51 protein-coding genes (1 of these 51 running past the window's edge) are annotated in these 57671 nt (G+C 70.4%); 14 read left to right on the plus strand and 37 right to left on the minus strand.

Annotated features, from left to right (window positions below; all coding sequences use genetic code 11):
* Positions 1–99: 99 nt before the first annotated feature.
* From NDW01_RS34705 to NDW01_RS34740, 8 genes are all read right to left on the minus strand, one after another.
* Complete coding sequence (locus NDW01_RS34705) at positions 100–675, minus strand: SDR family NAD(P)-dependent oxidoreductase (RefSeq protein ID WP_252828588.1); 576 nt, start codon at positions 673–675, stop codon at positions 100–102.
* Between the two features lie 86 nt (positions 676–761).
* A complete protein-coding gene (locus NDW01_RS34710; RefSeq protein WP_308211844.1) occupies positions 762–1757 on the minus strand; it encodes an RNA polymerase subunit sigma-70 in 996 nt (331 codons plus the stop codon).
* Positions 1758–1771: 14 nt separating this feature from the next.
* Complete coding sequence (locus NDW01_RS34715; protein WP_252828592.1) at positions 1772–2512, minus strand: SDR family oxidoreductase; 741 nt, start codon at positions 2510–2512, stop codon at positions 1772–1774.
* A gap of 272 nt (positions 2513–2784) precedes the next feature.
* A complete protein-coding gene (locus tag NDW01_RS34720) occupies positions 2785–2970 on the minus strand; it encodes a hypothetical protein (RefSeq protein WP_252828594.1) in 186 nt (61 codons plus the stop codon).
* 46 nt (positions 2971–3016) lie between these two features.
* Entirely contained in the window at positions 3017–3265 is a 249-nt protein-coding gene (locus NDW01_RS34725; RefSeq protein ID WP_252828595.1) for a hypothetical protein, read from the minus strand.
* Between the two features lie 109 nt (positions 3266–3374).
* The gene (locus NDW01_RS34730) at positions 3375–3647 is read right to left on the minus strand and encodes a mycothiol transferase (protein WP_308211845.1); all 273 of its coding nucleotides are present in this window, start codon (positions 3645–3647) and stop codon (positions 3375–3377) included.
* A gap of 7 nt (positions 3648–3654) precedes the next feature.
* The gene (locus NDW01_RS34735; RefSeq protein ID WP_252828596.1) at positions 3655–4392 is read right to left on the minus strand and encodes a VOC family protein; all 738 of its coding nucleotides are present in this window, start codon (positions 4390–4392) and stop codon (positions 3655–3657) included.
* 187 nt (positions 4393–4579) lie between these two features.
* Complete coding sequence (locus tag NDW01_RS34740; protein ID WP_252828597.1) at positions 4580–5263, minus strand: LysR substrate-binding domain-containing protein; 684 nt, start codon at positions 5261–5263, stop codon at positions 4580–4582.
* A gap of 55 nt (positions 5264–5318) precedes the next feature.
* Between NDW01_RS34740 and NDW01_RS34745 the strand changes: the two genes are divergently transcribed.
* Entirely contained in the window at positions 5319–5702 is a 384-nt protein-coding gene (locus NDW01_RS34745) for a DUF5997 family protein (protein WP_252828598.1), read from the plus strand.
* 78 nt (positions 5703–5780) lie between these two features.
* On the opposite strand, the gene NDW01_RS34750 is transcribed toward NDW01_RS34745, so the two are convergent.
* From NDW01_RS34750 to NDW01_RS34760, 3 genes are read right to left on the minus strand one after another with little or no spacing between them, the layout of a single operon-like run.
* A complete protein-coding gene (locus tag NDW01_RS34750) occupies positions 5781–6926 on the minus strand; it encodes an RNA polymerase sigma factor (protein ID WP_252828599.1) in 1146 nt (381 codons plus the stop codon).
* A 5-nt stretch (positions 6927–6931) separates the two neighbouring features.
* Positions 6932–7339, minus strand: coding sequence for a YciI family protein (locus tag NDW01_RS34755; RefSeq protein ID WP_252828666.1), 408 nt, complete (start codon positions 7337–7339; stop codon positions 6932–6934).
* 31 nt (positions 7340–7370) lie between these two features.
* Positions 7371–7868 (minus strand): pyridoxamine 5'-phosphate oxidase family protein, encoded by a 498-nt coding sequence (locus tag NDW01_RS34760; RefSeq protein ID WP_252828600.1) that lies wholly within the window; start codon positions 7866–7868, stop codon positions 7371–7373.
* A gap of 207 nt (positions 7869–8075) precedes the next feature.
* Here NDW01_RS34760 and NDW01_RS34765 point away from each other — a divergent pair, with 207 nt between their 5' ends.
* The 4 genes from NDW01_RS34765 to NDW01_RS34780 all read left to right on the plus strand — a co-directional run bounded on the left by NDW01_RS34765 (position 8076) and on the right by NDW01_RS34780 (position 11295).
* Positions 8076–8414, plus strand: coding sequence for an MmcQ/YjbR family DNA-binding protein (locus tag NDW01_RS34765; RefSeq protein WP_252828601.1), 339 nt, complete (start codon positions 8076–8078; stop codon positions 8412–8414).
* A gap of 137 nt (positions 8415–8551) precedes the next feature.
* Complete coding sequence (locus tag NDW01_RS34770; RefSeq protein ID WP_252828602.1) at positions 8552–9535, plus strand: aldo/keto reductase; 984 nt, start codon at positions 8552–8554, stop codon at positions 9533–9535.
* Positions 9536–9613: 78 nt separating this feature from the next.
* Positions 9614–10078 carry a MarR family winged helix-turn-helix transcriptional regulator gene (locus tag NDW01_RS34775; RefSeq protein ID WP_252828603.1) on the plus strand — a complete coding sequence of 155 codons (465 nt, stop codon included), beginning with the start codon at positions 9614–9616 and terminating at the stop codon, positions 10076–10078.
* Complete coding sequence (locus NDW01_RS34780) at positions 10075–11295, plus strand: epoxide hydrolase family protein (RefSeq protein WP_252828604.1); 1221 nt, start codon at positions 10075–10077, stop codon at positions 11293–11295. Before NDW01_RS34775 ends, NDW01_RS34780 begins: the two co-directional genes overlap by 4 nt.
* A gap of 293 nt (positions 11296–11588) precedes the next feature.
* Here NDW01_RS34780 and NDW01_RS34785 read toward each other — a convergent pair whose 3' ends face one another.
* The 4 genes from NDW01_RS34785 to NDW01_RS34800 form a co-directional block, all read right to left on the minus strand.
* Positions 11589–12461, minus strand: a complete 873-nt coding sequence (locus tag NDW01_RS34785; RefSeq protein ID WP_252828605.1) for a dioxygenase family protein — start codon at positions 12459–12461, stop codon at positions 11589–11591.
* Positions 12462–12523: 62 nt separating this feature from the next.
* A complete protein-coding gene (locus NDW01_RS34790; RefSeq protein WP_252828606.1) occupies positions 12524–13399 on the minus strand; it encodes a dioxygenase family protein in 876 nt (291 codons plus the stop codon).
* A 97-nt stretch (positions 13400–13496) separates the two neighbouring features.
* On the minus strand, positions 13497–14486 hold the full coding sequence (locus NDW01_RS34795; protein ID WP_252828607.1) for an amidohydrolase family protein: 990 nt from the start codon (positions 14484–14486) through the stop codon (positions 13497–13499).
* Between the two features lies 1 nt (position 14487).
* Entirely contained in the window at positions 14488–15051 is a 564-nt protein-coding gene (locus NDW01_RS34800) for an NADPH-dependent FMN reductase (RefSeq protein WP_252828608.1), read from the minus strand.
* Positions 15052–15166: 115 nt separating this feature from the next.
* Between NDW01_RS34800 and NDW01_RS34805 the strand changes: the two genes are divergently transcribed.
* Positions 15167–15718, plus strand: coding sequence for a MarR family winged helix-turn-helix transcriptional regulator (locus NDW01_RS34805; protein ID WP_252828610.1), 552 nt, complete (start codon positions 15167–15169; stop codon positions 15716–15718).
* Positions 15719–15791: 73 nt separating this feature from the next.
* On the opposite strand, the gene NDW01_RS34810 is transcribed toward NDW01_RS34805, so the two are convergent.
* The gene (locus NDW01_RS34810) at positions 15792–17180 is read right to left on the minus strand and encodes a ricin-type beta-trefoil lectin domain protein (protein ID WP_252828611.1); all 1389 of its coding nucleotides are present in this window, start codon (positions 17178–17180) and stop codon (positions 15792–15794) included.
* 84 nt (positions 17181–17264) lie between these two features.
* Positions 17265–19487, minus strand: a complete 2223-nt coding sequence (locus tag NDW01_RS34815) for an RICIN domain-containing protein (RefSeq protein ID WP_252828612.1) — start codon at positions 19485–19487, stop codon at positions 17265–17267.
* A gap of 613 nt (positions 19488–20100) precedes the next feature.
* On the opposite strand from NDW01_RS34815, the gene NDW01_RS34820 reads away from it, so the two are divergent.
* The gene (locus NDW01_RS34820) at positions 20101–21102 is read left to right on the plus strand and encodes a LacI family DNA-binding transcriptional regulator (protein WP_252828615.1); all 1002 of its coding nucleotides are present in this window, start codon (positions 20101–20103) and stop codon (positions 21100–21102) included.
* A gap of 20 nt (positions 21103–21122) precedes the next feature.
* Here NDW01_RS34820 and mgtA read toward each other — a convergent pair whose 3' ends face one another.
* From mgtA to NDW01_RS34850, 6 genes are all read right to left on the minus strand, one after another.
* Positions 21123–23831 carry a magnesium-translocating P-type ATPase gene (mgtA, locus tag NDW01_RS34825; RefSeq protein WP_308211846.1) on the minus strand — a complete coding sequence of 903 codons (2709 nt, stop codon included), beginning with the start codon at positions 23829–23831 and terminating at the stop codon, positions 21123–21125.
* Positions 23815–24168 (minus strand): ArsR/SmtB family transcription factor, encoded by a 354-nt coding sequence (locus NDW01_RS34830; protein ID WP_252828618.1) that lies wholly within the window; start codon positions 24166–24168, stop codon positions 23815–23817. The genes mgtA and NDW01_RS34830 overlap by 17 nt, the downstream gene beginning before the upstream one ends.
* 143 nt (positions 24169–24311) lie before the next feature.
* Positions 24312–25793 carry an LCP family protein gene (locus NDW01_RS34835; protein ID WP_252828620.1) on the minus strand — a complete coding sequence of 494 codons (1482 nt, stop codon included), beginning with the start codon at positions 25791–25793 and terminating at the stop codon, positions 24312–24314.
* 280 nt (positions 25794–26073) lie between these two features.
* On the minus strand, positions 26074–26400 hold the full coding sequence (locus tag NDW01_RS34840; protein ID WP_252828621.1) for a sec-independent translocase: 327 nt from the start codon (positions 26398–26400) through the stop codon (positions 26074–26076).
* Between the two features lie 53 nt (positions 26401–26453).
* On the minus strand, positions 26454–26750 hold the full coding sequence (gene tatA, locus NDW01_RS34845; protein WP_252828622.1) for a Sec-independent protein translocase subunit TatA: 297 nt from the start codon (positions 26748–26750) through the stop codon (positions 26454–26456).
* 482 nt (positions 26751–27232) lie between these two features.
* Positions 27233–29107 carry a CASTOR/POLLUX-related putative ion channel gene (locus tag NDW01_RS34850; RefSeq protein WP_252828623.1) on the minus strand — a complete coding sequence of 625 codons (1875 nt, stop codon included), beginning with the start codon at positions 29105–29107 and terminating at the stop codon, positions 27233–27235.
* Positions 29108–29596: 489 nt separating this feature from the next.
* On the opposite strand from NDW01_RS34850, the gene NDW01_RS34855 reads away from it, so the two are divergent.
* Positions 29597–31030 (plus strand): glutamate decarboxylase, encoded by a 1434-nt coding sequence (locus NDW01_RS34855; protein WP_252828624.1) that lies wholly within the window; start codon positions 29597–29599, stop codon positions 31028–31030.
* A gap of 239 nt (positions 31031–31269) precedes the next feature.
* Positions 31270–32220, plus strand: coding sequence for a D-2-hydroxyacid dehydrogenase family protein (locus NDW01_RS34860; RefSeq protein ID WP_252828625.1), 951 nt, complete (start codon positions 31270–31272; stop codon positions 32218–32220).
* Between the two features lie 28 nt (positions 32221–32248).
* Here the strand turns inward: NDW01_RS34860 and NDW01_RS34865 are convergent, their stop codons facing one another.
* The 13 genes from NDW01_RS34865 to NDW01_RS43260 all read right to left on the minus strand — a co-directional run bounded on the left by NDW01_RS34865 (position 32249) and on the right by NDW01_RS43260 (position 49738).
* Entirely contained in the window at positions 32249–33943 is a 1695-nt protein-coding gene (locus NDW01_RS34865; RefSeq protein WP_252828667.1) for a PucR family transcriptional regulator, read from the minus strand.
* A 56-nt stretch (positions 33944–33999) separates the two neighbouring features.
* Positions 34000–35106 (minus strand): o-succinylbenzoate synthase, encoded by a 1107-nt coding sequence (gene menC / locus NDW01_RS34870; RefSeq protein ID WP_252828626.1) that lies wholly within the window; start codon positions 35104–35106, stop codon positions 34000–34002.
* Positions 35103–35975, minus strand: a complete 873-nt coding sequence (locus NDW01_RS34875; protein ID WP_252828627.1) for a GNAT family N-acetyltransferase — start codon at positions 35973–35975, stop codon at positions 35103–35105. Before NDW01_RS34875 ends, menC begins: the two co-directional genes overlap by 4 nt.
* A 236-nt stretch (positions 35976–36211) precedes the next feature.
* On the minus strand, positions 36212–37342 hold the full coding sequence (locus NDW01_RS34880) for a M20/M25/M40 family metallo-hydrolase (RefSeq protein ID WP_252828628.1): 1131 nt from the start codon (positions 37340–37342) through the stop codon (positions 36212–36214).
* Entirely contained in the window at positions 37339–40641 is a 3303-nt protein-coding gene (locus tag NDW01_RS34885; RefSeq protein ID WP_252828629.1) for a serine hydrolase, read from the minus strand. The genes NDW01_RS34880 and NDW01_RS34885 overlap by 4 nt, the downstream gene beginning before the upstream one ends.
* A 65-nt stretch (positions 40642–40706) precedes the next feature.
* Positions 40707–41453 (minus strand): ABC transporter ATP-binding protein, encoded by a 747-nt coding sequence (locus NDW01_RS34890; protein ID WP_252828630.1) that lies wholly within the window; start codon positions 41451–41453, stop codon positions 40707–40709.
* Entirely contained in the window at positions 41450–43405 is a 1956-nt protein-coding gene (locus tag NDW01_RS34895; protein ID WP_252828631.1) for a dipeptide/oligopeptide/nickel ABC transporter permease/ATP-binding protein, read from the minus strand. The genes NDW01_RS34890 and NDW01_RS34895 overlap by 4 nt, the downstream gene beginning before the upstream one ends.
* Before the next feature lie 3 nt (positions 43406–43408).
* A complete protein-coding gene (locus NDW01_RS34900) occupies positions 43409–44416 on the minus strand; it encodes an ABC transporter permease (RefSeq protein WP_252828632.1) in 1008 nt (335 codons plus the stop codon).
* Between the two features lie 18 nt (positions 44417–44434).
* On the minus strand, positions 44435–46030 hold the full coding sequence (locus NDW01_RS34905) for an ABC transporter substrate-binding protein (protein ID WP_252828633.1): 1596 nt from the start codon (positions 46028–46030) through the stop codon (positions 44435–44437).
* 41 nt (positions 46031–46071) lie between these two features.
* On the minus strand, positions 46072–47460 hold the full coding sequence (locus NDW01_RS34910) for a serine hydrolase domain-containing protein (RefSeq protein ID WP_252828634.1): 1389 nt from the start codon (positions 47458–47460) through the stop codon (positions 46072–46074).
* A gap of 169 nt (positions 47461–47629) precedes the next feature.
* Complete coding sequence (locus tag NDW01_RS34915; protein ID WP_252828635.1) at positions 47630–48799, minus strand: GDSL-type esterase/lipase family protein; 1170 nt, start codon at positions 48797–48799, stop codon at positions 47630–47632.
* A 55-nt stretch (positions 48800–48854) separates the two neighbouring features.
* The gene (locus NDW01_RS34920; RefSeq protein ID WP_252828636.1) at positions 48855–49424 is read right to left on the minus strand and encodes a TetR/AcrR family transcriptional regulator; all 570 of its coding nucleotides are present in this window, start codon (positions 49422–49424) and stop codon (positions 48855–48857) included.
* Positions 49425–49609: 185 nt separating this feature from the next.
* Positions 49610–49738 (minus strand): hypothetical protein, encoded by a 129-nt coding sequence (locus NDW01_RS43260; RefSeq protein WP_256513857.1) that lies wholly within the window; start codon positions 49736–49738, stop codon positions 49610–49612.
* Between NDW01_RS43260 and NDW01_RS44550 the strand changes: the two genes are divergently transcribed.
* From NDW01_RS44550 to hemF, 4 genes are all read left to right on the plus strand, one after another.
* Positions 49680–49994 (plus strand): hypothetical protein, encoded by a 315-nt coding sequence (locus NDW01_RS44550; RefSeq protein ID WP_406567789.1) that lies wholly within the window; start codon positions 49680–49682, stop codon positions 49992–49994. The genes NDW01_RS43260 and NDW01_RS44550 overlap by 59 nt on opposite strands.
* Positions 49995–50842: 848 nt before the next feature.
* Positions 50843–51346: an NUDIX hydrolase gene (locus tag NDW01_RS34930; protein WP_252828638.1), complete on the plus strand. Its 504-nt coding sequence runs from the start codon at positions 50843–50845 to the stop codon at positions 51344–51346.
* Between the two features lie 151 nt (positions 51347–51497).
* The gene (locus tag NDW01_RS34935) at positions 51498–51875 is read left to right on the plus strand and encodes a nuclear transport factor 2 family protein (RefSeq protein ID WP_252828639.1); all 378 of its coding nucleotides are present in this window, start codon (positions 51498–51500) and stop codon (positions 51873–51875) included.
* Between the two features lie 333 nt (positions 51876–52208).
* The gene (gene hemF, locus NDW01_RS34940; protein ID WP_252828640.1) at positions 52209–53120 is read left to right on the plus strand and encodes an oxygen-dependent coproporphyrinogen oxidase; all 912 of its coding nucleotides are present in this window, start codon (positions 52209–52211) and stop codon (positions 53118–53120) included.
* A gap of 157 nt (positions 53121–53277) precedes the next feature.
* Here the strand turns inward: hemF and NDW01_RS34945 are convergent, their stop codons facing one another.
* The gene (locus tag NDW01_RS34945) at positions 53278–54465 is read right to left on the minus strand and encodes an ROK family transcriptional regulator (protein WP_252828641.1); all 1188 of its coding nucleotides are present in this window, start codon (positions 54463–54465) and stop codon (positions 53278–53280) included.
* Between the two features lie 182 nt (positions 54466–54647).
* Between NDW01_RS34945 and NDW01_RS34950 the strand changes: the two genes are divergently transcribed.
* A protein-coding gene (locus NDW01_RS34950; RefSeq protein ID WP_252828642.1) for an alpha-N-acetylglucosaminidase TIM-barrel domain-containing protein crosses the window boundary here: on the plus strand, positions 54648–57671 show its 5' portion. Its footprint extends 465 nt past the window's final position; 3024 of the gene's 3489 nt are visible here — the first part of the coding sequence; the start codon lies at positions 54648–54650; its stop codon lies beyond the right edge, outside the window.

Raw genomic sequence — 57671 nt, forward strand, 5'->3', positions numbered from 1 at the left:
AACGCTGGATCACCCGCTGGAAAGCAGCCCTGAACGCCTTCGAGATCACCTTCGAAGGCCGCCTGGCCGCCGCCCGCAACTAGACCCCGCAAGATCGAGTTACACCGTTAACTGGACAGACCCTCGGGAGTCGGCGTCCCGGCTCATGTCAGTGTCGACGGGGCCGGTGAGGACGGCGTGAACACTAACGCCGTGCTCGGTCAGAAGTGCGCGTAGCGACTGTGTCAGGTTGAACAGGGCCGCTTTGGAAGCCGAGTACGCCGGAATGACCGGGAAGGGGGCGAAGGCGTTCACCGACAGGTTGTTCACGACCGCCCCTCCGGAACGGATCAGCAAGGGCAAGAACGCCTGAGTCACGTCGTAGGTGCCGAAGAGGTTGACGGCGAGGTGCTGTTCGATCACGCGACGGTCGCTCAGGTCGTCGTAAAGCGCGATGCCGGCGTTGTTGATGAGGACGTCGAGGGACTCGACCGCGTCCACTGCCCGCCGAATCTGTTCCCTGTCCGTCACGCCGAGAGCCAGCGGCGTGACGCGCCCGTCCGGATGTTCCACCGGAGCGCGCGTACCGAGGTACACCCGGCTCGCGTCTCTTCTGAGGGCCTCTTCGACCAGCGCCCGTCCGATACCGCGGTTGCCTCCGGTGATGAGAACTGCCTTGCCAGCGATGACGACCATGATGACGATGCCCTTTCTTCTGGATCGAACGCGCGCACCAGCCTTACGCGGAAGGCTCCCGGCCTACACCCGCGTGGGCGCCCGCTTCAGGTCGTGAGCTCGCGTGTGACCTCGAAGGTCGGTACGAGGTTCGGGTCGATGAATGCGGTGATGCGGCTGACCTGTGCCCCGATCAGGGTCAGGACCTGAATGCCGTACGGCTGATATCGGCCGTCGTCCGTGCGTTCGTGGATGATGACGGCGAGCTGGCCGTTGGCATGGGTGGGGACCATCCGCCACAGCCCGCTGCGCAGGACCCGGCCCCTGAGGAAGCCGACCACCGCCGGTCGACCGGTGAACCAGGTCGGGATCGGCGGCATCTCCAACTCGACGTCGGCACGCAACAGTTTCACCAGCGCATCCGGATCCGCTCGGGTGAAGGCGTCGACATAGGCGTCGAGGAGGCCGCGTCGGGTGTCCTCGTCGGGCTCGGCGAGATCGTCCTGGACCGGTCCGGCCTGGGCGAGACGAGCCCGGGCCCGGCGGAGCGCGCTGTCGACGGCGGCGCTCGTCGTGTCGAGCATCTCGGCGACCTCGTCCGTACGGAACGCCAGCACGTCGCGCAATGTCAGCACGGCGCGCTGCCGAGCGGGGAGGAGCTGGAGCGCGGCGATGAAGGCGAGCCGTACGCCGGCCCTGCCGGCCACGATCACCGCCGGGTCGGCGATACCGAGCAACGTGTCCGGCGCCGGCTGAAGCCACGGCACCGACGGCTCACTCCGGGCCAGGGCCACCCTGTGGTCGTCCGATGGCGGGCCCAGTCCTGACGGGAGCGGGCGGCGGGCGCGCCTCTCGAGGGCCGTCAGGCAGGCCATGGTCGCGATCTTGTAGAGCCACCGCCGTATGGACGAGCGACCCTCGAATCGGCCGAAACCGCGCCACGCGCGCAGATAGGTCTCCTGCACGAGGTCCTCGGCATCGTGGATCGAGCCCAGGATCCGGTAGCAGTGCGCGAGCAGCTCGGGCCGGAAGGTCGCGGTCAGGGTGGTGAATTCGGTATCCGACGACATCGCAGGTTCTTCCCGGGTCGTGGTGTGGTCCACTGTCGGCGGCCGGCTCAGCCGACGGGGCGCAGCCCGGCACCGGTGATCAGGTAAGCCGGACCCGCGGCGGCATCGCCGGCAAGGTCCACGACGGCCACGGCGACCTGCTCCGGGGTGAGAACCGGCTGCAGGCCACGGGTGAATGCGGCCTGGTCGACGCCCTGGCGCACGGCGTAATCCGCGACCGCCTCCGCGCCGAGGCCGGTGGTCGGCGTGAGCTGTGGAAGCAACGCGACGAAGCGGACTCCCAGCCCGGACCTGGTGGACTCTTCGCGCGCGTAATCACTGATGTGACGCACGGCCGCCTTGGCGCCGGCATACCCGCCGCTGAGCGGGGAGCCTGCCACGACCGCGCCGCTGGACATCGTGACGACCGCGCTGCCCGGCGCCAACGGCCCGCGCAGCGCCGCACGGGTCCAGGCGAACGCGTGCCGGGTGTCGGCGTGCCAGTTACGACTGAAGGTCTCCCAGGTGTGCTCGTGCAGGGGGGCCAGGTGCGGCTTGACGCCCGCGTTGAGGACGAGGAGGTCGGGACGGTGATCGCGGATCACTTCCCGGGCGAGCGCCTCGTCGGTGGCGTCGGCGACGACGGGAGTGAAGCCCGCACCGAGTCCCTCGCGTACGGCGTCCAGTTCCCGTCGGTCACGGGCGATGCCGATGACGGGAGTGCCCGCGGTGACGAGCGCGGCGGCGATCGCACGCCCGAAGCCACGGCCGGCACCGGTCACGACGGCCATCTGGAAGGAATCGGACATCAGACGCTCCGAGGGTGGTGAACGAGTCGAGTCGATATCTAGACCAGCCGCCGGAAGGGAATCCGTCGTCGCCGCCCGGGTCCGAGGCGTGACGTGAGTCACAGAAGGTGGGCCGGCTGGGGCGCCGATGACGCCGGGCGGCGGGATCCGTACACGGCCGCTCCACCCGTACCGGCCAGAACTACCGGCCTACCGCCGCCGCATGGACGCCGATGTCCGCGCCGTCGGGGAGGATGACGACTCGACGGATTCGACGCGGATGCCGCGACCCTTCATCCGGCCCTGGGAAGGCTCATCACCGGGAAGCCGGAACTGAGCGAATCATCGGGGACGGCCGTGCCGTTGATTTCCACGGTCGGCGTCCAAGGCGCCCATTCCTGGAAATCGCCCTGACCATCGGCGTCCAGCCGCGGCAGGGTACCGGTTTTGTCGGTGGTGCAAGGAATCATCGGCAGCATGTGCAAGGACGACCGGTCCGCAGTGAAATGCCCGAGCTGTCACACATCACTCGTGCTCGCCGCCGCCGGGAACGGCCCCTCGCCGGTACTGGCCCATCGGGATCCGCCGTACCCTCCGCCGGTGCATGAAGTGCTGGCCCAGTACGCGGGCCGGGCCGTCGATCCGGCAGCCGCCCGCAGCGGTGCCGCCCAGGTTCGCGCCCGCTTGACCGCAGCCCGCAGCGCGGCGGCCGAGCGCCGCGCCCGACAGGCGGAAGCCCGGCGTGCCGGTCCCGAGGTCCGAGGCGTCCCCCATCGCGCGGCGTGACGATGCCGCGCTGAGAGCGGCGCCACCGCTGCCGGGCCCGGCGGCCGCCACAGCCGGTTGAGTCCCCGAGCCGCACGCCGACCCCGAGATGGTGGCGTCAGCGCCCGGTCGCGCCGTCGATCAGTTCGCGGAGGATGTCGGCGTGGCCCGCGTGACGGCCGGTCTCCTCGATCATGTGGGTGAGCGCCCAGCGGATGCTGGGCGCGAGGCGTTCCGACCGCGGTCGAGGAACCGGTGCCTCGAGATCGGCGCACCCGTCGAGCACGTCGTTCGCGCGTTCGACCGTCTCTCGGTAGCGGGCCGACGAAGCGCTCCTTGCCCGCACCAAGGAGAGCCGGACCGGCGACCAGAACGAGGCCGACCCGGCCACCGCGAGATCAGCGGGGGCTGAGGAGGCAGAACTCGTTGCCTTCGGGATCGACGAGGACCGTCCAGTGGAGGTCGGACTGATCGATGCCCGGGTCGGTGGCGCCCAGGGTGCGCAGGCGGGATTCCTCTGCCGCCGGGTCGTCGCCGGGGTAGGGGCAGATGTCGAGGTGGACGCGGTTCCACACGGTCTTGGGGCCGGGGGTGCGGATGAACTCCAGGTAGGGGCCGACGGCCGTGGCGGAGCGCATGACCGCGTGGTCGTCGGTGACCTCGTGCACGGTCCAGTCCATCGCCTCGCCCCAGAAGCGGGCCATGGCGCGCGGGTCGGTGCAGTCGACGACCACGGCGGCGATCGGGCCGGTGTCCTGGTAGAGGGGCCGGGGGTCCAGGACGCAGAACTCGTTGCCCTCCGGGTCGGCCATGACCGTCCAGGGGACATCGCCCTGGCCCACGTCGGCGGTGGTCGCGCCGAGCTCCTTGAGACGTGCGACCAGTTCCACCTGGTGGGCGGCCGAGGTGGTGGCCAGGTCGACATGCACGCGGTTCTTGACCGTCTTGGGCTCCGGGCGGGTGATGAGGTCGATACAGACGGCGGCGGGGTCGGGGTAGGCGAAGCCGACGGGTACGAGGCTGGTGCAGAAGGGGTCCTCGCTGTCGACGGCCCAGCCGAGCGCCTCCGCCCAGAACCGGCCGAGCGCGGAGGCGTCGTGGGCCTTCATATTGATCTGCACCAGTCTGGTCGCCATACCGAAGATCGTAAGGGCTGCCGTCACCCGCGTCAGCGCGGCATTCTCCCGGGGCGTGGACCGTGTCCGACCCCGGAGCGGACGGGCACCCTCACCGGAGGGCGTCACCAGGTCGTGGCCGCCGTAGGCCACCCGAACCCGGCTTCGAGACAGGCCCGGGGCGACGTCGGTGAGCATGCCCCCTTTTTCAGGTTCGGCGGCGCGTCCGGCGGCGAGGCTTGGGAGTGGAGTGCTTCTGCGGGGGCTTCTTACGGGCGGGTTGTTGCTGGGGGGTGCGGCCACGGGTGCTGTTGGGGGTGCGGCCGCGGACGATGCCGATCAGGTCCTCCATGAGGTCGGTCGTCTCGGCCTCGAGCCAGGCCAGGCCGATCTGGGACCGGGGGGCGTCGGTCACGGTGCGGTAGGTGAGGTCTTTGCGGTGGTGGAGGCGGGCCAGAGACTGAGGGAGCAGGAGGACTCCGGCCCCCGACGCCACCAGCTCGATCGCCTCCGCCGTGCTCTCGGGACGGGTGAAGGCGGGCTGCCCGGGGCGGTCGGCCCAGGACAAGACCTCGTCGAGCGGCTCGAACACATCCTCGTCGGCGAGGTCGGCGAGCTCCACCTCCTCGACCGCGGCCACCACGTGATCCTTCGGCACCACCACCACGGTCGTCTCCACGTACAGCGGGATCACGTGGAGGGCCTCGCGGTCGACGGGCAGGCGCACGAACACCGCGTCCACGCCGCCGTCCCGCAGCAGAGGGAGAGCCTCGGCGCCCGCCATCTGGATCAGCCGAAGCGGCACGTCCCGCACTCGCTCGGCCCACAGCCCGGCCCATTTCCCGGGCGTCACCCCCGGCGCGTAGGCCACCCGGAACTCACCCTTGGTCACGCGCTCAGCCTAGCCGCGTCCAGAGGGCTCCCTCCCGCTGGCTACGCTTGATCTCATGAGCACGTCCAAGGCGAAGACCCCGCAGACCATGAAGCCGGCGACCGCGGCCAAGAAGCTGGGGATCCTGCTGTCGGCAGCGCCCGCCGAATTCCAGGAGGGCGTCATCTCCCGGGACGAGCTGAACGCGCTCCAGGCCGACCCGCCCGCTTGGCTCGCCGAGCTGCGCCGCGTGGGCCCCCACCCCCGCCAGGTCGTCGCCGCCAGGCTCCGCGTCTCCGCCTCGGGCCTGGCCCGGGCCGGCATCACGGGCCCCCTCACCACCGCCGAGATCGAAGCCTTGAAGGCCGAAAACCCCGACTGGCTGGAGCGCGAGCAGGCCATCCGAACCAAGGTCCGCCAAGAGGAGCTCCGCCTCAAGCAGCAGCGCGCCAAGGCCTGACCCACAGGGACTCTCGGCTGAACGCCCCGACCAGAGCGAACGACGGGCGAACAGTGGCGCCCCAATGCCTCGCCATGCTCACGTCTGGAGCAGTTGCCGCACCCGGGCGGCCTCGCGGGTGAGGTGGTCGCGCTCTTGAACGCTGGTCGCCGCGCGGGATGCCTCGGCGTACAGCGCGGCGGCCCGCTCAAGGTCACCGGTGCGTTCGAGCAGGTAGGCCCGTACCGCGGCGTAACGGGGCAGGTCGGGACTCACCTCCGCCAGTGCCGCCAGGCCTGCCCGCGGTCCGTCGGCCTCGCCGACCGCCACCGCGCGGTTGAGCCGTACGACCGGGCTGCCGGTGAGGAGCAGCAACTCGTCGTACCACTCCACGATCTGCACCCAGTCGGTCTCGGAGGTGCTCGGGGCGTCCGCGTGCAGGGCGGCGATCGCGGCCTGCGCCTGGTATTCGCCCAGCCGGTCCTGGGCCAGCGCCGCCTGCAGGATGGCCACTCCCTCGGCGATCAGGTGCGTGTCCCAGCGCGATCGGTCCTGCTCGGCGAGCGGTACCAGGCGGCCTCCAGGGCCGGTGCGAGACGCGCGGCGCGCGTGGTGCAGCAGCATGAGCGCGAGCAGCCCTGCGACCTCGGGCTCGCCGGTCAGGGCGAAGAGCCGGCGGCAGAGGCGGATCGCCTCTGCCGCCGGATCGACGTCTCCGCCATGCCCCTCGTTGAACACGAGGTAGAGCACGCGCAGCACGGTCACCACGTTCCCGGGCCGGTTGAACCTCACGGACGAGACCGTCCGCTTGGCCCTGCTGATGCGCTGGGCCATGGTCGCCTCCGGCACGAGGTAGGCCCGCGCGATCTGGCGCGTGGTCAGGCCGCCGACCGCGCGCAGCGTGAGCGCGACGGCCGAGGCCGGTGTCAGGGACGGGTGCGCGCACAGGAAGTACAGCTGGAGCGTGTCATCCACCGCCTCCCCAGGACCTGGCACGGGCTCGGCCTCGACGCGTACCTCGCGGTGCCGTCGGGAGGTGTCGGCGCGCGCGGCGTCGAGGAACTTGCGCCAGGCCACGGTGATCAGCCACCCCTTGGGGTCGCCCGGCAGGTCGTCCGGCCACACGCGTACGGCCTCGACCAGGGCGTCCTGCACGGCGTCCTCAGCCGACGCGAAGTCGGCTCCGCGACGGACGAGGACGCCGATCACCGTGGGGGTGAGGGTCCGCAGGAGGGACTCGTCCACGGGCGTCAGTCCGTGATGGTCGGGAGCTCGCACATGAACGGGCGCACCTCCAGCCACTCGTGGATCGGCTTCCCGCCCGCGCCCGGAGCCGCCGACAGCTCGCCTGCCAGCTCGAGCGCCCGCTCATAGCCGTCGACATCGATCACCAGCCAGCCGGCGATCAGGTCCTTGGTCTCCGCGAAGGGGCCGTCGGTGACCGGCGGCCGCCCCTCGCCGTCGTAGCGGACGAACGTGCCCTCCGGGGAGAGCGACTGGGTGTCGACGAACTCGCCGGTGCTCTCCAGCCGGGCGATGAAGTCCCGCATGTACTGCACGTGGGCCGAGACCTCCTCCGGCGTCCACTGGTCCATCGGCACGTCGGTGACCGGTGCGGGGCCGCCTCGGTAGTGCTTGAGCAGCAGGTACTTGGCCATCATGTTCTCCTCGGTACGGTCGGGACCGTGTTCAGGCGCGCTCACGCTCGGCCCGCTGCCGGACCAGCTCCTCGACCGCGCTCGGCAGGGTCGTCTCGAAGTCGATCAGCTTCGCCCACGTCGGGGTCACCACGATCCGGACCATGCCGTCGTAGAGCGAGCGGACCTCGGCCTCCCACTCGACCCGCTGCTCGGGCGTCATCGCGTACGAGCCGTTGATCTGGAGGTACTCGTCCGGGATGCCGTCGACGACGTCCAGCTCGGCCCGGCCGCGGATCAGCAGGATCTTGGGCGGGTGCACCTCGGTGTCGATCGTCAGGGCGACCATCGGATTCTCGCGCAGAGCCGGGAGCTTGGGGGCATTCTTCGTGGTGCACATGACGATCTGCGAACCGTTCCAGGTGAACGCGATCGGAACGTTACGGGGCGTGCCGTCCTTGGCGACGTACGCCAGCCGGGTCACGTCCCGTGCCAACAGCTCTCGGCTGATCGGCCGGTCCAGAATCTCGGTGATCTCATTCGCTCGCATGGCCGTCCCTCTGAAGTCGTCGTCGTGGTCCGCCCCGGGGACGGAGCCGTCGGAGCGTTCTCGACATCCGCCGGCCCCCGACTTCGCAGATTTCTTCCGGCCGCCACCGCCATGGCGGGCGCCAGGTCCCCCCGACTCGCCCCCGTTCGCGGTACCCGGCCCGATAGCCTGCCCATGTGCAGAAGACGGTGATCGGAAGCGGCCACGATGGCTGACGACGATGACGTCCGCCGGTTGGCGCTCGCGCTGCCTGACGTGGTCGAGATCGACAGCGACGGCTTCGATTTCCGGGTCGCGGGCAAAGGGTTCGTCTGGTCCTACCCCGAGCGCAGACCGGGGAAGCCGCGTGTCATCCGGACCGACATCGCCGTACTGTACGTCGGCGACGAGGCGGAGAAGCAGGCGTTGCTGCTCGGCGAGCCGGAACGCTTCTTCACCACGCCCGCCTACGACGGGATGCCTCTGGTCATGCTGTGGCTGGAAAAGGTGGACCTCGACCGTCTGGAAGAACTCGTCACCGACGCCTGGCGCATGCGGGCCACGTAGGCGGCGAAGCCGGCGGGCGTGCCACCGACATCGCCGGCTCGGCCCCTCGCCAGGCCGAAAACCGGTTGGATACGCGGGTCCGGCGCCGCGACACTCGGTGCGTCGCACGTGGACGCCGTACGGAGGAGACCGACCGGATGAGGACGACACGGCTGGGGCGCAGCACGGTGGAGGTCACGGAGCTGGGCTTCGGCGGCGGCCCCCTGGGCGGCCTGTTCGCACCACTGGACGACGACACCGCCACCAGCACGCTCGAGGCGGCCTGGAGTTGCGGCATCCGCTACTTCGACACCTCGCCGCACTACGGCATCGGACACTCGGAGCGCCGAACCGGTGAGTTCCTCCGGGGCATGCCCCGAGGCGGCTTCACCCTCTCGACCAAGGTCGGACGGCTCCTCGTGGAGCAGGAGCCGGCCGGACGCCGGGACGAGTCGTTCCACGTGCCGGCCACGCACCGCCGGGTGTGGGACTTCTCCCGCGACGGCGTCCTGCGCAGTGTCGAGGACTCCCTGACCCGCATGGGCGTGGACCGCATCGACCTGCTGCTCCTCCATGACGCGGAGGAGCACTTCGAGGACGCGCTGCGCGACGGGTACCCGGCGCTGGCGGAGCTGCGCGCCCAGGGCGTGGTGGGCGCCATCGGGGCGGGCATGTACCACCCCGGCATGCTGACCAGACTGGTCGAGGAGACCGATGTCGATGCGGTGATGCTCTCCGGCCGCTACACGCTGCTGGACCACAGCGCGATCGAGGACCTGCTGCCGGCGTGCACCGCACGCGGCGTGTCGGTGCTGGCCGCCTCGATCTTCAACTCCGGCCTGCTCGCCACACCTCGCCCCGCCGAGGGAGCGTCCTTCGACTATGCCCCTGCCTCGCCGGAGATCCTGCGGCGGGCACGTCGGATCGCGGCCGTGTGCGAGGCGCACGGCGTGCCCCTCCCCCAGGCTGCGATGGCGTTCCCCCTGCTGCATCCGGCGGTCGCCGGCATCGTGGTCGGCATGCGCTCACCGGACGAGGTACGGGACAACGTCGCCGCGTACCGGGCGGAGGTCCCGGATCAGATGTGGGCCGATCTGGTCGCGGCGGGCCTTCTCGACGAGCGGGCGCACGTGCGGGCCTGAACGGCACGTTGGCCCATCGAGCGGGGGCGACTCCGTATCCATTAGAAACTTAAATAAGTTACTGATACGGTTCTCCGCATGCCAGGAGAGCGGACGCCCGAGTTGGATCCGGACGAGATGGCGGCGGTGGTCGAGGAGTTCAACGGCTTCTACATCCGGCTGCCGTCGATCCAGCGGCTCAGCTTCACCACGTTGTCGGTGCTGCACACGCTGGCCCGGCGGAGTCCGCTGCGGCTCGGCGAGCTCACCGCGACCGAGCAGGTCACCCAGTCGGCCATCACGCAGATGGTGACCCGGCTCGAGAACGACGGGCTGGTCGAGCGGCGGCCCGACCCCCGTGACGGCCGGGCCGTGCTCATTCACCTCACTCCCGCGGGTGCCGCGGTCGTCGCGGCTCGCCGCGCCGACCGCGTCGCACGGCTCGCGCCGGTCCTCGATCGGCTCTCGGCCGAAGAACGCTCGGCGATCGCCGCCGCGCTGCCCGCCCTGCGCCGCATCGCCGAGCTCGGCGAGTCCCAGAACGAACAGCGAGGACGAGCATGACCGCCTTTCCCCTGACACCGACGCCGATCCGCGTGCCCGACGACGTCCTCACCGACCTGCGGCGGCGGCTCGCCTTCACCCGCTGGCCGGTCGACGCGGGCAACGACGACTCCTACTACGGCGTGCGCCGCACCTACCTGCAGGAGCTCGTCGAGTACTGGCGCGACGAGTACGACTGGCGCAAGGCCGAGGCGGCGATCAACGCGTACGAGCACTACCGCGTCGAGGTGAACGGCGTGCCGGTGCACTTCATGCGCCGCCCCGGCGTCGGGCCGAACCCGACCCCGCTGATCCTCACGCACGGCTGGCCCTGGACGTTCTGGCACTGGTCCAAGGTCGTCGACCCCCTCGCCGACCCCGGGGCCTACGGGGGCGACCCGGCCGAGGCGTTCGACGTGATCGTGCCCTCGTTCCCCGGGTTCGGGTTCTCCGCACCGCTGCCGGACCACCCGGACATGAACTACTGGAAGGTCGCCGACCTCTGGCACACCCTGATGACCGAGACGCTCGGCCACGAGCGGTACGCCGCCGCCGGCTGCGACGTCGGGGCGCTCGTCACCGGTCAGCTCGGGCACAAGTACGCCGACGAGCTGTACGCCATCCACATCGGCTCCGGCCTGAAGCTCGATCTGTTCAACGGCGACCGGGCCTGGGACTTCAGCGGCGGCCGGCCCATCCCCGACGACATGCCCGCCGACGCGCGCGCCCGGCTGGTGACGATCGAGAAGCGGTTCGCTGTCCACCTCGCCGCGCACATGCTCGACTCGAGCACTCTTTCGTACGGGCTGTCGGACTCCCCCGCCGGGATGCTCGCCTGGATCCTCCAGCGTTGGACGAGCTGGAGCGACGATGGCGGCGACATCGAGACGGTCTTCTCAAAGGACGACCTGCTCACCCATGCCATGATCTTTTGGGCGAACAACGCGATCGGCACCTCGATTCGCACCTACGCCAACAACAACCGCTACCCGTGGACGCCGTCGCACGACCGCCGGCCGGTCGTGGAGGCCCCCACCGGCATCACCTTCGTCGGGTACGAGAACCCGCCGGGCGTGACCACCGAGCAGCGGATCCGCCACTTCCTCGACAGCGACCGGGCCGACTGGTACAACCACGTCAACCTCACCGTCCACGACCGCGGCGGCCACTTCATCCCATGGGAGATCCCCGGAGAGTGGGTCGAGGACCTGCGCCGCACCTTCCGCGGCCGCCGCTGACGGGCGCCCCACCGGGCGGCGAGAGGAGCATGGACGCGGAGATCAAGACGGTGGCGTAGGTCCAGCAGGGCCGCAGCGAGAAGTCATCCACGCCCAGCACCCGCGGCGTCGTCACGGTCGGCAGCGGGATCTCCCCGGCGGCACACCGGCAAGGAGCTGGGCGCTCTCGGTAGCGCCGAGAGCGCCCAGTCTCTGTTTCAGGGCGGTTTGGCGGCGGTGGTCGCTCCGGGTGGTCGACATCGCCGCGTTGCTCGATGAGATCGAGTACAACGACGTGTGGCCGCCGGCTCGGATCAAGCGACTTGGAAGGACCGCTTGGACAGCCCGAACCGGTAGCCCTCGATCGTCGTCCGTACGGGTGCTGCGGCGTCGGTCGCGACCCCGAGGGTGACGAACATCGGCGTGTAATGCTCGACGGTGGGATGCGCATAGTGCACTGCGGGGGCGAGACTGCGGTAGCCGGCCAAGGTGTCGACGTCACCACGGGCGAGGGCGTCGGCCGCCCAGGCGTCGAAGTCGGCGGACCAGGGCGGCACGATGTTGTGCACGAACTGGTCCCGGGTGAGGAAGGGAACCCCGTGCGTCATGTAACCCGACCCGATCACGAGCACGCCTTCCTCGCGCAGGGGCCGCAGCCGACGGCCGATGTTCATCAGCCGTGCGGGGGCGTGGGTGGGCAAGGACATCTGTAGGACTGGTACGTCGCCGTAGGGGTACATGGTCTTCAGCGGGACCCACGCGCCGTGGTCCAGGCCGCGGACGGCGTGTTGGTGGACCGGTTCACTGTCCGGCATTGAGGCCATGACGCGGGCGGCCAGTGCGCCGGCGTCCGGCGTTTCGTAGGTCATCCGGAAGTACCGCTGGGCGAAGCCCCCGAAGTCGTAGACCAACGGCGTGCGCGGACCCGACGCCGACAGGCCGAGCGGCGCCGATTCCCAGTGCGCGCTGACGATCAGGATCGCTGTCGGCTTGGGCAGTGCCTGGGACCAGCCGAACAACTCGCTCATCCACAACGCGTCCTCGAACAGCGCTGGGGAGCCATGGCTGAGGTAGAGCGCGGGCATTGGGCCATCGGCCGGCGTCCAGCGACGCTGACCGCGACTGGCGGGAGCCTGCTCTTCCATGAACCGGTCGTAGACGGCCGCGGGATCGGAAGCAGCTTTCATGTTCGCCTTCTTCATCGCAGGTCCTCGTCTCTCTCCGTCTGCGTGTGCCGACTCTGAACCGTTCACCGCGCAGTGAGCGCGGCGCCTTCGGCGGTGGGGCGCAGGACGAAGTCGTAGGTGAGGGTGCGGTAGGGCCGGTCGAGGCCGCGAGCAAGATGGTCGTCGTGACGGGTGGTCGCCTTGACCGCATCGGCGGGGACGGGGCCTTCGACGGTGCTGTCGACCAGTGGGTCGCCGTCAAAGTAGATCTGGGTGGTCAGTGGCAGGCATCCGTCCGCGGAGACGATGGAGTGGATGTGCAGGGGGCGCAGGCCTTCAAGCCGCAACGCCTGGGTCAGCGCGGCCAGCGGGCTGTCCATGGCCAGGCCGAAGGTTTCGGTGCCGGGCATCACCGTGCGGAACTCGTAGCGGCCGGCGGCGTCGGCGATGATCCTGGCGCGGAGGTTGTCGGCGGGGATGCCGGTGGAGTCGTTGGGGATGTTCAGCGGCTCGAAGTCGCTGCTGTCCATGCCGGAATAGACGTCGTCGGCGTCGATCTGCCAGATCTCGAGGGCCGCTCCGGGCAGCGGGTCGCCTGTGGTGGTGCGCACAGTCCCGGACACGATGAGGGGTTCGCCAGGTTCGTCGGAGCGCATGGGCAGCACAGCGGGGCTGTGCAGGACAGGAGCGCCGGGGCGGTGGGCGGGGCCCTCCATCTCCCAGTGGCTCGCGCCGTCCTTCTCCGGGTGGGCGTAAGTCGCGCCCGCGGTTGCTTTCAGGACGGTCTTGTAGAAGAAGATGCTCGCGGACGGCAGTTCGCCGGCGTCGGCGACCCGCTGCAGCCATTCGATGGCGGCGAGCAGTTCCTCGAGGGTTACCTGGTGCTTCAGAATGACGTCGTCTATGGCACGGCGCAGATCGGCGAACACGACCTGCAGCCGGGTTTGGGCCTGGCTCATGTGCCTTGGCTCCTTTTCGGTGCGAAGAGAGCGCGGCTTGGACGGACGCGGTGACGCGTCAGGGCATGAATTCGACGTGCCCTTTCGGCGCGATCGGTCAGCGTCGGATACCGGCGACGAGCTCTTCCCAGTTCCGGTAGGCGATGCGCTCGCGGTCGGCCTCGCCGATCGGCGCCGTGTCCAGGAAGCGCTTCGCGGATCCGGCATGCTCTCTGTTGAACGGGTAGTCGGAGGCGTACATGATCCGCTCGATCCCCACCGTCTCCAGGCTCCACCGCAGATACTTGTGGCTGGAGATGCCGCCCGGGGTGATGAAGATGTTCGAGCGGAAATACTCCGCGATCGGGCGCCGCAGGCTGGTGAGCTTGTCCATGGCCGCGATGCGGTCCAGATAGAACAGCACGACTTCGCCCCAGTGCCCCAGGATGACCTGCAGTTCGGGGAACCGGTCGAAGACGCCGGCGATGATCATCCGGAGCACGGTCAGCCCGGCGTCGTAGTGCCAGCCGAACGCACCGGTGGCCAGCATGCTGTCCACCGGTGCGCCGAAGCCGCGGTAGTAGGCCTCGGTGACGGCCGGGAACGGAACGCTCGGATGCAGGTAGACGGGCGCGCGCAGGTCCTCGGCAGCCTCGTAGACGTCCCAGAATTCAGGCGCGTCCAGGGCCCGGCCACCGGAGTTGGCGTTGACGAGCGTGCCGTTGAGCCCCAGCTCGGTGACCGCGCGCCGCAGTTCGGCGGCTGCGGCCGATGGAGCGGAGGTGGCGAGCGCCGCGAACCCCTGGAAGCGCCCGGGGTGGCGGCGCACGGCGGCGGCGATCGCGTCGTTCGTGGGTCCTTGCAGGGCGACCGCCTCCGCCGTGTCGAGGTTCTGCAGCCCCGGTGTCGTGAGGGACAGCACCGACACGTCGATCCCGGCGTCGTCCATCGCGGCGATGCGTCCGCCGTCGAGATCCAGCAGCGCCGGCGTGATGTCACTGGCGACGGCCCACTTCATCATCGGTTCGGCGAGCTGGGGGTCGCGCCGCTTCCACGCCGCGACCACGTCGGCGGTGACGAAGTGCTCTTCGAGGCCGGAGAGCTTCATCTCAGCTGCGAACGGACTTGAGCGCGCCGGCCCAGGACTCGAGCTGGTCGAACAGGACGGAAGCAGAGTTGGCGTGCATCGGGGAGGGCTTGAACACCGAGAAGTTCTCGAAGTCGGTGAGCAACGAGAAGGAGAGCTGCTGGCGCACGTGGGCCAGTTGCAGCTCGCTCGAGATCGCCCGCAGGTGCTCGATCGCCCGCGTACCGCCGAGCGAGCCGTACGACACGAAGGCGGCGGCCTTGTTGTTCCACTCCGTGTAGAGGTAGTCGATGGCGTTCTTCAGCACCCCAGAGGTCGAGTGGTTGTACTCCGGGGTGACGAAGACGTACCCGTCGAACTCCTTGATCTTGGTGGACCAGGCCTTCGTGTGCTCGCCGGCGTACACGCCCCGGCTCGCAGGCACGGCCTCGTCCAGATGCGGCAGCGGGTAGTCGAGCAGGTCGATCAGCTCGTAGTCGGCGTTGGCGCGCTCCTTGGCCTTGGTCAGCACCCAGTTCGCCACCGCTTCGCCGTTACGGCCGGGGCGGGTGCTGCCGAGGATGATGGCTATCTTCAGGTTGTTCATGGACGGTCCTTCCGATCCGAGCGGCAAGTTCACTTGAAGATTCAAGTGACAACACCGTACAGCACCCTCACTTGAATCTTCAAGTGAGACCTCGGTTGCGCGGTAGACTGCGCACGTGTCTGTCCAAGAGGAGTCCAAGGTGTCCGAGCCACGCTGGCTCACCACCGACCAGCTGGCGGCGTGGCGCGGGTTCATGAGGCTCCTCCAGCGACTGCCGGCGGCGCTGGAGTCGCAGCTCCAGCAGGACTCGAAGCTCAGCTTCTTCGAGTACTACGTGCTGGCACACCTGTCCGATCAGCCCGAGCGCCGCATGAGAATGAGCGAGCTCGCACTCCTGGCCAACACGGAGCTGTCCCGCCTGTCCCACATGATGGGCCGGCTCGAGAAACGCGGGTTCGTGCGCCGCGAACCCGACCCGCACAACGGGCGGTACACGCAAGCGATCCTGACCGAGGCCGGCTACGCCCACCTGGCGGACGCGGCACCCGGACACGTGGCCCGGGTGCAGGACCTGTTCGTCGACGTCCTGACCCCGGACGACCTGCGGACGCTGCAACGGATCTCCGACAAGGTGCTCGCCCGCATCGAGCACTCACAGGGGCGAACGACGAGCGACCGCCCGGCGGATCGGGCCCCGAAGGGTGCGGCTCGGTTCGGAGGACGGTGACCGCGGTCGATGCCGCGGGATGCGGGCCCCCGGCCCCCGCGGGGGGACGCGGGGGCCGGGGGGGACTACGAGGTCAGCCGAGGGTCCAGCTCTGGTTGGCGGTGCCGGTGCAGGTCCAGATCTGCAACTGGTTGCCGTCGGCGGTGCTCCAGTCGGTGTCGTCGAGGCACTTGCCGGAGTTGGTGTTGACCAGGCCGTTGCCGGCGCCGACGGTCCAGGACTGGGCGCCCGTGCCATTGCAGTCGTACAGCTGCACCTTGGTGCCGTTGGCGGTGCCGGCCGCGGTCACGTCGAGGCACTTGCCGAGCGCCTGGAAGGTGTTGCCGCTGTGGGTCCACAGCTGCGCGCTGGTGCCGTTGCAGGTGTAGAGGTCCACCTTGGTGCCGTTGGCGGTGCCGGCGCCGGCGACGTCGACGCACTTGCCGCCGTAGCCGTGGATGGGGGTGGCGCCCGGCGGCGGGTTGGTCGTGCCGCCGCCGGTGATCGCCTTGAAGATGCCGGTGAACTGGTAGGTGCTCTGCGGGGTGCCGCTGGAGCCCTGGTCGTCCCGGCCGAGCGACCAGAAGGTGAGCTCCTGGATGCCGTTGCTCGCGGCGAAGGATTCCAGGTCCTGGGCGTCCGAGGTGGTGAACACCTCGGTGCTGACGTCGTTGACGCCGATCATCGGGCAGTTGCCCTCCATCGCCCACAGCTGGCTGGAGGTCTTGCTGGTCCAGATCTGACCCAGCTGGGTGTGCAGGCCGTTCGCCGCGCTGATCGCGGCCTGGCCCATGTCCATGGACCCGCCGTAGTCCATGGTCATGATGTTGACGAGGTTGACGTTGAGACTGTGGCTCTTGGCGTTCTGCAGCAGGGCGACGCCGTTGGATTCCAGGCCGGAAGGGCTGACCGGCAGGGTGTAGTCGACGGTCAGGGTCTTGCCCTGCGCCGCGTACTGCTGCTGGAGGTTGGCGAGGGCCTGGTTGCGCCGGTCGTTGGCGGCCGTGTCGTCCAGCGTGGAGCCCTCGATGTCGAGGTCGATGCGGGTGAGATCGAACTGGTCGATGACCTTCTGGTACTGCGCCTGCATCGCCGCCACGGTGCCGCACGAGGTCAGTTCGGTGCCGCCCGCACCGCCGAAGGACACGATCACGTCGCCGCCGGCCGCGCGCAGGTTGTTGACGGCGTTGTTCCAGCCCGCGTCGGTGATCGGCGTGTCACCGTTGATCGTCGCGTTGCAGGTGCCCTGGCTGATGACGAAGGCCAGCGTGTAGTACTTGTTGCCGGTGGCGTTGTAGGCGTTCATGAGCGTGGACGGGTCGTTCCACATCTCCGCGTACGGGGCGGCGTAGTGCGCGGGGAATCCGGGGCCCGGGTTGGCGGCGGCCGACGCCGAGCCGGCCGCGACGCCCATGAGCGCGGCGGCGGCCAACGGCACCGCGGCGAGCGCGGCGATGAGCCGTCTGATGCGGGGGCGGGTCATGCGGGGTCTCCTCCTGTGGTGGGGGTGGGGGCACGGAGGGCGGGTGAGGGCGGGGGCGGAGCCCTCGCTCCCGTGGCTCTCGGATCAGAGGCCGCTGGTCAGGTAGGCGACGGTGCTCCCGGAGCGGACGGCGCCGCCGGAGTTGTTGATGATGTGGCTGATGGTGCCGGTGCCGCCGAGGGAGACGGTGACCATGTCGTGGAAGGCCGAGCCGCTGGAGGGGACCTCGATGGCCCGATCGGCGACCACGCCCGGGTTCGTACTGAAGTAGCAGTAGACGCCGAGCCCCCATGCCTGGTGGGAGGTGACGCCCGCGGCGACCTTGTAGGAGGCGTAGCCGTTGGTGCCGCCGCCCGGCGTCCAGCTCGCGTTGCCGGGGACGTCGTACGGCATCTCGGACTGGTAGAAGTACGTGCGGCCGCCGTTGCCGTTCCACAGCACCTGGTACTGCTGGTAGTGCTCGGTGAAGAGCCCGTACGCCGTGACGTTCGCGCCGTTGACAACGAGACCGTTGGCGGCGGTGTTGGTGTTCCAGCCGACGGTGCCGCCGTTGCCGTGGTCGGCGCGCCAGAGCCACGAATGGTCGATGATCGTGTTGTTGCTGTTGACCACCAGTGACTGGGTGGCCTTCCCGGCGACGTCGCCGCCGACGCGGAAGAACACGTCGTGCAGGGTGATGGGGTCGGCGGAGTGGCCGGCGGAGGAGCCCGCGGGGCCGACCTGCATGAGCGTCTGGCTGTTCGTGGTGCCGGCGCTGATGAGCAAGCCGGAGATGTCGATGCCGTCGACGTCGGCGGTGGTGATGGCCGTGACGCCGTTGTCCGGGACGAACGTGGCCAGGCCGAGGCCGAGCACGACGGTGTCGGGCCGCGTGATGTTCAGAGGCGCGTTCAGGTGGTAGACGCCCGGGGTCACCAGCAGGTTCTTGCCGGACGCGAGGGCGGCGTTGATGGTCGCCGCGGTGTCGCCGGACTTGACCACGTAGAACTGGGTGATGGGAATGGTGGTGCCGGCCGTGCTGCCGGAGGTCCAGTCGGTCCCGACCGAGTTGGTGCGCTGAGCGGGGACGCGCACGTTGTAGAGGCCGGTGGAGTCGACGTAGAGGTACGGCTTCTCACGCAGGGTCGGGGTGGCGGAGACGTTGGTGTACGTCGGGAACGACTGCCCGGGTGCGCCGGTGTCGCCGACGAACACCATGTTCCAGTTCGAGCCGGTCCAGCCGCCCATCGCGGTGTTGCGGGTGAGGAACTGCTGCTGGGTGCCGGAGTTGATCTGACCCGAGACCCGGCTGTCGCCGATGTATCCGCCGGACGACCAGTTGCTCGAGGTGTTGCCCGAGGTGTAGTCGTCCAGCGTCATGTTGCCGTGGACGTCGACGCGCCGGAACGGGTCGGCCTGCGAGACGGCCCATTCCAGGGTGCCGGAGCCGGGCGTGTCCGAGAGGTTCTCGACTCCGCGCCAGAAGTTCTGCGTGGCGTTGCCGCCGGACCAGGCCGCGTCCACGTGCACGCCGCCGCCGGTCAGCGAGACGTCGGTGGGCTGGGCACCGAGCCCGGCCACCTGGGTGTAGAAGCCGACGGGGACGTCGACGTTGTAGCTGCCGGGCCTGAACAGCAGTGCGTACCGGTTCGTCCCGAACTGGTTGCTCTCCTGGGAGCCGTAGACCGAGTTGATCGTGGACTGGATGCTCGACGCCGGCATCGACGGGTCGAAGATCTTGACGTTCGGTCCGAGGTCGGGATTGTTCGGGTTGGTCGGCACGCTCCCGCCCACGGGGGTGAGGGCGAACGACTGGGCGGCCGTACCGTTGCAGGTGTACTGCTGGAGCTGCACGCCGTCGGCCGTCGACGCCCCGGGGACGTCCAGGCATTTCCCGCTGTAGCGGTTGACGAAGTGGTAGTTCGCGCCGGACTCCTGCACCGGCTGCCACTCCTGACTGGCCCAGCCGCCGTTGGTCCACAGATGGATCTTCGCGCCGTCGGCGGTCGAGGGGCCGTCGACGTCGACCGCGGGCTGGGATCCGTTGGAGTTGACGATCACGTAATAGCCGGTGTCTGCGGCGGTCTTCAGCTGCCATTGCTGGGCGGTGGTGGCGTTACAGGTGTACTGCTGCACGGCGGTGCCGTCGGCGGTTCCGGCCGCGGCGGCGTCGACGCACTTGCCGCTGCCGGCGTTGACGAAGGTGTAGGGCGTGTCGACCGCGGGGGCCGCGGACGCGGGCGCTGCGGTGAGGGCGCAGAGGGCGGCGGCCGTGAGCACGGTCGCCCAGCTCAGCGCGAGCGCGCGTCTACCGGACAGATGTCGCATGGGGGTCCTTCGCTTGGCGGGGCGGGATCGCGGTGGATCCCAGCGGAGGCATGGCGGGTCTCGTGGGCCCGGCGCGCGCCGGCGGGCACGTGCCGGGCCCGGTCGGGACGGTCCGATTTCCGGTTCGGTCCGCCCGTTGCCGCCGTCGAGGCACGGCGGGGCTCAGCGGTGGGTCAGGCGAGAAGGCTCCGGCTGCGATGAGGCGTGCGGGGGAACGTGAAGGCGGCGGCGCACGGAGACGGGTGATCTGGTCGAGGCATGCCGGAGCTCCCTGGTCGAGAGTGCCCGTCGCGCCAGGCGGACGCCGGCGTCGGCGGGGACGGTCGGGGCCGGACCCCGTCACTCTGGAGAGCGTGACGGTCCTCGAAGGTCCGATGCGTGCGGTGCCGCCGCCGGACCCGGACGTCGCAACGGTGGCAACTGGAAGGAAACACCGAACACATCAAGGTGTCAATCAGATGACTCAACTTTTTTCTCGCCGTGAAGAAAGTAGTACTCTCCGTTTCGACAGAGCCTTCGCGTCCCCGGATGATGGGCTCGAGGCGTCGGGAGGCCGTCGGTTACCCTCGGGAAAGGAGGCCACATGTAACGGGCGATGAAAGAGGATCAGCCTGTGCGACAGCGAGCAACCGTCCGGCAGGTCGCCGAGGAGACCGGGCTGTCGATCGCCACCGTCTCCCGCGTGCTCAACGGCCAGAACAACGTCGCCCCGCGCACGCGTGAGGTGGTGCTGGAGGCCGCCGGGAGGCTCGGCCGCCGCCCGCCGCACCGGCGCTCCCCCGTCATCTACGTCCGCTGCCCGTACGTCCTGAGCGACTACTTCGGCCTGATCGTCTCCTCGATCGCCGAGGCCGCGGCCACCCAGCGGCTGGAGGTGCTTCTCAACGCCGGCGAGTCCGCCCAGCGCACCGACGCGTTGCGCCGCCTGCCCTCACGGACCGGGATCGGCGGCGCCATCCTCATTCTGCCGCCCGAACCTGCCGACGACCTCGTCCGGCTGCGGGACAGCGGCTTCCCCTTCGTCGTCGTCGACCCTCGCACGACTCCCCCGCGCGACCTCGCGGCGGTCTCGGCCGCCCACTTCACCGGGGCCCGCGCGCTCATGGCCCATCTGGTCGCCCTCGGGCACCGTCGCGTCGGCATCATCGCCGGCCCGCGCGACTGGCTCGTCACCGACGCCCGTACCGCCGGTCATCTCGCCGCGCTCGCCGACGTCGGTGTCCTGCCCACCCCGGACCTCATGCGGCACGTCCCCGAGCCCACCGTCGATCACGGCCACCGGGCCGCCGGCGAACTGCTCGACCAGCCCGACCCGCCCACGGCGCTGGTCGGCTTCAACGACAAGATGGCCGTCGGCGCCCTGCGCGCCGCCGCCGAGCGCGGCCTGCGGGTCCCGGACGACCTCTCGATCGCCGGCTTCGACGACATCGATCTGAGCCGCGCGACCCACCCGCAGTTGACCACCGTCCGGCAGCCGCTGGCCGAGATGGGCCGCATGGCCGTCACGCTCTACACGCGGCTGCTCGACCAGCAGGAGCACGAGGCGCTGCACGTCGAGCTCGCGACCGAGCTCATCGTCCGCTCCTCCACCGGCCCCGTCCCGCTCCAGGCGTGACCGGGCCCGCCGTGCCGCCGCTACGTACGCCGGTCCAGCTTCTGCCACACGGCTTTGGCCGCGCCGATCAGAAGGCAGTAGAGGGCGAGTACGAGGACCAGTGCCAGCAGGCAGACCACGGGTAGGGCCGTCATTCTCAGCGGGACGACCAGGGGCGACCACGGCAGGACCAGGGCGATGGTCACGATCGCCGCCGTACCCAGCAGGACGGGAAACGCGGCGTGGTCGCGCAGCGAGGGCAGCCGGCGGCTGCGCAGTAGGTGGACCGCGGCCGCCTGGGTGAGCAGGTTCTCGACGAACCAGCCGGTGTGAAAGATCGCCTGGGCGGCCGGTCCGGGATGGTGGCCGGTGATGTGCAACAAGATGCCGAACGCGGTCAGATCGGCCAGGGTGTTGACCGGTCCGAGCCACAGGACGAATCGGGTCAGGCGAGCCGAGTCGAACGTCCGCGGCCGGCGCAGCGCACGCTGGTCGACGTGGTCGAAGGCGAGCGGCAGCAGGCACAGGTCGAAGCAGAGGTTCTGGACGAGGATCTGCAACGGCAGCATCGGGAGGAACGGCAGCAGGACGCTGGCCGCCAGCATCGAGAGCACGTTGCCGAAGTTCGAGGAGATGGTGATCTCCAGGTACTTCTTGATGTTCGCGAAGGTGCGCCGCCCTTCGGTGATGGCCTCGGCGACCGACAACAGGTCTCCGCGCAGCAGGACGACGTCGGCGGACTCGCGCGCGATGGCGACCGCGCCGTCCACGGTGATCCCGACATCGGCGTCGCGGAGAGCGGGCGAGTCGTTGACTCCGTCGCCGAGGAACCCCACCGTACGGCCGGCCGCCCGCAGTACACGGACGATCCGCGCCTTTTGCTCCGGGTCGATGCGCGCGAACACGGTGGTCTGGTCGGCGAGGTCACCGAGTTCGGCGTCGCCGTACGCATCGATGTCGTCCCCCAGCACGATCCGCCCCGGATCGATGCCGGCGTCCCGGCAGATACGGGCGGCGACCAGCGGATGGTCTCCGGTGAGAACCTTCACGGCGACGCCGCGCGCCGCGAGGGACTGGACCGCCGCGGCCGCCGACTCGCGCGGACGGTCACGGAAGCCGACGAACCCGATCAGTGTGAGGTCTCGTTCGTCACCGCGTCCGTAACCGCGCGGGCGTACCGGTTTGTCGGCGATGGCGACGGCCAGCAGCCGTACCCCGTCGGCGGCGTACCGGTCGCCGACGTCGCTGAGCCGTTGCCGGTCCGCGGGTGTGAGGGGGACGTCACCGTCCTGGCGGCGCATCCGGGTGCAACATTCCAGGACCTGCTCCACGGCGCCTTTGGTGATCATGATGTCGGTCCCCAGGCGGTCCGCTCGCACGACGACGCTGCTGCGGCGGCGCGTGGAATCGAAGGCGACGACGTCCACGGTGGTGACGTCGTCGACCGGAACGCTCATCTGATCGGCATAGGCCAGCAATGCCTCATCGAGCTCGTTGAACAGGATCATCGCGTCGCCGTGCGCCGCGATGGCGCTGTTGAGCACCGCCCAGCGGACGACCTGTGGGTCGGATCGGCCGTCGAGGTCGATGTGGCAGTCGACGCCCACCTGGTCCTGGGTGAGTGTGCCGGTCTTGTCCGTGCACAGCACGTCCATCGCGCCGAGGTTGTGGATGGCGGGCAGCCGCTTGATGACCGCCTTGTGGCGGACGGCGGCTCGCGCTCCTCGGGCCAGCGCGGTGCTCACCATGACCGGCAGCATCTCCGGTGTCAGGCCGACCGCGACCGATATGGCGAACCACAGGGCGGCGAACCGGACGCCGTGGACGGCGGCGTTGACGATGAACACCAGCGGGGCGCACACGAGCATCAGGCCGATGAGCGCCCGTGACACCCCCTTGACGCCGCGGTCGAAGGCGGTCTCGGCGCGTCGTGGCGCCAGGTGGGCGTGCATGGCGCCGAAATAGGTCGCGGCGCCCGTGGCGAGGACCACTGCCGTACCGGTGCCGGCGGTGACCGTGCTGCCCATGAAGCACAGCCACGGGCAGTCGATCGTCGCCAGATCGCCGGTCGACCGGCCGACGGCCGAGGCGTCCGGGACGGCGTCCTCAGGAGTGGCCTGCTTGGGGACCGGGAGCGCCTCCCCCGTCAGTACGGCCTGATCCACGGCCAGGCTCGCCGACCGCAGCAGCCGTACGTCGGCAGGGATCATGTCGCCGGGGCCCAGGGTCACGATGTCACCGGGGACGAGCTGGTCGACCGGGATCTCCCGGCTGGTGGGGGGCGCCTCGGTGCTCGCGCGGCGTACGACGGTCGTCGTGGTGACCACCATCGCCCGCAAGGTGTCGGCGACCCGATCGAACCGTTGCTCCTGGCGGGCCTGCAGCCAGCAACTGATCAGCACCATCACGCCGATCACGGTGGCCGCGCCGATCGCGCCCAGGGCCGCCGACACCCCACCGAGCACGAGCAGAATGCCGACGAACGGGTTGGTCAGCGCGTGCAGGACGCGGGCACTCCGACGCGATGCCGCGGAAGCGGCGATGACGTTCTCGCCCCAACGCGCCAGCAGCGCCTGTGCCCTGTCCTCCTCCAGCCCCCGCGGTCCACTGTCCAGTCGCCGGAGCGCCTGAAGGACCGGCATGGAGGCGTATTCGGCGAGCCGGCCGCGTACTTCGGGAAGTCGTGGCTCGTCGGCCGCATCGGGCGGCGGTTCGGGGAGGGCGGAGGCGGATTCAGGCGCCCACGCCACGGCGGCGTCCCAAACCGGTGGATCGGTCTCGCATGCGGTCGACCATCTGCCGCACGATCGTCACGATGTGCGGGTCGTCGACCAGGTAGATCTGGTGCCGGCCTTCCCTGCGGGACCGCACCAGCCCTGCCAGCTTGAGCTTGGCCAGGTGATGGCTGACGGTCGGGACGCTCCCGCCGGTGTGCCCGGCGATCGTCCCGACGTCGCAGGCGCCGTGGGCCAGCACCCACATGATGTGCAGGCGCATCGTCGAGGCCAGCAGCCCGAAGGTGCCTGCCATGTCCTGGAGCAGCTCGGGCGACAGATGTTCCGGCTCACCGGCACCGGTATCCGTCATGAAACCTCCACGTCTGCTCGGCGACCGCCTGTTCCCGATGACCAGCCTCTCGGAGAAGACCTTCGGTGCGCAAACGGCCCCGCCACGTTCGGCCTGCTCCGCGAGACCTTCTCGAGTCTCGGCATCCACACCGAGTTCCAGGTTCAGCCGCAGACGTTCTTCAGCGAGACGGCACCGCCGTCGGCGCCCGCCGAGGCCGTAGGGGTGGTCACCGTCGCCGTGTGCTTCTTCTTCGGGATGGAGGCCGGCGTGCTCGATGGCCGCGGGTTCCCACCACCCGCGATCGCGTCGGCGGCCACACGGCGCATCACGGCCACGCTGGGCTGGTAGACGTGGAATCCGGGGATCTTGTACGGGTTGTAGGCCATGTTCTCGATGTCGGCCCCGTGCTTCACCGTGCCGGACAGCTTCACCAATGCGGGCAGCAGCGCCGACGGGATGTTGGTGAAGATGGTGTTCTGCGCCGCTTTGGCGAGTTGTTCGAAATGGGTGACGACCGTCTGCGGATCGGCCTGGTCGGCGATGTCCTTCAGCAGACACTTCTGGCGGTCCATCCGGTGGAAGTCATCATCGGCGTGCCGGCTGCGCCCGTACCACAATGCCTTCTCGCCATCGAGCTTGTGCCAGCCGGGTTCGAGATAGCCGGACGGTGGGATTCCCCGCTCGGGTTCACCGCCGATCGGCAGCCGTTTCTCGATGTGCACCCGCACGCCGCCCATGGCGTCGACGATGTCCTTGAAGCCACTCAGGTTGACAAGGACGTAGTAGTCGATCCTCAGGCCCAGCAGATATCCGATCACGTCTTCGAGCAGATGCGGACCGCGCTGCCCCTTCTTGTAGCCGGGCTCGAGCTCGGGGTGCCGCTCCCCGATGATGTACAGCTCATTCAGCAGCCCTTGGTCGCCGGGGTCGCCCGTGTAGCCGTTCGGCCACCGGGAACGCAGCCGGGGGGGCATCTGGAACTTCTGCAGACTCCTGGGCAGGCCGAAGAGCACCGTGTCGCCGGTCTTGGTATCGATGCTGGCGACCGTCATGCTGTCGGTGCGGATCCCGGTGCGGTCCTTACCTCCATCACCGCCCAGCAGCAGCACGTTGAGCCGGGGCAGGTTCTTCCACGGGTTCGCGGCGTTCACCGGCTGCCCGGAGTGGTCGTCTCCGGGGAAGATGTTGGACAGCGTGTTACGGAGCACGTAGACGCTGTTCGCCGCGTACACCAGAGGTGTGCAGACCAACAGAGTCATCACCACGACCAAAGAGCCCGCCACCGCCCGCATCGCGGGCGGCAGGCCGACCGGCCGGACCACCTGGTAGGAGCGGACGACGACGCCTGCCCAGACCAGGGCGAGGACGAGGAGACCGATCGTGATGGCACCGAGCCACGTGTGCTGTACAGCGATCTGCCGAATTCTCTCCTGAAACGACAGCCCGGCCGTCACAGTGGCCGCCACCAGCGCCACGTACGACCCCATCAGGGCGAAGCCCGCCAGGCGGCGACCGGCCCGCAGATGCGCCAGGCCCCACACGAACGCCGAAGCCGATGTGAGGCCCAGCGCCCGCCACAATCCCGCCACCGGAACCGGTGAGCGGCCCGAGACCACGCGCCGGTCGACCTGACGCAGAGCCATGCAGTCTCCCGATCTGCCGATCGCCGACACGAGGGTCGGGCGTTCTGAGCCCGAAGCCGAGCCCGAAGTCACTCCGTCATACGGGCTTGCGGCATTGATCGGATCCATCGACCCCGATCCGACAGTTGCTGGGTTGTACAAATATCAGATGCGGACAAGCCACTCAACCGATTGCGGACGAATCAGCGACCACGCGCGGGATGCCACCGATCCACCGATCTCGGCCGGTCCGCGAAGATGCCGACGCCGAGCCGGCCTTGGCCGCGGCCGGGTGGCGCGCTCAGGTCGCCTCGGTGTCGTACGGCGCGTGTCCCCCGCCGCGGAGACCCCCGTCGACGTCACGCCGCCCGGCCTCGCGCGACCCATCGAGGTCCTCGATCACGTGCTTCTGGATGAAGCGACGCGGGCTGAGGTCGGCGAGGTCCAGATCGGCGTATTCGGGGCCGAGTCCTTCCTTGAGGTCGTTGGTGGCGTCCGCGGCCAGGCGGCGGAGTTGACGGAGCGTCTGGCCTGTCTGGCGGGCGACCCGGGGCAACTGGTCGGGTCCAAAGATGATCAGTGCCAGGACCAGGAGCAGCGCGAACTTCTCGATTCCGATGTCGAACATCGCCTCTCCCCCTCACCCGGCCGTCGCGGACGCGAACCCGCCCGGCGCCAGGGTCACCGACCGTCCTCGCCCGACCGGGCGGACGCGGTCTCGGCCGACGCGCCGACCACGCCTATCCCCAGGGGCGAGTGCCCGGCCGGGACCGTGGTGACGTCGACGGACCGCTGAGGCGCGGCGGCCATGTCCGGGGGCGAGGTCTCCTCGCCGGCACGCAGGCCGCCGACCTCGGATTTGAAGATCCTCAGCGAGCGTCCGAGCGAACGGGCCGCGTCCGGGAGTCTCTTGGATCCAAAGAGCACGAGCGCGACCGCTGCGACAATCAGCCAATGCCACGCGGACAACTCCCCCATCGTCGCCTCCTTTGACGCACCTACCACCAGGTCGAGTACTGCGTGCTACGGCGGGCTCCGCCGAAGCACCACCATACTTGCAGACTTGCACAAGTGATAGGTATAACAAATGCGTAGGGCAAGGCATCGCCGTAAGCCTTGATGAAGCGGTGCCAGGGAACGCCGTCGGGGCCCTGATGGCAGGGAACGAAGACGGCGTCAACGCCGTCTCACGGCCGGAACACCGCAGAAGAGGGCGGGTGTTCGTGTCCTCGGGCACTCACCTGTGTGATCCGTACGATCGCGATGACGGGCCACAGCCGTCCCCGGCATGGCGATCCGCCATGGCCGGACAACGGAACCGGTGGGCGGCCGTCACCTTCTGGGCGTTCAACACCGTTCTCGTCGTGTCCGACGTTCTCGATAGGACGTGGACCGCAGCGCGTCTGTGATCGTCCCTCATGGTCTGCGGCGCCCCGCGCAGATCGGGCCGTGCGGCGGCCTCACTCTTCGGCCAGGACGATGACGCGGTCGTCGGCGGACAGCGTGAGCGGGGCGGCCTTGTCGGGGTTGAGCACCACGCCGTAGCCGGGCGGCCGGTGGAACCCGTCACGCCGCCGGTATCCCAGCGCCGTCTGCCCGCGCCTGCGCGCGGCTTCGACGACGGTGGCGAAGTTGGCGGACGCGCCGGGCAGCAGGTAGTCGCCGGCCGGCTTGAGGTAGATCTCCGACCCGGTCGGATCCAGGAGGTTGGCGAACACCTCCCGCAGGTGGTGGTTCTCGGTGAGCTGGGTGAGCAGCAGGCTGATGAGCCGGGCGCTGACGACGAAGTCGTCGGCCTTGGTGACCTGGGCGACCTCGCGGTTGCCCTCGTCGTTGATCTCGCTGACGATCGAGTACGGGTCGCCGATGCGCTCTTCCATGTCCCGCAGGTGCAGCAGGGTGACCAGCGTGCGCGCGTCGGCGTGCTGTGGCTCGCAGGTGTCGTCGGACAGCACGATGACGTGCTGGTAGGAGCCCACGTCCAGGGTCTCCAGCGCGGCCCGGTCGGTCGGGTCGCACCGGGTGAAGCCCATCGTGAGGTTCTGGAGGGCGACCGGTTGCTCACGGGGGTCGTCCTGGGGAGCCGCGATGTCGAGGACCGATCCCGGCTGCGCGAACGCGTCCAGCAGGCTGATGATCTTCGGTGCGCGGTGGTTCCAGCCGACCAGCAGCGTCCGGGCGGGCTTCGCGGGCTGGGGCTCCGTGGTGCTGAGCGCTTCGGCGACGACCGGCGGCGGATCGTCGGTGAGCCGGATCAGCAGGTCGTCCTCCGCCAGCACGATGATCTCGTCGTCGGCCTGGATGACGGTGTCCATGGGCGGGTTCACCAGGACGGCCCCGTCCGCCCGCCGGAGCCCGGTCGGGATGCCGAGTTCGTACGCGTCGAGCGCGTCGCCGTACGTCCTGCCCGCCAGAGACGGCTCGGAGCGCAGATAGAACTCGTTGCCGGAGAAGTCCAGCAGGTCGGTGCAGACGGTCGACAGTCCCGACTGGCGGTGTGACTGCACGACGAGCCGGACGCCGATGTCATCGGCGTCGACGACGTGCGCGGCCGGGCCGCCCGCGAGCCGCGCCGCGGGCAGATTGGCCGAATCGGTCACGGCGGCCACGACCGGCGGCCGGTGCGCTCCCCACTCCCGCGCTCCGAGCGAGAGCAGCACCTTGATCACGTGGATGTCGGGATCGTCGGCGAGCGGCGCGAGCACCATGATGGACCGGGCGGTTCCGGGGCTGACCAGTTCCAGGTCGGCGGGTTTGAGGGGATCGCCCCGGCGACAGACCACCCGGGTCTTGCCGGTGTCGCCGAGGCGGTGGCGGATCGCCTCGTCCATGTCGACCTTGTCCTGGTCGGCGAGGATCGCCACGCAGGAGCGGCGCTCGCTCTGGTTCGCCTTGACCAGCTCGGACACCACCGTGAAGACCTGGTCCGACCAGCCCAGCAGCACGATGTGGTTCCGCTCGATGATCTTCGAGTGGCCTTTCCGCAGGTCCGCGATCTTCGTTTCCAGGCCGGTGGTCAGGACACCGATCAGGGCGCTCACGATGAAGATGCCGCCGACCGTGACGGCGAGCATCAGCCCCAGGAACATCGGGGTGCCGGTGTCCCCGGCCACGGTGCCGGGGTCGATGGCGCGCATCAGGGTCCGCCAGAGCATCCCCGGCCAGTGCCCGTTGTGCTCGGCGTCGGCCGGCGCGAGCGCCACCGTCAGGGAGGCGAACACGACGATCAAGATCGCCGAGGCCAGGCCGAGCCACCCGATCAGCGCCGGCGTGCCCCTCGACATCGTGTTGTCGAAGGCGTACCGCGCCCGGCCCCGCCACCGCGCCTGAGCCACCCGTGTCCCCCTGTCCGGCCGTACATCCCGTCTCGCGCCGCACGAAGTTATCAGCCCCGGCGGGCGAGGCTCGGCCGAGCGCCGATACGCGTGCGACGGTGGTCCCCCGCAACCGGCGTCGCGCGGGGTACGCCGGTTCCCTGAACGGAAGCACCGATCGGTGGTGACGCCACCACCGCCCGCTACGTCAGGGCCCTGCCGGCCACGCGGGAGCGGCTGGTTCATCACGGAGCCCCTCGAACGGGCGGGGATTCCCGTGTTCGAGCTTCGCGCCGACAACGTCGACCAGCGCACGTACGATCTGACCGCCGTCCGGGCCGCGATCGACGACTGGCTCCCGATCGGTAGGTCAAAACCCGGAAACGGCCTGCGGGCAGCGGAGTCCGTGACCGCTCATCCGGCATCGGCACAAAGATGTGACCCACTGGGTAGTCGTGCGACTACTTTGAGTATTCCATGCTGGTGGCGCGCCAGGCAGGCGCCATGGACATGCCACGAACACGCCAGGGAGACGTCGACATGGTCAAGCAGGTGCATCGCGAGCGTCGGAACGTGGAGCTGGCCGTGGCGCCGCTGTACAGCGGGCTGGTGCCGACCGGCGGAATCCCTCGCTACCGGCTGGCACCCGGTCCGATGGCGCCGGACTCGGCCGCCGCGCTGGTCCGGGACGAGATCATGCTGGACTCCAACGCCCGCCTCAACCTCGCCACCTACTGCACCACCTGGATGGAACCCCAGGCCAAGGGATTGATCGCCGATTCTCTGGACCGCAACCTGGTGGACCACGACCAGTACGGCCAGACGGCGGAGCTGGAGACACGGTGCGTGAACATCCTGGCCAACCTCTGGAACGACCCGGGCACCAACGGTGTCGGGTGTTCGACCGGCGGCTCCAGCGAGGCGACGATGCTGGCCGGGCTGGCGATGAAGTTCAACTGGCGCGCGCGGCGACGAGCGCGGGGTCTGCCGGCCGACAGGCCCAACCTGGTGATGCCCAGCGTGGTGCACACCTGTTGGCCGAAATTCTGCCGCTACTGGGATGTCGAGCCGCGCTACGTGCCGATCCGGGAGCCGGGCTTCACCGTCGACCCGGCCGAGGTGGCGAGCCTCTGCGACGAGAACACCATCGGCGCGGTGGCCATTCTCGGGTCCAGCGCGCTGGGGATCTACGACCCGGTGGCCGAGATGGCGTCCGCGTTGGATCGGCTCCAGGCCGAACGGGGAGTGGACGTGCCGCTGCACGTCGACGCCGCGGTGGGCGGTTTCATCGCTCCGTTCCTCGAGCCCGACCTGGTGTGGGACTTCCGCGTGCCTCGGGTGCTGTCCATCAACACCTCGGGCCACAAATTCGGACTGGTCTACCCGGGCATCGGGTGGATCATCTGGCGCGACAAGAAGGCGCTGCCGAAGGAGCTGATCTTCGACTGCGAGCTGCTCGGCGGCAGCGTGCCCACCTTCACGCTCAACTTCTCCCGGTCAGGCGCGCCGGTGGTGGCGCAGTACTACACCTTCCTGCGCCTCGGGTTCGAGGGCTATCGCGCGGTGCAGCAAGCCTGCCGTGATGTGGCGTCCTATCTGGCCGACCAGATCGCGAAGATCCCCGCGCTGGAGGTCATCTCCGATGGCACCCATCTGCCGGTCGTGGCCTTGCGGATGCGCCCCGAGACCACCACGACCGTCTTCGACCTCCACGACCGGATGCGTAAACACGGGTGGCAGATACCCGCCTACCACCTGCCCGACGCCCTCGGCGACACGGCCGTGATGCGCATGGTGATCCGCAACGGCTTCAGCCGCGACACCGCGGACATCCTGCTGAACGCGCTGCGCGCCGAGCTGGCCGAGCCGTCGCCCGCGCCCACGGCGCAGGCCGACACGCCCGCCGTGCCGGCACCGCGACGACGTGGTCCCGTGTACCACTGAGCGGAGGCCCGTGGAAGACGACCTCGGCCTCGACGAGACCGAACAGGCGGCGCTGCGCGCGGGCGGCGTCCTGGAGGGATGCCGCCGCCGACGGCGTCCCTCCGGGGCCGGGTCGGGCCACCTGACGCGCCGATTCCGCCGAGGCCCGCCGACCCCGGAGTCGCGTGCCGCGCCGCGACTCCTACGCTCATCTCCCGGGGCCGCAGACCGCCCTCGTTCGCCTTGGCAGAGGAGCACGCGTGAGTGAGGTTCGGGTCGCCGTTCTGGACGACTATCAGCGGGTGGCCGCCTCGATGGCGGACTGGGAGGGACTGCCGGGCGTCTCGACGCGGTTCTTCGCGGAGCACATCGCCGACCCCGACGCCCTCGTGGCCGCGCTGGAACCGTTCGAGGTGATCGTGGCGATGCGCGAGCGCACGCCGCTCCCGCGCGACGTGCTCGCGCGGCTGCCACGGCTGCGGCTGCTGGTCACGACGGGGATGCGCAATGCCTCGATCGACCTGGACGCGGCGCGGGAACTCGGTGTCGTCGTCTCCGGTACCCGCGGCAGCGCCGGAAGCACGGCCGAGCTCACCTGGGCTCTGATCCTCGGTCTCGTACGGACCGTCGCGGCCGACGATGCCCGGATCCGGGCGGGACGCTGGCAGGAGGCCGTCGGCCTCGACCTGGACGGTCGTACGCTCGGCGTCGTGGGGCTCGGCCGGCTGGGCGCGCGGGTGGCCCGCGTCGGCCTGGCCTTCGGCATGAACGTCATCGCATGGAGCCCGAACCTGACGGCGGAGCGGGCCGCCGAGCACCAGGTGACCCTGGCGGACAGGCGCGAGCTGTTCGCCTCGGCGGACATCGTGTCGCTGCACATGGCGCTGAGCGACCGTACCCGAGGCCTCGTCGGGGACGCCGATCTGCGGGCGATGAAGCCCAGCGCGTTCTTCGTCAACACCTCACGCGCCGGGCTGGTGGACCAGGACGCTCTCCGCAGAGCGCTGGAAGAAGGCCGGATCGCCGGCGCCGGGCTCGACGTGTTCGACGTCGAGCCGCTACCGGAAGATCACTGGCTGCGCTCCTCACCGCGCACGCTCCTGTCACCGCACATGGGGTACGTCACCGAACACAGCTACCGGGTCTTCTACTCGGATGCGGTGGAGGACATCGCCGCCTTCCTGAAGGGTGCGCCGGTCCGCACGCTGTAGCCGGCCTCCCGGCCGGACACCACTGCCGTCAAGGGTCGGGGGGCGAGTCGACGCGGAGTACCTGCAGTTGCACCATCAAGGCGAACCGCTGGTCGGGATCGCCGAGATCGCACTGCCCGACCTCGGTGACCCGCCGGAGCCGGTACCGGAAGGTGTTCTGGTGGACGGCGATCGATTCGGACGCCGTGACGACGTCGCCGAACGCGTGCAGCCAGGCGCAGAGTGTCCGGACGAGATCGCCGCGGCGCCGGCGGTCGTAGTCGATCAGCCGTGCCAACGCTCCCGTCGGCTCCTCGCCTCGGGCCGTGGCGAGGTCCCGCAACTCCGAGATCAGAGCTTCGCCCTGCAGCTCGTCGAACCGGCCGATCCGCCGGTGGAGGCGTCCCTCGCGGAGCACTCGCAGGACCCTGTCGACACAGGAGCGGCTGTGGGCCACATCGGACAGGTCGAGCGCCACCGGGGCCACCGCGGTGATCGGCGGCAGCCGGTCCCCCACCCGGTCCAGGAAGTCCTGGAGGATCCCCACCGCGCGTGTCCCGGCCGTCTCCACGGCTCCGGTCATGGGCACCAGCCCATAGGTGACCGCGCCGATCGCCGCCGCCGCGGCTCGAGGGTGGATCGCCGACAGGTGCAGGGCGAACGCGTCGCTGAGCCGCTGCCGGTCGTGGACCACGGTCGCGCTGCCGGAGTTGTCATAGCGCGGGCCTCGTTCGTCGAGAGCCACGCCCAGCACCAGCAGCGGCTGACCCGCCAGACCGAGCCGTTCGAGCGCCTCACCTGCGCCGACCCCGCCTTCCAGCGCGGTGCTCAGCAGGTCGGTCCGCATTCGCCGCTGCACGTCGGCGCCGGCGCGGACCCGGAGCATGTGCAGGGCGACCAGCTTGGCCGACTCGCGCAGCGCCTCGTTGCGCTCGTCGCTGAGACGGCCGGGCACCACTGCCCAGATGGAACCGAGCACCTCATCACCCGCCCGTACGGAGATGGCGACGCGTGGCAGCGTGGTGCCGCCCATCCCGTCGGAGAAGGGTTCGATGTAGACGGTCTGGTCGCTGCGGAGCAGATCCCGGAAGTCCCCCCGCTCGTGCAGAACGCGCGCGTACCGCTCCGGCACCTGGCGGCCGAGGATCGTTTCGACGCGGGAAGGGTCGGCCTCGTCCTGGCGGCCGGAGAAGGCGAGCACGCGGGAGTTGCGGTCCTCGATGGTGATCGGTGCGTCGAGAAGCGCCGCGATCGCGTTGGCGACCGCGAACAGGTCACCCGCGGGCAGCCCGCCGAGCGACTCCTCATCGGCGGGCCCTGCGCCTGCGCCCTGGGCGAGCAGGGAGCGGAGCATCTCGCTGAGGTGGCCCCAGGGGGCACCTCGGCGCAGGCCGAGCACGGCGACCGCCGCTTCGTCGGCGGCGGCCCGTACCTCGTCGGTGAGCGGGACCGGCGCGCGGACAACGAGCGCGGCCGCGTTCTGCTCCCCCAGCCGGCGCAGGAGAGCGGCGACGTGACCGGGAGCCTCCACCCCGACACCGAGCACCAGCGCGTGGGAGGGCAGCACCGGCTGATCGAGTGGGTCATGGAACACGACGGCGCTGATCTCCCCGGGACGGTCGGGGTCGCCGTGGGCGAGTTCGAGCAGGGTCGCGCCGAGGTCGTCGACGACCCGTCCGAGATTCGCGCGGGGACGCGCGGTGCCGGCGTGCTGCACGGTCTCACCGTAGACGCGCGAGATCACGCTCAACTAGTCGAATCCGCCGAATCCAGCCGCTCTCTTTCGTCCTGTTCGACCATTCACCCGGTGAGCCACTCGGCGGCGGTGGTGACCTCGGCGAGCCGGTCCGGCACCGGCACCAGTCCGAGCCCGGGGCCGGTGGGAACCTCGAGGTGGCCGTCGTCGAGGACGAACGGCTCGGTGATGTCCGAGGCGTAGTACCGTCCGGACGCCGAGGTGTCGCCGGGCAGAGTGAAGCCGGGCATGGCGGCGAGCGCGACGTTGGCGGCCCGGCCGAGGCCGGTCTCCAGCATCCCGCCGCACCACACCGGGATGCCGTGAGCGGCGCAGACGTCGTGGATCCGACGGGCCTCGAGATATCCGCCGACCCGTCCGGGCTTGATGTTCACCACCTGGCAGGCGCCCAGCCGGATCGCCGCCGCGGCGTCGCGGGCCGACGTGATGGACTCGTCCAGGCAGATCGGCGTCCGGATCTGCCGGGCCAGCTCCACGTGGCCGAGCACGTCCTCCTCGTCGAGGGGCTGCTCGATCAACAGAAGGTCGAAGGGGTCCAGCCGGGCCAGCTGTCGCGCGTCGGCCAGGGTATAGGCCGTGTTGGCGTCCACCTGGAGCAGGAGGTCATCGCCGTACCGCTCGCGGACCGCGCGAACCGGCGCGAGATCCCAGCCGGGCTCGATCTTGAGCTTGATGCGGACGTAGCCCTCGGCCAGGTAGCCGTCAACGGCGTCGAGGAGCTCGGGAACGCTGTCCATGATCCCGACCGAGACACCGCACGGGACCCGGTCGCGCACGGCGCCGAGCTCGCGACCGAAGGAGCGGCCCTCGGTGCGCAGTTCGGCGTCCAGTACCGCCATCTCGAGCGCCGCCTTGGCCATGCGGTGGCCCTTGAACGGCGCGAGGATCTCGGCGACGGCGTGGGCCGTCGGCGGGCCGGCCGCCATCACCGCCGGAACGAGGAACCGGCGCAGCACGTCCGCGGCCGCGTCGACGTACTCAGAGGAGTAGAGGGGGTCGGTCATCGCCACGCACTCGCCCCACCCTTCGGCGTCGTCCGTCGCCACGCGCACGAGCAGGATGTCGCGGGTGGTCTGGGTGCCGAACGATGTACGGAACGGCGCGACCAGGGGCATGGAGATCCGTCGCAGTTCGACGCCGGTGAGTTTCATGATTCCCTCCGTACGATGTACCAGCCGGCACGGTCGAAGCCGTCGATCCGGCCACCGCGGCCGGTCAGGCCGATGAGCGCCTCGCGCACGGCGAGCCGCCAGCGCCGTGCCAGTTCGGGTTCGGTCGCGCGGAGCGCCGTGATGTCCCGGGGCACGGCGACGAGTGAGGTCGCACCGTCAAGGCTGCCGGGTACCGGGCTGCCGTCCTCCGCGATGCCCAGCGCGAGGACGGCACCCGCCCTCATCTCGTCTTCGGCCACCTCACCGGCGCCGCCCCCGAGGCCGGCGAGGGCGACCGTGCCGTCGCGGAGCCGCCAGCGCACCAGGAGCCGGTCGGACTCCCCGTCGCTGTTGATGGCGTCGACCATCGGGCCATAGAAGTTCGGCAGGTACTCGACCGGCCGCGCGGCCAGCTTCACGAGGTTGAAGTAGGCGTTCCGCGCCACCAACGGGTCGAACGTCCAGGCGATCTCGGAGACACCGCGCAGCAACGCCCATGCCCGTTGGTGCAATTTGAGCGCGAAGCCGACACTGCGGCCGGTGACGGCCGCGGAGACACCGGCGATGTGGCTGTGGAGAGCGCCGCCCGCCGGGGCGAAGAAGCCCACACAGGCGCCGACCAGACGGTCGCCGTCGAAGGCGCCGGCCACATAGTTGCCGGCCTTGGTGAAGGCACGCAGCAGTTCGATCGTCACCGGCGGGTTCGCGGAGCGGCCCCAGATGGTGGCGAACAGGCTGACCACACTGGTGAGCTCAGTGATGTCGGTGAGCTCGCGCACCGAGACGCCGGCCGCCTCGGCCGCGGCCTCCGCGGCCCGCACCGCGTGGTCCAGCACCGGCTCCGCGGCCGGGACGCTGATATCGGTCACGGGGCCTCCTTCGTCGGCCCCGTGACCACGGTGCTGTGCATACCGGTTCCCTCGCTTCGCTCGGTCACGGAGCCTCCTTCGTCAACCCCGCGACCACGGTGCTGTGCATACCGGTTCCCTCGCTTCGCTCGGTCACGGAGCCTCCTTCGTCGGCCCCGCCACCACGGTGCTGCGCATACCGGTTCCCTCGCTTCGCTCGGTCATGGCGTTCCTGCTCCTCAGCTCGTCGAGGGTCGTCACGGGCGTGCCGCGGTGGGCGTGGTGAACGGGTCCGGCGAGCCCGCAGGCAGCTGTTCGATCAGTGCGCGCACCAGCGCCGTCCGCGCGGGCATCTCCGCGACCAACACGTGTTCGTCGGCGGCATGCGCGCCGCCGCCGACCGCGCCGAGGCCGTCCAGGGTGGGCGTGCCGACGCCGGCGGTGAGGTTCCCGTCGGACGCGCCGCCGACCGCGGCCCGAGCGGGCTCGGGCAGTCCCCGGTCCAGGGCGATCCGGCACAGCAACGCGTAGAGCGCGGCCGAGGCCGCCGCCTCGAGCGGGGGACGGCTCGAGCCGTCGGTGAGCTCGACGCGGGCGCCGGGCACCCTGGGCCGCAGCGCGCGGAGCGCCCGGTCGACCCGTTCCTGTTCCACCGCGGTCCTGGCCCGTACGTCGACGGCGAACGTGCCCTCGGCCGGGACGGTGTTGGCGGTCGTGCCGGCACGGGCGACGGTCGGCGTGACCGTGGTACCGGCCTTCGGGTCGGCGAGCGCGCTGACGGCCAGCACCTGGTGAGCCAGCTCCAGCGTGGCGTTCACGCCCCGATCCGGCTCCAGTCCGGCGTGGGCCGCGCGTCCGGCCACGCGTATCTCGTACTGCGCGGCGCCTTTGCGCTCGGTCTTGAGGGCACCGCCGTCGGCGGACGCCTCGAACACCAGGGCGGCCGTCGCCGCCCTGGCCTCCTGCTCGATCAACGCGCGGGAGCTGGGCGAGCCGATCTCCTCGTCGCCGGTCACGAGCAGGGTGACACCGTCGAGGCCGGCGGCCGCGTGGAACGCCATGACCAGGCCGGCCTTCATGTCGAAGCAGCCGGGTCCGCGCAGGATCCCGTCCTCGACGGTGCAGGGGTGGTCGGCCAGCGTGCCGAGTGGCCACACCGTGTCGTGGTGGCCGAGGAGCAGCACGCGGGACGGTCCCGTGCCGAGCCGCCAGCGCAGGTGTGTTCGACCGTCGAGCACGATCCGCTCGGGTGCGACGCCGAGGCGTGCGGTGCCGACCCGGGCGACGACCTCGGCGGAGCGTGCGACGGCGGCCAGGTCGGTGGAGGGTGACTCGCACTCGATGAGGGCGCGTACGTCGGCGAGCAGGTCGCGAAGGGCGGCCGTCACAGGTGCACCCGCGGGGTCGCGCGTGCGCCGAAGTGCAGGTACCGCTCACCGGTCGGCAGCTCGTAGAAGGTGACCGGCGCCCAGGTCTGCGCCTCGGGCGGCCTGACGGCGAACAGGGCCGGACCGGCCGGCACCAGCGCGTGCTCTTCGACCGGGTCCGGCAGCAGCTCGGCGAGCGGACCGGTGATGGTGGTCCGGAGCAGTGGTCCCTCCGAGCCGTTCTCGACCTCCATGCGCACCCCGGACCGCTCGTAGACGCCGACGTGGGGTGCCGCGTCGGCGGTCACCGGTTCGGGCGGCGGCGCGAACGGCGGGGGCATCGTGACGCCGGCGACCTCGGCGAAGATCTCCCGGTACAGGTCCTGGTAGAGGCCGCGGGCGTCACCGCCGTTGGTGAGCAGGGCGACGGCGAGTCCCTGTTCGGGCAGCACCCGCAGGAACGCCGCCTGGCCGAGCGTGTTGCCGTCGTGGCCGATCAGGCGGTGCCCGTCCCAGCCGAACCGGATCCAGCCGAGCCCCCATGAGTCGCCGAGGGTGTGTTCGTCGGGCAGGTCGGTCTCGTGCGCGGCCATGGCTGCGGCGCCGTCCGCGCTGAGGATCCGCGTGCCGTCGGCCGCGAGACCGCCGGTCAGATGCAGCCGCGCGAAGGCCAGGACCTCGGCGGCGGTGGAGGTGATCAGCCCGGCCGGGCCGATCGAGCGGGGCAGCGTCCAGGCGGGTGCCGGGACGGGCTCGCCCTCATACTCGTCGTGGCCGACCGCGGCGGAGAAGAGCAGTGCCTCCTCGGGCAGGGTCACCGTGTGCGTCAGTCCGAGCGGGGCGCACAGCCGGTCGCGCAGCGCTCGGTCCCACGTCTGCCCGGTGACCTTCTCGATCACCCGGCCCAGGAGCGCGTACCCCGCGTTGCAGTAGGAGAAGGTGGCGCCCAGCGGGTGGTTCTGCCCGGCGTCGCCGAGGAGGTCGACGTACTTCTCCAGGCAGTCGTCGCCGCGGCCGGTGTCGGTGAACACGTCGCCGTCGATGCCGCTGGTGTGGGTGAGCAGGTGCCGCACCGTGACCGACTTCGTGACGTCGGGGTCGGCGAGCCGCAGCTCCGGCAGGACGTCGGCGACCGGGGTGTCCAGCGCGAGCGATCCCTCGTCGATCAGGGTCATGGCCACGGTCGCGGTCCAGACCTTGGTGATCGAGCCGATCTGGAACAGCGAGTCGGTGGCGACGGGTGCGCCGGTGCGGACGTGCAGGACGCCGTGGGCGGCCTCGACCAGCTCGTCGTCGAGTCCGTTCGTTCCGATGCGGAGGATGCCGAGCTGCGCGCCGGGGACGTTGTGCCGCTCGGCGAGCCGGGCCAGCCGCCGCCGCCAGTGCGCGCCGTCGACGCGGGCCCGGCCTGCCCGGCCGGTGTGCTGTTCGAGCCAGTCCAGCACCCGGTGGTTGAAGTCGAGCCGCTGCGAGGGCGGGCCGAGCAGGATGAACAGGTGGGACGCGTCCGGGTAGACCACCAGCCGGGTCGGGACGCCTCGCTCCCGCAGCGCGGTGTGCCACTGCTGAGCCTGCCCGAGCGGGCAGGTCAGGTCGGCGGCGCCGTGGAACAGCAGCGTCGGCGTACGGACGTCGGCCACGCGGGTGAGCGGTGACATGGCGGCGTACTCCGCCGGCTTCTGCCACGGGGTGCCGTCGAGTTCATGGACGCTGAGAAGGTGGCCTTCGTCGCTGGAGCCGGCCAGGCTCACCAGGTCGCTGACCGTGCCGCCGGCGACGGCCACCGCGAACCGGTCGTCGTGACCGGTCAGCCAGCAGGTCATGAACCCGCCGTAGCTGTATCCCGCCACCGCGAGCCGGTCCGGGTCCGCGAATCCCTCGGCCACGAGCCGGTCGAGCGGCTCGAGGAAGTCGGCCGCGTCGGCGATGCCCCAGCCACCGCGGACACCGTCGTAGAACGCCTCGCCGTATCCGTCGCTGCCGCGCGGGTTGACCAGCAGCACCGCCCAGCCGCGGGCGACCAGTTCCTGGTGGTAGAGGTGGATCTCGTCGGCCGCCGCGTTCCACGCGTTGTGCGGGCCGCCGTGCACGTCGAGGAGGACCGGCCGCGGGCCGGTGCGCGCGGGGTCGTGCATGAGCCATGCCTGCACCTCGGTGCCGTCGGAGACGGTGAACCACCGCTCCTCGCGGGGGTACAGGTCCACGCCGGCGAGTGCGGCGCCATGGTCGGTCAGCACGGTCTCGGCCCCGGTCGCCGGCTCCACGACCGCGATCTCGCCGAATGACGTGGGGGTGGTGAGGGCCACCGCGGCGCGGCCGCCGCCGGCCGACAGCCCCGAGACGACCCGGCCGGGCCCGGTGATGACCGGGCGCGCGTCGTCCCCGCCGGTCGTGACCGACCACAGGTGGGTGCAGCCGTGGTCACGCAGGCAGAAGAGGATCCGGCCGTCGTCCTCATGCGGCAGGCCGCCGGGATAGGCGGGACCGCCGGGCATCACGTTGCGGTCGAGGGCGTCCGACAGGTCGGTGACCTCGCCGCCGGCGGCATCGACGCGGTACAGGTGGGCGTGTCCGACCGGGTCGCCGGACCAGCCGGTCACGAGCAGCGCGGAGCCGTCGGCGACCCAGCCGACGGTGCTGGCCACCCCGTCGGCGAAGGCGAGGATTCGTGCCCGTGCGTACGGCGTGTCCACCTCCAGCAGGTGCACGGGGGTGCGGTGGCGCAGGTCGCCGTCGGCACCGGCCCCGCGGGTGAAGGCGAGAGCGATGCCGTCCGGTGACCAGGCCGGGGTGCCGGCGCTCTCCGGTCCGTCGGTGAGCTGCCGGACCTTGCGGCCGTCCAGGTCCAGAACGTGCAACTGCCGGCGCACCGGGCCGCGGAACCCCTGCCCGTCGGCCTGGTAGTCGAGGCCGTCGGAGACCATCGGCCCCCGCGCGCCGCCGGTCGGGTCGACCGGTGCGGTGAAGGCGAGCCGGCGGCCGTCCGGGCTCCAGCGCGGCGCCCCGGCCCCGAGCGGCAGGTCGGTCACCTGCTCGGGCTCCCCTCCTGCGGCATCGAGCACGGCGACCTGCCCGTCGCGGAGGAAGGCGAGCCGGCGGCCGTCCGGCGACCAGGCCGGCGCGGTGTCGTCCGGCCCGGAGGTGAGGCGACGGGGCGAGTCGCCGTCGACGCCGACCAGCCACAACTGATCGACGGTACGGTCGCCCGCCCCGTCCAGGGTCCGGAGCACGTAGGCGATCCGGCTTCCGTCCGCCGAGAGCACCGGTTGTGACGGCACCGCCAGGTCGGTGAGGTCCTCGATGCGCGGTCGTCGGCTCATGAGTCCTCCTTCGTCGGAGGAGTGACCAGGGGCGCTGTGTTCATTGATGCACTCGCTCCGCTCGTTCATGGCCTGCTCCTTCGTGTCGTTCGCCCGGGTACGGCGGCGAGCAGTTCGCGGGTGAAGTCGTGACCGGGCTCGGTGAGCACCCGTGTCGTCGGTCCCTGCTCGACGAGCCGGCCGTGCCGCATGACCGCGACGTGCGAGGCGACATAGCGGACGACCGCGAGGTCGTGGGAGATGAACAGCATCGCCAGGCCCAGCTCGCGCTGGAGCTCACGGACGAGGTTGAGCACGGCCCCCTGGACCGAGACGTCCAGGGCGGAGGTGATCTCGTCGGCGATGATCACGCGCGGGCGCGCCGCGAGCGCCCGCGCCAGTGCGACCCGCTGCCGCTGACCGCCGGACAGCCGGGACGGGACGGCACCGGCACAGACCGGGTTCAGGTGCACCAGTTCGAGCAGCCGCTCGACCTCGGCTCGCCGGTCGGCGCGTGAGCCGCCCGGCGGCATCGCCTCGGCCACACTCTGTGCGACCGTCATCCGGGGGTCGAGCGATGAATAGGGGTCCTGAAAGACCATCTGCAGCGGACGCGGCCGGCCTCGTGCCGGGACCGGCGCGCCGCCGAGGGTGATCCGGCCGCCGGCGAGCGGAGCCAGGCCGACGGCGGCCCGGGCCAGCGTGGACTTGCCGGAGCCGGACTCACCGACGAGCCCGACCACCGCGCCCTCGGGGACCGTCAGGCTGACCCCGTCGACGGCGGTCGTCCGGCCGTAGCGGACCGTGACATCCTCGAAGCGCAGCTCACTCACGGCGACTCCACCAGGTCATCGATGCTCCTGTCGTCCGGTCGGACCGGCAACGGCTCCCCCGCTTGCCAGCACGCCACCCGGTGGCGTGGCGAGTCGGCCGGGGCGGCCGGGTCGGCCGCCAGCAGCGGGTCCTCGGCCTCGCAGCGGGCGTCGGCGAGCGGGCACCGGTCGGCGTAGGCACAGCCGGGCGGCACGTCGGCCGGGTCGACCGGGCGGCCCGGGATCGTCGCGAGCGGCTCCGTCGGGTCCGTGTTCATGTCGGGCACCGCGTCGACCAGCGCCCGGGTGTAGGGGTGCCGGGCGGCGGTGGCCAGCTCGGCGGCCGGCAGGTCCTCGACGATCCGGCCGGCGTACATCACCAGGATCCGGTCGCAGACCTCACCGACCACCGTGACGTCGTGGCTGATCAGGATCAGCGCGACATCGTCCGCTTCGCGGATCGCGGCGAGCAGGTCCAGCACCTGTTGCTGCACCGTGACGTCGAGAGCGGTGGTCGGCTCGTCCGCGACGATCAGCGCCGGGGCGCCCATCAGCCCCATCCCGATCATCGCCCGCTGGCGCATCCCGCCGGAGAACTCGTGGGGGTACTGCCGGGCACGCCGGTCCGCGTCCGGAATCCGGACCGCCGTCAACCGGTCGACGGCGCGGGCCATCGCCTCCTTGCGGCTCCTGCCCTGGTGGCGCGTGGCCACTTCCGCCAGCTGGGCACCGATCCGGCGGGTGGGGTTGAAAGCGGTCATCGGGTCCTGGAAGACCATGGCCAGCGTGGTGCCCAGTGTCCGGCGCCTGACCGCGGTGTCCGGCGCCAGCAGATCGTCCCCGAGGAATTCGAGCCGGGAGGCGTCGACACGGCCGTGGTCGGCGAGCAGCCGGGTGACCGCGAGCGCGGTCATGGACTTGCCGGAGCCCGACTCCCCGACGATGCCGATCGCCTCGCCGCGGCGTACGTCGAAGGACACCCCGCGGACCGGCCGTACGGGACCCGACGGCCCGGAGACGGTGACCTCGAGGTCGCGGACGTCGAGCACCACCTCCGGCGACCGGTCCCCGGCCTCCTCGCCCTGATCCGTACGCTCCGGCCCGCTCGCCGCCCCGGCGCGGGCGGACCCCACCCCGCGCAGGCCGCCGCCGACGGGGACGCCGAGCCCCTTGGCGACCGACTCGCCGAAGAGGTTGAACGCCAGCCCGGCCAGCAGCACCGCCGCGCCCGGGGCGAGCGCCGCGGGCGCGTTCACGTAGATCATGCCGATGCCGTCGTAGAGCAGACGGCCCCAGTCATAGGAAGGCGACTGGACGCCGAGGCCGAGGAACGACAGCCCGGCGAAGGACAGGAGTGCGGTGCCGGCGCCGATGGTGGCGTTGACGACCAAGGGCTCGGCGATGTTGGGCAGCACGTGGCGGAGGAGGATCCGGAACCGGCCGATCCCAACCGCCCGGGCCGCCGCGACGTAGTCCCGCGCCGCGACCCCGGCGACGAGCGTCTGAGTGAGGCGCGCGAACGCCGGGGCGCCCGCGAGGCCGATGGCCAGGACCGCGCCGGTCGCGCCGACACCGAACACGACCGCGAAGAACAGCGCCAGCAGCAACCCCGGGAACGCGACGGCGATGTTCACTCCGGCCGACACCCACCGGCCGGTCCGGCGGCCGAGCACGAACGGCGCCGACCCCAGCAGCGACCCGGCGACCACGGCGATCACGGTGGCGAGCAGGGCGAGCAGGATCGACAGCCGGGACGCGACGAGGACCCGCAGGAGGATGTCCCGGCCCAGGTTGTCCGTTCCCGCCCAGTGCCGAGCGGAGGGCCGGGCCAGGATGGCGTCGGTGTCGACGGCGCCGGCGCCGGATCCCCACAGAACCGGTCCCAGGACGGCCAGGGCGACGACCGCCACCACGAGCACGGTCGCCGTGAGGCCCAGTGGCGTGCGGACGACCCGCCTCCAGCGTCCTTGCATCCGTCAGTCCTCCCGGATCTTCGAGCGGGGGTCGAGCAGGGCGATGGCGACGTCGACGACGAGGTTGACGATCAGCACGCCGACGCCGTACACGAGGACGATCGCCTGCACCACCGGATAGTCCTTGGTGATGATGGAACGCACGATCGTGCTGCCGAGGCCCGGCCAGGCGAAGACGTTCTCGACGAGGACGGTGCCGGCGACCAGCGCGCCCAGCAGGAGCCCGCCCACCGTCAGCGCGGCGGTGACGGCGTTGGGCAGCGCGTGGCCGACGTAGATCGCCCGGGCGGGCAGGCGCTTGGCCCGGGCGGTCCGGATGAAGTCGGCCTCGAGCACTCCGACCATCTCGACGCGGACGATGCGGGCGAGGATCGCCGCCGGCCCGATCGCCAGTGAGAACACCGGCAGCACGTACGCCGACGCGGTGGCGTCACCGGCGACGGGCAGCCACCCGAGCTGGATCGCGAAGACGTACACCAGCGCGACACCGATCAGGAAGTCCGGGATGGTCGCCACGATGATGCTGGTCGTGGTGAAGGCGAGCTCGGTGCGTCGTCCGCGGCCACGCCGGGTCAGCACGCCCGTGACGACGCCCAGCGGGATCGCCAGGACCACGGCCGTCAGGAAGGCGAGCCCGGCCAGGATGAGCGTGGCCGGCAGCCGCTGGGCGACCACGTCGGAGACCGGAAGCTGCGAGGCGAGCGACGTGCCGAGGTCTCCGGTCACCAGCCCCTTCAGATAGTGGAGGTACTGGACGAGGATCGGGCCGTCCAGGCCCAGGGCGTGCCGGCGGGCCGCGACCAGGTCCGCCGGAGCGGTCGGACCCAGCGCTCCCCGGACCGGGTCCCCCGGGATGAGGTGGATCATCGCGAAGGACGCCGTCACCAGGACCCACAGCGAGACCAGCAGCCGCCTCAGGCGCCGGACGCCGAACCGTACCGACGGAAGAGCCCAGAGTCGTGGTCGCGCGGGGTCCACGGGCGGGCTCGGGACGGTCAGAGTCGCCGGCATGTCCGCTCTCCCCCTTCCCTACTTCGCCAGCATGCGGATGCTGGTGGGAACGAGCTCGCCTGGCGTCTGGAATTCCGCGGACTTGCCGAACGTGCGCACGACATCGCCGGCGAACGGCACGACGTCCGCCTTGGCGATCAAGCCGGACTCCGCGGCGAGCCAGTCGTGGCACCCGGCCGTGCCCTGGATCGCCATCGCCGACTTCGCCGCCGCGTCGTAGTCCGGGTCGGAGATCGCGGCGAAGTTGTTGCCCTGCGGCGCCGCCGGTCCGGAGAGGAAGGGCATGAGCTGGTCCGGGGCGTTGACGTTGACCGGGGCCCAGGCGACGTCCCAGTTGCCGGTGCCGAAGATCGTGTTCGTCAGGGTCGTCTCGTTCTGGCTGTGCGCGGTGGCCTCCACGCCGATCGCCTTCCACTGCCGCACCGCCAGCTCGGCCGCCGCGTCGCCGCTGGTGCCGTTCCTGTTCTCGTAGACGAGGGTCAGCTGCAGCGGTCTGCCGTTCTTGGTGCGCCTGCCGTCGCTTCCCCTGGCCCAGCCCGCCTGGTCGAGCAGAGCGCCCGCCGCCTGCGGGTCACGGGCCGGCAGAGCGTGGGAGACGGAGTCACCGTGACAGGCGACCGGCTCGTTCACTGCCAGCGTCGTCGCCGCGGTGCCGCGGCCCGACGTGAGCACCTTCTGCAACTGGCCGAGGTCGAGCGCCTGAGTCAGCGCCTTCCGGACCCTGGGGTCGCCGGTGGCCCGGCCGGCGCGCTGGTTGTACCACTGCTCGCCGACGATGTTCGGGGTCCTGGCCGCGTACAGGCCGGCCTTCTCCAGCCGCTCCGCATCGGGCCCGACGATCTGAGCGCCGTTCAGGCCGCCCGAAAGCAGGAGGTTCGCCGCGGTCGTCGGGTTCTCGACCACCTTGATCACGACGGTCTTCGGCAGTCCCCTGGTCGCGGTCGTCGCACCGTTCGGACCCCAGGTGTAGCCGTCGCGGATCGCGTACGTGTAGTGGTCACCCGGCGCGGCCTGGGTCAGCTTGTAGGGCCCGGTGCCGGCCGTCGCCGTCCGCAGCGAGGACCGGTCGGCCATGCCGCCGGGGCAGACGATCGGCAACTCGGCCAGTCCGTTGAGGACGAACGGGGCCGGCCGGGCCAGTGTGAGCGTCACGACGCGGGTGGCGTCGTCGCCCTTCGCCGTGACGCCGGCCGGGAGGAAGGTCCCCAGGAAGGGGCTCTTGTTCTTCGGATCGGCGACGAAGTCGAGGTTCTTCGCCACGTCGGAGGCGGTGAGGCGAGTGCCGTCGGAACAGGTGATGCCGTCGGCCAGCGTCAGCGTGACCGATCTGCCGTTGCTCTGCCAGCTCTTGGCCAGCGCCGACCGGATCGCGCCGGTCGTGCCGTCGACGCTGACCAGCGAGTCGTAGGCGAACCGGGAGACCGTGAACAGAGAGGTGCCCGCACCCATCTGCGGGTCGAGGTTGCCCGGGTCCGAAGAGAGCCCGTAAGTGAAGGTGCCGCCGTCGACGACCCCGGCTTTGCCGCCGCCGTTCGCGGCGCCCCCGCAGGCGGTGAGCGCGGCCGCGGCCAGGGCGAGGCAGAGGCCGTGAATGCCCAGACTGGTCAGCTTCATGGCTGTTCCGTTTCCGTACGTTCTCGTGGCGGGGTTCGGCGTCAGGCGCCGGCGCGGCGCACCGCGCGGCCGAGGTGCAGGTACAGCGCGTGGCCGGTGCCGTCGTCGCCCAGGAACGCGTGCGGCATGTACATGCCGCGATCGGCGCGGACCGGAATCAGCATGTCGTCGCGGTAGTGGACGAGTTCGGTACGCTCGGCCCGCCCGCCCAGCTCCTCGAAGACGCCCTTGGGAGTCTGTTCGATCCAGATCCGCTGATCGTCGTCCTGGCTGACGGTGAGGTCGAAGACCGAGGCCGAGTAGGTGCCGACGTACCGCTCGGCGTCGATCCGCCGGGGCTCCGCGGGCGGGACGGGGAGGGGCGGCAGACCGACCTCGGTGAGCTCGCCCAGCACCTGGCCCACGACGTCGCGGTAGAGCGAGACGGCGTCGCCGCCGTTGGTCAGCAGCGCGACGGCCAGTCCTGCCTCGGGGACCATCCGCAGGAACGCCGCCTGCCCGATGGTGTTGCCGTCGTGCCCGATGATGGTGCCGTCCGGCGTGTCGAACCGTTCGAAACCGAGGCCCCACGACGTCCCCATGAGACCGAGCTCGGGCAGGTCGACCTCCCGATCGTGCATCCGGGCGGCGGTTCCCGCAGCCAGCACCCGGGTGCCGTCGGCCGCCCGGCCGTCCTCGAGGTGCATCCGCGCGAAGGCGACCAGGTCCCGCGGCCGCATCGCGAGCATCGAGCCGGCCGGGGCGTTCGACCGCGCCATGGCCCAGATCGGCGCCGGCACGTAACCGGCACCCGGTTCCGTCTCGATGTGCCCCACCGCGGCGCGGAACATGATCGCCTCATAGGGGCCGGTGGCGGTGTGGGTGAGCCCCAGTGGCGCGATGAGGTGTTCGCGCAGGCACGCGTCGTACGGCTGCCCGCGCAGCACCTCGACGAGCCGGCCGAGCACGCAGTAGCCGGCGTTGTTGTACGAGAAGCGCTCGCCGGGCGGGAACAGCTGCGGCACCTCGTGCAGGGTCGCGACGTACTTCTCGAGACAGTCGTCGCCCACCCCGGTGTCGGTGAAGATGTCCCCCTCGAACCCGGCCGTGTGGTCGAGCAACTGCCGGACGGTGATCCGCTCGGCCGCCTCCTCGTCGGCGACGCGGAACTCCGTCAGATAGGTGCGCACCGGTCGGTCGAGGTCGACCGCGCCCTCGTCGACCAGCTGCATGACCAGCGTGGCGGTCCAGAGCTTGGTGACCGACCCGATCTGAAACACCGAGTCCGCGGTCGCCTCCACCCCGGTCGTCCTGCTGAGCAGGCCGGCTGCTCCGTCGACCACCCGGTCGTCCTGCACAACGGCCCACCCCACGCCCGGAACATCGTGTTCCTCGAGCAACCGTGGAAGCTGCTCATCGAGCCGAGCGTGGATGTCGTCAAGGTTGCCCATGCGTTGTGATGCTAAGCACGATGCCGTACGAAGAGTTCGTCGTCCTCGACGACTTGCCGGCGCCGAATGGTGGTCTCCGACCAAGGGCGCGCGCGACGGGCACCGAACCGGCCCGGCGACGCGCCTGTCCGTTCGGACGTCGGTTCCGCGCGTGCCAGGGCCGGGCCGGTCAAGTGAACGACAGGCCCTCGGCGCCGAAGACGAGCCGCGCGAAGTTCTCGGCGATACGCCGGTGTCCCGCCGGGTCGGGATGGATCTCGTCGGGCAACGGCAGTTCGGCGTAGTCCTTCTCGCCGTAAAGGTCGCGGCCGTCCAGGTAGTGCAGGTTCGAGTCGTCGGACGCCCGCTCTTGGACGATCCGGGCGAGTTCGTCGCGGATGACGTTGAGCGTCAGGCGCCCGACGGCGCGTTCCGCCGGGTCGCCCATGGCCTTGAACCGCAAGGTCCCCTCACTGAGGTCGGGCATGAGTGGGCCGGGGGTGTCCTCCTGGACCGGGCACAGGATGGGGGACACGACCAGCAGGGGCGTGGTCGGATGCCCCTCGCGGATGGTGTCGAGGAAGCCGTGTACCGCAGGGGTGAAGGCGCGCAGGCGCATCGCGTCGGCGTTGACGATATTGATGCCGATCTTGATGCTGATCAGGTCGGCGGGGGTGTCCCGCATCGCGCGGGCGGTGAACGGGTCGAGCAGCGCACTGCCGCTGAAGCCCAGGTTGACCAGGTCCACGCCGCCCTGGGCGGCGGCCAGGGCCGGCCAGGTGGCGGTCGGGTGGTCGGCGTTCGAGCCGTGGCTGATGGAACTGCCGTGGTGCAGCCACACCCGTCGTCCGTCGTCCGTCGCCGGCTCGACCGGGGCGTCGGTGCGCAGGGCGATCACCTCGGTGATCTCCGCATGCGGAAGCCAGATCTCGATCGCCTTGTCGCGCGGGGGCAGATCAGTGAACCGGGCGGTGCCGGGACGACCTTCCCGAAGCTCGGCGGCCTGGGTCACCATGTCGACGATCGTGCGGAGGTTGCCGCCGGGCACCGTGGCCTGGGCGGCGAGACGGCCGTCGACCAGCAGGTCGTACGCGCCGTCCGCCGGGGCCGGGAAACCTCGGTAGACCCGCTTGGTGGGCAGCGTCTCCAGTTCGATCGTGGTGGCCCTGGTGCGAAAGACCAGCCGCACGCCGGACGGCTGGGCCTCGGCCACGGCCAGTTGGTCGTCCGGGATCTGCCGACGAGCACGAGCGGGCAGCCGGTGCGGCAACAGCCCGTGCGCCGTGCGCTCCACGTCGAGGGCGCCCCGCAGCATGGCGGCGGTGACGGGTGTGGTGATCAGATTCTGTTCGGTGTTCATTGCCTCACCCTGTTGATCGGGATGGGCCGGACGCGCGGCGCGCCCGGCCTGATGGTCAGTGCGCGGCGCGAGCGCGCAGCAGGGCGTCGAGGGAATCCACGATCCAGGACCAGGATTCCTGCGGGTCGACGGCGGTGTGGCTGAAGCCTCCGGCCATCTCCAGGCTGACGTAGCCGTGGAAGACGCTGCCCAGCATCCGGACCGCGTGCGTCTGGTCCGGCTCCGTCAGGTCGTAACCGCGCAGGATCGCCCGCGTCATCTGCGCGTGCCTGACGCCGGCGCTGGCGGCCGCCGTCTCGGGGTCGAGTCTGAGCCGGGCGGCGTCGTAGCGGCCCGGGTGCTCGCGGGCGTAGTCGCGGTAGGTGTCCGCGAAGGCGATCAGGGCGTCCCTGCCGGCGCGCCCGGCCACGGCGTCGGCGGCCCGGTCGGCGAGTTCCTCCAAGGCGAACAGGGCGATCCTGGTCTTGAGGTCCTGGGAGTTCTTGACGTGCGAGTACAGACTCGCGACCTTGACGCCGAAGCGCCGGGCGAGGGCCGACACGGTCACGTGGTCGAAGCCGACCTCGTCGGCCAGTTCCGCCCCTGCCCGGGTCAGGCGATCCGGGGTCAGCCCCACTCGAACCATGATCCTACTCCGAGCTACCGAAATCCTTCTGCCATCTGCCGACATCGATTATGCAACTACCTAAAGGCTTTAGGCAAACCTCCCACCTCCTGCGGATGGCATCGAACGCGAGATTCACACGCGTGCTCGCCGTAGCGAAGCGTCAGTGACACCCGTCCTAGAAGGAAGCGTCAGTGACACCCGTCCTAGAAGAAGGTGGGCAGCCGAGGCGCGTACGGGTCCTCGAGCGTCTGGATCGTCGCCGACGGCCACCGAATCTTCGTCCGCTCCGCGAACGACCGCAGCGGGGCCTGGTTCCGCGCGGCGATCGCCACAGGCCGCTTGATCCGACCAGGCCCACGCCAGCGACATGAAGCGGTTATGTTCGGTCGTCTCGCATCACGCATCGCTGATTCCGGTGCTCACACGGAACAGCGCCGGAACAAGAGCACGCACGGAGGCGGCCATGGCAATGCCGAAGAAGGGCTCACGGCTCATCACCGTCGACGGCACCACCTACCGCTGGCGAGTCGGGCACAAGCCGACCTACAGGCAGGGCGACAGCCGGGTCCCGCTCACCTTCGCCGTTGAGCGCGCCGAGGAACCGGTAAGCGTTCTTTCGGTGACACTCCCCTGCGCCCGACCAGACAACTGGCAGGGAGAGCGAACGATCGCAATCCGCCCCATTCTCGTCAGTGGCTGCATCCGACGGGCCATCGAACAAGGATGGGACTCGCGACAGGCGGGCCCGGGATTCACCCTCACCGTTCCTGAGCACGACCTCCCCGCGCTCCTGGGCGAATCACCTCAGTACCTGATCCCCTTCCTCTGGGGCATGATCCCCGAAGGCGGCGGCATCCAGGACCTCCCGCGAGCCGTTCAAATCTGGAGCCGAGACCAGACCGCACCCTGAATCCGCGCCCGGGACGCCGGGGAGAGGGTGTGACCGTGTCTGACACCGTACGGCCTTGCATGCGGCGCTGCCGTGCATCAGCGGCAAAGCCCGCGACGCGGTCTGATTCAGAACCCGCTCGGACTGCACGAGCGACGACGCCGGCTCGATCTGTGCGGTGCCTCGCGAGTGCCGGATCCTGCTGCGCGACTCTCCGATCAGCGCCGCGTCACCGAGCTGAGGCACTGCGGCCTCGCCGGCGCGCAACGGCTCATGGACGTACCGGAATGAGCGCCGCAGCGGGACGTGCGACAACGTGGCCTGCCTCTTGACCTGGTCGTGACCGCAGGCTAACGCAAAAGGAGGGCATTCCGCCGCGAACCTCGGCGGAGGTCTCAGGTGACCAGGCCGTTGGTAGGCGGTGACCAGCGCCTGCACGCGACCTCGTCGGTCACTGCGCCTTCAGCCGCTCACGGTCTGTATAGTTCCCCCACTGTCTGTATGTCTTCACCGGCAGCGGCCGTAGCGAAGACGGAACAGGATCGGAATGCCGGAACAGGTGGTGACTGCGGCGCTGGTCGTGATTCCGGGGCCGCGGGAGACGGTGACCTTCGTTCGGCAAGAACGCGGCCCGTACGCGGGCTTTTGGTTGCTGCCAGGCGGCAAGGTGGAGTTCGGTGAGCCCATCGTCGAGGCGGCACGGCGTGAGGCCGTTGAGGAATCCGGCTGCCATGTCGCGGATCTGCTGCTGACCGGAGCGTACGAGATTCTCGGGCCGAGCCACCACTTCGTGATGTGGGCCTACCGCAGCAAGCACATCCTCCAGGTGCCGGAGGACTTCCAGGGGCATCATGTGGCCGGCGTTCGGCAGGTGCCATGGACGGCCGTGGAACCGCACCCGACCGACATGCCCATCCTCAACGACGCAGGCGCTGCGGACTACGCCGGGGAATTGATCGAGGATCGCATGCGGGGCCAAGGCATCGTGATGACGAACCTGCTGAGCGGAGAGGTATTCGGAGCCACCGAGGCCTCCGCCGGACGCCCGTAACGCATCCACCGGCCACCAGGATCATCACCTCGCGTGGCCCGTACTCAACCCTCCTGGTCAGTACACCTAGTGCTGTGACCGGGATGGTCCACCGTGATCGGAAGGCGGCTCGCGGGACGCGCGTACGCGCGACGGCTGGTATTACTGGGGCATGCGGGAAGAGGCGGCACGCTCCGCGATCGACACGTTCATCTCCGCGTTCAACGCCTCGGACGACAGCCATGTGACTGCCCTGCTCTCCCAGGCCCTGACCTCAGACGTGATCTTCTGGGGGCCGTTGGGTCGCAGCGAAGGAATCGCGGCGGTCGAGCGGTTCGTGCTGGACATCCGGCGCCACCCGGCGGGGACCGGCACGATGATGCGCTGCTCAGCGGTGGACATGCCTGATGAGTGGGCCCGGTACCAGTGGGTCTTCACCACGCCGGATGGAGGCATCCGCCTGGCGGGAACGGACGTCGTCCATCTGCGGCGGAGCCTCATCGACCAGGTCATCGTCTTTGCGGGGGAGATCGAGCCGTCCGCCTCCTGAGTCGTCCCTCTGTCGCCGTCCTTCTCGTGAACTTCCTTTCGGCACTCCGGGGCTGCGGTGCGCGGTCGGTCAGGCGGACCGGCTGGGCGATCATCGGCACCCGGTTTCCGCCCGCCGAAGCAAGCAGCATCATCGCCCGCAGGTAACGCACCGAACTCGTGCTGCGCGGTCACAGCACTAACCCGCCGCGGCTCCGCGCACTGCCGACACCAGCCCGGTAAGCGCCTCGGCGTCGGCGACCGGGCGAGTTCTCACGGACGACGCACCGCCGCGACACCGGCGGGTGCCGTGGCGCGTCTGAGAAATGTCGCCTGCGAGTCCCCAGGAGGTCCGATGAGCCACGCCACGGGCATCGCCGAGATGCTGCGCACCGAACAATCCAGGCTGGTCGCCGAGTTCGAACGTTATGACCAGGACGGACGGTTCCGCGTCTGGGAGTGGAACCGGTCCCGGCTCGGTGGCGGCCGCGCATGCGTGCTGGAGCAGGGGCGCATCTTCGAACGCGCCGGGGTGAACGTCTCTCTCGTCCACGGCGACCGGGTGCCACCCACGATCGCCGAAACGGTCCCGGGCACCGACGGCCGGCCGTTCACCGCCACCGGGATTTCGATGGTGGTGCATCCGCTCAACCCCTACGCGCCGTCATTCCACGCGAACTTCCGATTCTTCAGCGTGACCGGCGGCGGCCCGGAGGAATGGTGGTTCGGCGGCGGCTGCGACCTGACGCCGGCATACGGCTTCGAGGCCGACGCCGTCCATTTCCACAGGACGCTCAAGGCGTGGTGCGAGCACCACCCGCCCGGCCGGTACGCCGAGTGGAAGGCCGCCTGCGACGACTACTTCACCATCCCCCACCGCGGAGAGATGCGCGGCATCGGCGGAGTGTTCTTCGACCACCTGACCGATCAGGGCCCGGCCGGGTTCGACCGGTGCCTCGCCCTCGTCGAGGACGGCCTCGCCACCATCCTGCCGGCCTACCTGCCGATACTCGACCGGCGCTGCCGAATGCCGTACGGGGAGCGGCAACGCGCCTGGCAGTTGCAGCGGCGGGGGCGGTATGCCGAGTTCAATCTCGTCTACGACAGAGGAACGCGGTTCGGCCTGCAGACACGCGGGAACATCGAGGCCGTTTTAATGTCGCTACCGCCCCTGGCCCGCTGGGACTTCGACACCCATCCCGAGCCCGACTCCCCCGAGAGCGAACTGGCCGCCTTCTTGCAACCCCGGGACTGGACTCGCCAGTGATCCTCCCGAACTCCAGGATCCTGACGTTAGGGCTCGGCCTTTGGCCGGTGTCGTGCCTTAAGAGAGCCCGGGAGCACTCAAGCCGTCCGGCGGTCTCGGGCCGGTTCGCCTGACCACAGCTCCCCCGCGTCGTACCCCGGGCTCGGTTCAGCGGTCGTCAGGCGGGGAGCTGGTGCCAGACATCGTCCAGGGCCATGCGCAGGGCACCGGTCAGGATCGTGTCCTCGGCCAGACCGGAGATCCCCACGTCGGGTGGGGTGAGGGTCAGATCGGCCAGGTGCCGGGTGATGGCCGCGAGCAGGACGGTTCCGGCGCGGGCCACCCCGCCGCCGATCACGACCGCGTCGGGGGCCAGGACCAGGACGGCCGGCGCGATGGCCTGGGCGAAGGTCCTGGCGACGTCGTCCACGACGCGCGCGGCCACCGCATCCCCGGCGGCGGCCGCGGCGAAGACGGCGGCGGTGTCGATCGGGCCGTCGCGCAGGACCGATTCGGGGTGCGCGCGGGCGGCCCGGCGGGCCTGTTCGGTGATGGCCTCGGCACCGATGGCGCGTTCGAGGGGGCCCCTGCCGTCGTCGGTGTCGGGGACACGACCGGGTGGCCGGATGAAGCCGATCTCACCCGCCGCTCCGGTACCCCGGTGGAGACGTCCGTCGATCACGACGCCGGCGCCGAGCCGCTCTCCCCACTGGACGGCCAGCAGGGTGCCGGGCCCGGTCCGTTCCCCCGCGACGGCCAGGGCGGCGAGGTTGGCGTCGTTCTCCACCCGCACCGGGCAGCGGAACCGGTCGCGGAGATGATCGGAGAGGTTCACCGAGGTCCATCCCGACACGCTGGGCGCCAGGAGGATCCGGCCTGAGCCGGAGTCGACGATCCCTGGGGTGGCGACGACCACCGCGGCGATCTCGTCCGCACCGAGGCCGGCCTCCTCGAGGGCGCGCGCGATGACCGCGTCGACCACGGTCAGGACGCGGCTGGCCCTGTTGTGGTCGACCGATCGGCGCACCGCGGCCAGGCGGCGGCCGGCCAGGTCGTCGATCCCCGCGCTGACCGTGTGCGGGCCGACGTCGAGGCCCAGCACGGGCGCGGCGCGGCCCCGGAGGGAGACGCGGACGGCCGGACGGCCGCCCTTCCGGGAGGCGGCGGCCGGGTGGTGGTGCTGGACCCAGCCCGCCTCGACCAGGTCCTCCACCGCCTGCCCCACGGTAGGACGGGTGAGGCCGGTCAGCTTGACCAGTTCGGCCAGCCGTACGGGGTCGGGTGCGCAGTCGCGCACCGCACGCAGCACGGAAGCGGTGTTGAGGCGGCGCAGAACGGGAGTGCCGACCGCACGCTCGTCTCCCATTGTTCCCCTCCGAAAGATCCACTGGCCCCCTGGACCGCAGAGTCCAGCATGCACATTATTAATGCGAGGTTTTGTAAAGACCTTAATAAACTTCCTTCGGTGGAGGTGCCGCCATCGTGTTGGGCCGACGACTAGGAAGACGATCGGGCGTCAGGCGCCGATCTCACGCACTCATCGCCGCCATGGCGGCGGCGCTGGCCGTGCCGTTGGCCGTGGCGCCACCGGCGACGGCACAACCCACACGCGCGACGGCCGCCGCGCGTGACAACGGACCGGCCGCCCAGGCGCTGGAGCGGATTCTCGGTAAGAGCCGGGCCGACCAGGTCACGTTGCGGACGATCGACAAGGGCACGGGCGCCGACCGTTTCCAGGTCTCCGCCGAGGGCGGGCACCTGTTGGTCGCGGGCACCTCCCCGGCCGTGCAGCTCACCGGGTTCGGCTGGTACCTGCGCAAGGTCGCGCACGCCAACGTCTCGATCGGCGGTTCGCAGCTCGACCTTCCCGCGCGGTTGCCGCTGCCGTCCGCACCGATCGCGCAGGACGCGTCGGTCGCCAACCGGTTCGCGCTCAATGACACCAATGAGGGATACGGCGGCGCGTACCTGAGCTGGCAGGAGTGGCAACATCGCATCGACGTGCTCGCACTTCTCGGCATCAACCAGGTGCTGGTCTACGAGGGGCAGGAGGCCGTCTACGAGCAGGCCTTCCAGCAGTTCGGCTACAGCGCGGCGGACATGCGAAAGTGGATCCCCGAGCCGGCCCACCAGGCGTGGTGGCTGCTGCAGAACATGTGCTGCACCGGCTCACCGATCTCCCAGCAGCTGATCGACCGTCGCGTCGCGCTCGCCCGGCGCATCGTCGACCGGCTGCGCGAACTGGGCATGACGCCGGTGCTGCCCGGCTACTACGGCACGGTCCCGACCGACTTCGCCACGCGGAACCCGGGGGCGAACACCGTCCCGCAGGGCACCTGGAACGGCCTGCAGCGTCCCGACTGGCTCGACCCGACCGGCCCGCAGTTCGGCAAGGTCGCGGCGGCGTTCTACCAGGCACAGACCGAGCTCTTCGGCACCTCCACGATGTACAAGATGGACCTGCTGCACGAGGGCGGCACCGCCGGGTCGGTACCGGTGGGCCCGGCGTCGAAGGCCGTCCAGGACGCGCTCGAGGCCGCCCACCCGGGTGCGATCTGGGTGATCCTCGGCTGGCAGAGCAACCCCCTGCCGGCGACGCTCCAGGCGGTCGACCGATCGAAGATGTTCGTCGTGGACGGCCTCAGCGAACAGCCCGGCATCACCGACCGCGACAAGGACTTCCTCGGCACTCAGTACGCCTTCGGCACGATCTGGAACTTCGGCGGCCATCAGAACTTCGGTGCCAGCCTCACCGTGTGGAACGAGAAGTTCAACGCCTGGCGCGCCAAACCGGGCAACGCCATGAACGGCATCGCACTGATGCCCGAGGCCATCGACAACAACCCGGCCGCAGTGGAGTTCTTCGCCGACATGCCGTGGGAGAACGGCCCGGTCGACATGGACGCCTGGTTCGCCGAGTACGCCACCGCCCGCTACGGTGCCGCCGACCCGCACGCCGTGGCGGCCTGGCAGATCATCGAGCGCACGGCGTACTCCTGGCCTGCGGGCAAGGACACCCGGCACGTGACCGCCCTGTTCGATGACCAGCCGAGCCTCACCGACATCGGGCAGGCGGCGCTGCAGTACGACCCTGCCGAGTTCGAGAAGGCGCTCCATGAGCTGCTTCAGGTGGATCCGCGGCTGCGCCACTCCGACGCGTACCGCTATGACCTCGTCGATGTCACTCGTCAGGTGCTCGCCAACCGCAGCAGAGCACTCCTGCCGCAGATCCTCGCCGCCTATCGCGACCGCGACAGCGCCGCCTTCGGGCGACTCACCGACCGGTGGATGGCCGAGATGAAGCTGATGGACGAGGTGCTCGGCGCCGATCCGCACTTCCTGCTCGGCACGTGGCAGCAGGAGGCGGCCCGCCAGGCCGCGAACCCGAAGGAGGCCGCGACCCTTGATTACGGCCTGAAGTCGCTGGTGACCCTGTGGCAGACCGAGAGCCCCGGGATTCAGGACTACGCGCGCCGGGACTTCAACGGTCTGGTCGGCGGCTACTACGCCGAGCGCTGGAAGATGTTCTTCGGCGAGCTGAAGGACTCGCTGAAGACCGGTGACGAGCCGCAGCCGATCGACTGGCGCGCGGTCGCCGAAAGCTGGGCGCACGCGGGCACCCGCTACGCGGCCGTGCCGCACGGCGACGCCTACCGGCTGGCCACGAAGGCGGCCGACGAGGCGTCCGGTGTGCTGACCCTGGTCTCCGACCGGAAGGGTGTCACCCCGGGCGGTACCGTCCACGTCACCGCCACCTTCACGAGCGACTCGGCGCTGAGCACCGCGCACGAGGTGGGCTTCGCGTTGACCGCGCCACACGGCTACGCCGTCCGTCCCGCGACCGGCACCACCGGCCCCGGAAACGACGTCGATCCCGGCAAGACCGTGACCGCTGCCTGGACGGTGACCGCCCCGGCCGACGCCGCGGCCGGTTCCCTGCCCGAGCTGAAGGCCACGGCCTCCTGGCGTACCGCCGCGGGCGCGTCCGGACGGGCGACCGCGCACTCCCTCCTCATGGTCGGCGGGAGTACGGTCGCGGCGCCGTACAAGACGGCTGCCTCCGCACCGGCCGAGTTCGCGCGAACGGGCGATACGACGGGCATCGCCGCCGGTGGCAAGGACATGTGGGGTGCCACCAACGAACTCGCGACCGTCTACGACGGCGGCGGGCTCACCTCGGGTCACGCGGTGTCCACGAAGGTGACCAGGCTGGACGGGGCGTCCCCGTGGTCCCGCGCCGGCCTGGTCGTCAGCAACGACCTGTCCAAAACCGGGTCCGCCGGGTACGCCGACATCGCCGTCACCCCCGAGCACGGCTGCGTCTTCTCCTATGACGCCGACGGCGACGGCGGCCTCGATCACATGACCGAGGTCGGCGGGTTCACCGCCGGCGAGGTCTACGTACGACTGCGCACGGACGGCGGCCGCGTGACCGGCTCCTGCAGCTCCGATGACAAGAACTGGACCGTGATCGGATCCGGCACGGTCGCCGGCGCGTCGGGCACGCAGGACGTCGGCATGTTCGTCAGCGCGGTCAACGCCCACACCGCACAGGAGGCGATCGCGCTCTTC

It is taken from the genome of Actinoallomurus soli (genome assembly GCF_024055715.1).
Taxonomy (GTDB): Bacteria; Actinomycetota; Actinomycetes; order Streptosporangiales; family Streptosporangiaceae; genus Actinoallomurus; species Actinoallomurus soli.

Excerpts from the sequence above, each read along its gene's own strand:
- NDW01_RS34705 (WP_252828588.1), bottom strand. The coding sequence starts at position 675 with ATGGTCGTCATCGCTGGCAAGGCAGTTCTCATCACCGGAGGCAACCGC.
- NDW01_RS34715 (WP_252828592.1), bottom strand. The coding sequence starts at position 2,512 with ATGTCCGATTCCTTCCAGATGGCCGTCGTGACCGGTGCCGGCCGTGGC.
- NDW01_RS34720 (WP_252828594.1), bottom strand. The coding sequence starts at position 2,970 with ATGCTGCCGATGATTCCTTGCACCACCGACAAAACCGGTACCCTGCCG.
- NDW01_RS34725 (WP_252828595.1), bottom strand. The coding sequence starts at position 3,265 with ATGGGGGACGCCTCGGACCTCGGGACCGGCACGCCGGGCTTCCGCCTG.
- NDW01_RS34735 (WP_252828596.1), bottom strand. The coding sequence starts at position 4,392 with ATGGCGACCAGACTGGTGCAGATCAATATGAAGGCCCACGACGCCTCC.
- NDW01_RS34745 (WP_252828598.1), top strand. The coding sequence starts at position 5,319 with ATGAGCACGTCCAAGGCGAAGACCCCGCAGACCATGAAGCCGGCGACC.
- NDW01_RS34755 (WP_252828666.1), bottom strand. The coding sequence starts at position 7,339 with ATGGCCAAGTACCTGCTGCTCAAGCACTACCGAGGCGGCCCCGCACCG.
- NDW01_RS34760 (WP_252828600.1), bottom strand. The coding sequence starts at position 7,868 with ATGCGAGCGAATGAGATCACCGAGATTCTGGACCGGCCGATCAGCCGA.
- NDW01_RS34765 (WP_252828601.1), top strand. The coding sequence starts at position 8,076 with ATGGCTGACGACGATGACGTCCGCCGGTTGGCGCTCGCGCTGCCTGAC.
- NDW01_RS34770 (WP_252828602.1), top strand. The coding sequence starts at position 8,552 with ATGAGGACGACACGGCTGGGGCGCAGCACGGTGGAGGTCACGGAGCTG.
- NDW01_RS34775 (WP_252828603.1), top strand. The coding sequence starts at position 9,614 with ATGCCAGGAGAGCGGACGCCCGAGTTGGATCCGGACGAGATGGCGGCG.
- NDW01_RS34780 (WP_252828604.1), top strand. The coding sequence starts at position 10,075 with ATGACCGCCTTTCCCCTGACACCGACGCCGATCCGCGTGCCCGACGAC.
- NDW01_RS34785 (WP_252828605.1), bottom strand. The coding sequence starts at position 12,461 with ATGAAAGCTGCTTCCGATCCCGCGGCCGTCTACGACCGGTTCATGGAA.
- NDW01_RS34790 (WP_252828606.1), bottom strand. The coding sequence starts at position 13,399 with ATGAGCCAGGCCCAAACCCGGCTGCAGGTCGTGTTCGCCGATCTGCGC.
- NDW01_RS34795 (WP_252828607.1), bottom strand. The coding sequence starts at position 14,486 with ATGAAGCTCTCCGGCCTCGAAGAGCACTTCGTCACCGCCGACGTGGTC.
- NDW01_RS34800 (WP_252828608.1), bottom strand. The coding sequence starts at position 15,051 with ATGAACAACCTGAAGATAGCCATCATCCTCGGCAGCACCCGCCCCGGC.
- NDW01_RS34810 (WP_252828611.1), bottom strand. The coding sequence starts at position 17,180 with ATGACCCGCCCCCGCATCAGACGGCTCATCGCCGCGCTCGCCGCGGTG.
- NDW01_RS34815 (WP_252828612.1), bottom strand. The coding sequence starts at position 19,487 with ATGCGACATCTGTCCGGTAGACGCGCGCTCGCGCTGAGCTGGGCGACC.
- NDW01_RS34830 (WP_252828618.1), bottom strand. The coding sequence starts at position 24,168 with ATGACGGATACCGGTGCCGGTGAGCCGGAACATCTGTCGCCCGAGCTG.
- NDW01_RS34835 (WP_252828620.1), bottom strand. The coding sequence starts at position 25,793 with ATGGCTCTGCGTCAGGTCGACCGGCGCGTGGTCTCGGGCCGCTCACCG.
- NDW01_RS34840 (WP_252828621.1), bottom strand. The coding sequence starts at position 26,400 with ATGTTCGACATCGGAATCGAGAAGTTCGCGCTGCTCCTGGTCCTGGCA.
- tatA (WP_252828622.1), bottom strand. The coding sequence starts at position 26,750 with ATGGGGGAGTTGTCCGCGTGGCATTGGCTGATTGTCGCAGCGGTCGCG.
- NDW01_RS34855 (WP_252828624.1), top strand. The coding sequence starts at position 29,597 with ATGCCACGAACACGCCAGGGAGACGTCGACATGGTCAAGCAGGTGCAT.
- menC (WP_252828626.1), bottom strand. The coding sequence starts at position 35,106 with ATGAAACTCACCGGCGTCGAACTGCGACGGATCTCCATGCCCCTGGTC.
- NDW01_RS34885 (WP_252828629.1), bottom strand. The coding sequence starts at position 40,641 with ATGAGCCGACGACCGCGCATCGAGGACCTCACCGACCTGGCGGTGCCG.
- NDW01_RS34895 (WP_252828631.1), bottom strand. The coding sequence starts at position 43,405 with ATGCAAGGACGCTGGAGGCGGGTCGTCCGCACGCCACTGGGCCTCACG.
- NDW01_RS34900 (WP_252828632.1), bottom strand. The coding sequence starts at position 44,416 with ATGCCGGCGACTCTGACCGTCCCGAGCCCGCCCGTGGACCCCGCGCGA.
- NDW01_RS34905 (WP_252828633.1), bottom strand. The coding sequence starts at position 46,030 with ATGAAGCTGACCAGTCTGGGCATTCACGGCCTCTGCCTCGCCCTGGCC.
- NDW01_RS34910 (WP_252828634.1), bottom strand. The coding sequence starts at position 47,460 with ATGGGCAACCTTGACGACATCCACGCTCGGCTCGATGAGCAGCTTCCA.
- NDW01_RS34915 (WP_252828635.1), bottom strand. The coding sequence starts at position 48,799 with ATGAACACCGAACAGAATCTGATCACCACACCCGTCACCGCCGCCATG.
- NDW01_RS34920 (WP_252828636.1), bottom strand. The coding sequence starts at position 49,424 with ATGGTTCGAGTGGGGCTGACCCCGGATCGCCTGACCCGGGCAGGGGCG.
- NDW01_RS34930 (WP_252828638.1), top strand. The coding sequence starts at position 50,843 with ATGCCGGAACAGGTGGTGACTGCGGCGCTGGTCGTGATTCCGGGGCCG.
- NDW01_RS34935 (WP_252828639.1), top strand. The coding sequence starts at position 51,498 with ATGCGGGAAGAGGCGGCACGCTCCGCGATCGACACGTTCATCTCCGCG.
- hemF (WP_252828640.1), top strand. The coding sequence starts at position 52,209 with ATGAGCCACGCCACGGGCATCGCCGAGATGCTGCGCACCGAACAATCC.
- NDW01_RS34945 (WP_252828641.1), bottom strand. The coding sequence starts at position 54,465 with ATGGGAGACGAGCGTGCGGTCGGCACTCCCGTTCTGCGCCGCCTCAAC.